This is a genomic window from Streptococcus hongkongensis, assembly GCF_053206145.1.
In genome coordinates this window covers 173,015-230,685 of sequence record NZ_JBRUGD010000001.1, presented here as the reverse complement: position 1 = coordinate 230,685, position 57,671 = coordinate 173,015, and the positions used below count along the sequence as shown (strand labels likewise).

Genomic DNA, 57,671 nt, shown 5'->3' with positions numbered 1-57,671 from the left:
ATTATTAATGTTCGAAGAGGGGATTTTTTTACAGATGAACACAAATACTTTTATGGATTTGATCAGATTGATTTTTTAAAAAAAGTACTTCAAAAATGTATGGCAAACACAACAAATTCTATTGGAATAGTTAGTGATGACATTGATTGGTGCAAAAATAATTTATCTCATCACCTTAATTTGAATCAATTTCAAAAAGTAATATTTTATAAAACAACACCTATGGAAGCATTAGTTATTTTATCTAGAGCTAAATCTCTTGTTATTATGAATTCAACTTTTTCCTATTGGGGCGCCTATCTAAACGAATTTTTCAACCCAAGATGTACAATTTATGCACCGGATTATAATACTTTAAATATAAGATTTGGGGAGATGATTACGAAATCGAAATCTTGGAACATAATCAGGGTCAAGCCATACAAAAGAAGGTTTTCAAAAATCATCATGAGAAAAAATAAAATATTAAGTAAAATAAGGAATTTGAAAAAGTAAATGAAAAAAATATATATCTGCCATACAGTTTATCATCTTTTGATCTCATTATTAAAATTGAATACAGAGGAGAGAAATATTCTTATTCTGGCTTATACGATACCGTATGTTCGTCATTTTGAAATGAAATTAAAGCTTTTAGAATGTGTAACAGATGTTATTGTGATAAATAAAGACGGACATATTTCGAATACTTTTTTTTCAGAAGGTGATGATATTTATATTTTTAATGATGGGACAATTATTGGAAATGACTTAAGAGTGCATAAAATCTTTTATCACTTGTTAGAGGATAGTCAAGATTATTATAGTTATAATATGCAATACTTTTCGGTTGGAAAAAGAGAACGGTTACTGTGGTTTTTTAATCATAATTTATCACCTTTTGGAAAAAGTAAATACGCTATAGATATTGAAGTAAACAATGTTTCAAAAGTGCTATATCGAGATGCAAGATTATCAAAAACTAGAGAAGTTTCACGGAGAGAATTATTTAATTCTATTAGTCAACGGAGAAAAGAGGAAATTTTTTCCCTTTTTCCTGAAATAACAAGTCTCACAATTCCAGAAAATTCTGTATTAATTTTAACTCAGCCATTATTTTTGGATCATTGGACAGAAGTAGCTCAAAGTGAAGATGAACAACTAAATTTTTATCAGTCTCTTATCGCTAATTATCCTCATTCTACAGTTTTTTTAAAACCTCACCCGAGAGATACTATTGATTATTCAGTCATTAAATCTATTGAAATTTTACCATCATATATTCCAATGGAGGTCATTGAGTTATTAATCATTGGTAAATTTAAAGTCGGTATAACGCATTCATCAACAGCTTTGAATTTTTTAGAATGTGTTGATTATAAAATAATGGTTCATAAATTTAAGGAAAAGTCATGGATGTGAAAAAATTATTTCAGTCGGGATTAATCTATACCGTTGGTAACCTTTTGATTCAAGGGCTAGCTTTTATTACCTTACCAATTTATACAAGATTGATTAGTGTAGAAGTGTTTGGTCAATATAGTTTATATGTGTCATGGGTTGGAATAATTAGTCTCTTTATTGGCCTACAGACCAGCGGTTCCCTTAGTTCAGGAAAAACAATCTACAAAGAAGAATTTGATAATTTTTCAAGTAGTGCATTAATGATTAGTAATATTAGCTTCTTAATCTTTTTTGTAATTAGTTATCTTTTTAGAAGTTTTTTTTCAAAATTATTGGGATTTTCGGAACTTGTATTTGTTTTATTGATCGTTCAAAGTTTTACTAATTATATTTTTAATTTCTTTGGACAATATTTTATCCAGTTGCAAAAAAGCTTTTTCAATTTTATTCTTTCCTTGTTAAATGCTTTATTTTCAGTTGGACTAACATTGAGCTTTTTGTTCTTTTCGGAAAATGATTTTTACTCCAGAATTTTTGGTGCACTTATCCCTAATATAATTGTTGCAGCCATTGCTATATTTTATATATATCAGCACAGTTCCGTACCTTTTAAAACAAAATATTTTTATTTTATTATCTCGATATCAATCCCTTTAATATTTCATTTGTTTGGACATCAAGTTTTAAATCAGCTTGATAGAATCATGTTAGCCTCCTACAAAGGAACTCGAGAAGTTGCATTATATAGTTTTGGTTACTCTCTTGGAATGCTTATACAGATAGTTCTTAATAGTATAAATACAGCTTGGGTACCGTGGTATTTTGAGGCAAAAAAAAATAAAGATACAAATCTTTCCACATACGTGAAAAACTATCAATATCTGGGTGTTTTGATTACACTTGGTTATCTTACTATTTTTCCAGAATTAGCAATAATCCTAGGTGGAAAAAATTATGCCGGAACTATTGATTTTATTTCAATTATTATTGTCAGCTATTTTTTGGTATTTCTATATACCTTCCCTGTGAACGTTCAGTTTTATCATGCCAACACAGTTTGGATTCCTATAGGGACTTTAATAGCAGCATTTTTTAATTGGGCAATAAATATCTATTTGATTCCGCATTATAGTAGCTTTGGAGCTGCTGTTGCGACATTACTATCTTATTCAATTCTACTTGTCTTTCATCATATCATTTCCAAAATAAAATACAATTATCATGAAGTGAATGCCAGAGACTATATTACATTAATTTCTATTGTTATTTGTTATGCACTAGTAATGAATGTATTGATTAAAATACCCGTATTGCGATTTTTTATAGGTTTCTTAATTTTATTGGGATACTATATTATTAACAAGAAAACAATTAGTTACTATATAAAGAAATTAAAAAGGAGTACATAAATGGTTTACATTATTGCTGAGATTGGTTGTAATCACAATGGAAATATTTCATTAGCAAAAAAAATGGTTGATGTGGCTGTTGAATGTGGTGTTGATGCTGTTAAGTTTCAAACGTTTAAGGCGGAGAAATTAATTTCAAAATTTGCTCCCAAAGCAGAGTATCAAAAAGTGACAACAGGTACATTGGATAGTCAATTAGAAATGACTAAGCGATTGGAACTAAGTTTTGATGAATACTTAGAAATGCGAAATTATGCACTTAATAAAGGAGTTGATACTTTTTCTACCCCTTTTGATGAGGAGTCGTTAAACTTTTTGATTTCAACAGATATGCCAGTCTATAAGATTCCGTCAGGGGAGATCACCAATCTACCTTATCTTGAAAAAATTGGGAAACAAAAGAAAAAAGTTATTCTTTCGACTGGTATGGCAATGATGGATGAGATTCATCGAGCAGTAGAAATTCTTCAACAAAATGGTACAAATGATATTTCGATTTTACATTGTACAACTGAGTACCCAACGCCATATTCATCATTAAATTTAAATGTTATCCATACACTCAAAGAAGAGTTTCCAGAGTTTACCATAGGATATTCTGATCATTCAATTGGTTCAGAAGTTCCTATTGCTGCGGTAGCAATGGGGGCAGAAGTAATTGAAAAACATTTCACCTTGGATACTGAAATGGAAGGTCCTGATCATAAAGCAAGTGCAACTCCTGAAATTCTAGAAGCTTTAGTGAAAGGAATTAGAATTATTGAACAGTCTTTAGGGCGCTTTGAAAAAATTCCAGACCCAGTAGAAGAAAAAAATAAAATAGTTGCTCGAAAATCTGTAGTAGCTTTAGGGGCGATTAAAAAGGGAGAAATATTTACAGAGAAAAATATTACAGTAAAACGCCCAGGAAACGGAATATCTCCAATGTTTTGGTATGATATCTTAGGAAAAGAAGCACAAGTTAGTTTCGAAGAGGATGAAATAATCTGTGATTCCCGATTTGAAAATCAATTGTAGTAATTATTATTTGAAATACATTGGAATATAATATGAAAAAAATTTGTTTGGTTACGGGTTCACGTGCTGAATATGGCATTATGAGACCATTAATTCAAAAACTTTCTGAAGATTGTGAAATAAGTCTTGATATTATTGCTACGGCAATGCACCTTGAAGAAAAATATGGAAATACTTTCCTTCAACTTGAAAGGGATGGTTTTCATATTGCTTATAAAATACCACTCAACCTAATTGATACTAAGAAAGAGACAGTATCAAAAAGTATGTCAACATTACATTTAAATTTGACTGATATTTTTCAAAAAAATGTATATGATTTAGTTATTGTTTTAGGTGATCGCTATGAAATATTGCCAGTTGTAAATGTTGCGTTAATTTATAATGTCCCAGTTTGTCATTTGCATGGTGGTGAGACATCACTAGGAAATTTTGATGAATATATTCGTCATGCTGTAACTAAGATGAGTCATTTACATCTTGTAGCTACTGAAAAGTTTCGCAAACGTGTTATTCAGATGGGAGAGAGCCCTAGATTTGTTATTAATACGGGATCATTAGGTGTTGAAAACGCATTATCAATTCCACCCTTATCAAAAAACGAATTAGAAGAACAATTAACTATTAGTTTGGAGGAAAAATACTTAGTTGTATTATATCATCCTGTAACTTTTGAAGAAGGACTTTCTGCTGGAGCTCAGATGTCAATCGTATTGGATACTTTAAGTAGATTTGGAAAACAATGTATCTTTATTGGTTCTAATTCAGATACTGGTTCTGATGAAATTTCTTTAGAAATTTCATCTTATCTTGAAAATCATCAAAATTGTTATAGTTTTGCTTCATTGTCAACACAACAGTATCACTCACTAATAAGACATTCAATTGGGTTAGTTGGTAATTCATCATCTGGTTTAATAGAAGTTCCTTCCTTAAGTAAGCCAACGTTGAATATTGGTGATAGACAGAAAGGACGTCTCTGTGGTAAAAGTGTTTTAAATACTCCTGTGACTTGTGATGAAATTCTAATGGGGTTAGAAGAGATGGAAAAAATAGTTGATTTTTCTAATCCTTATTACCAACCTAATGCCTCTTTAAATGCTTATAATGCTATCAAGAATTACCTTGATGAATGTCCATCAATTTCGCAGCCATTTTATGATTTAGACGAGGTATTTGATTTATGAAAAAAAAGTTAGCTTTTTTAGGAGCTGGAAGTCATGCAGATGCTATTGTACCAGTAATAGATAATCTATCTTACGAATTTATTGGTTTTTTTGATGATAAGGATATTTCAGAACATGATGGTTACCCTGTCTTAGGGAGAATGTATGATGTCTTGAAATTTTTAGATAATGGTATGATAGATGCTGTATTTATTACAATTGGAGATAATGCTAAAAGGCGTGAACTTTTTGATTATGTTGCAAAGAACTATTATCATTCTATTATTAATATTATTAGTCCAGATGCCTTAGTTTTAACACCAGAAAGTATATGTGGTAGAGGAATATTTATTGGTTTCGGGGCTTTTATTGGTTCAAAAGTTCAACTGTTTGATAATAACGTAGTTAATACTGGAGCATTGATTGAACACCATACTATCGTTAAGTCACATTGTAATATTGCCCCAAATGCAACGATAAATGGTCTATGTAAAATTGAAGAGGAAGTTTACTTTGGTAGTGCTAGTGTCATTACTCAAACATTAAGCATTACTTCACAGACAATAATTGGTGCGGGGGCAGTTATTATTAGTGATATTGTTGAGAGTGGTACATATGTTGGAATTCCAGCAAAAAAAATTAAGTAGAGGACTAAAAAAATGAAACCGATATGTATAATTCCTGCTCGTTCTGGTTCAAAAGGGTTACCTGATAAAAATATGCTTTATCTTTCTGGAAAACCTATGATTTTTCATACAATAGATGCTGCACTTAAAACAGGATTGTTCGAACAAGAAAATATTTTTGTAAGTACGGATTCAGAATTATATCGCGATATTTGTTTGGAGCGTGGTATCTCTGTTGTGATGAGAAATGCAAAGTATGCCTCTGATACAGCTACTTCATACGATATGATTCAAGATTTTTTAACTGAATTTGATGATGATCAAGTATTTGTTTTGTTGCAAGTGACATCACCATTAAGGAAAGCGTGGCATATCGAAGAAGCAATAAATTACTATCTTTCTCATGATGTTGATAATGTTGTTAGTTTTTCTGAAGTAGACAAGCATCCAAACCTTTTCACAACATTGTCGTCTGATGGTTATGCTCAGGATATGGTTGGTGCTGACAGAGGTTACCGTAGGCAAGAGTTACAAAAACTTTACTATCCAAATGGAGCTATCTATATTTCTGATAAGAAAACTTATTTATCAAATAAGAGCTTTTTTACAAAAAAAACTTATGCTTATGAAATGTCAAAGGAATATTCTTTAGATGTTGATACTCATGATGATTTTATCCATGTAATTGGACACTTATTTTTTGACTATAAGCGAAGAGAGAACGAAAATAAAGATTTTTATAGAGACAATTATCTTAAGTTAATTTGTTATGATTCTTCAAAACTTATTTTGGGCGATTCAAGAATGCTTACTATATCAATAGAAGGATATAGTAACTATTCACAAGGCGGAGTAACCTTATCCACATTATTGGAAAATATTGATACCATTTTAACAGAAAATATAAAAGAAGTTTTTGTATCAATTGGTGTTAACGATCTAATAGTTGGGTCAAATATAGATAAAATTTGTAGGGATTTTGAAAAGCTATTTAATACCTTTTCTTCAAGAAATATTAGTTATTACATGACTACTATTGCTTATACTTTATTTAGAGATTCTGTCAAAAATAGTGATATCAAGAAAGTCAATACTTGGTTATTAGATTATAGTCGAAAAAAAAATATACCAATATTTGATATAAATAAGTTAGTTGCCCAAAATGAAGTTCTAGACTATCAAAAAACGTCAGATGGTTTACATTTTAAAAAAAATGTAGAAAATAAGCTACAAGATAGCTATATGGAATTTTTATCAAATAATAAATGAGATTTATGTAAATTGCTACTTATTTTTTAAAAGTAAACAAAGAAGTAAGATCTAAGTATATTTTGGAATTATTATAAAATTCTCTTTTCTGAAATAAGTATTTTTTACCTAAGGAACTTAAAGAAGCATTCAAACAAGAGTCACAAGCTATTATTGCCAACAGATATGACGATGCCCTTGATGATGTCGAAAACAAGGTCTACACGAGAGATTTGTTTAGACGTGACTAATTTCTTCCTTTCAGTTACTTTTCAAGGAATTGAATTGCCCTTTTAGGTGTCTTGTGTTATATTAATAATATAGTTTTCCATGGAAGAGTTTTCAAAGAAGGGGTGTCATATGAGTCGTACTGGGCAAAATGGTCATAAAATATTAATACAAAAATTATTGGTCAGTATTCATTATTTGACACTGTTTAAGGATGAGTTACAGTTGGTTGAGCGGACACCTTCTATTTTAGGTGGTGAATTTTCTGCTCATTCTGTTCAGTCTGAACTCGGTGAAATTGTTTCAGTCATTAATCAATTGGATTACCAACAACGGTTGATTGAATCAACTTTCTGGTATGAAGAGAAAGCATTCAAATTAATGAATAAAACTCTTCAAATTGTGGATACATGGATTCATGGCTTGGAAAATTTGGTTGATCTTTGTCAGGACAAGGAGGTCTTTCAAGCTATTCTTGGAGACAAACGGATTCGTGTTTTTGGTGTCTTGATTGATGTCTTTTCATCATTGAAAATCATTGTCATGTCATTAAAAGAGGTTCCAGTTCCACCTGTATTATATGACCAAATCAAAATGGTCAATATTGAAGAAGAAGCCTTTATTAAACATTACCAAAGTCCCAAGCAGGCTGCACCAGAAGCCCTTGGTATTAGAGAATAAGACTGATGACCTATCTTTTGGATAGGTTTTTTCATCCTCTCAAATAGGCTAACTCCACTTTAGTATTTTCAAATCGTTTAAATACCTTTTTTATTATTGTCTTTTCATTTTAGCGATAATTATGTTACAATTTATTTTAATAGATTCACATGTATTCGGTTTTTGATGTATGTAGTATCTGTTAATATTGTTTATTCAAACTAAAATTTAGGGGGTAGTAGTGATGGAGAGAGTCACGAGGAAACTAAGTAATCTATTGATAACTGTTATCATTTTATTCGGAGGTCTTGCGAGTAGTTTAGTATTTACGACGGTAGTATTGGCTCAAGGTAGTGATATTAGTTCGACAGTAGTGACTGACTTAAGTGTTTCTAGCACAGAAATTCAAGATGGCGGTAAAGTAGCTGTTACAGTAAATTTTGCTGAGAATTCGAGTCATAATATTCAGAATGGGGATACAATAACTGTTGGTTGGACGAATAGTGGCCAACCTACCTTTAATGGATACGCCAAAACGCTTCCGTTGACGGTTAAAGGTGTTAATGTCGGAGAAGCTGTTATTAGACAAGACGGAGCAACCATTACATTTAATAGCAGTGTTGATAATTTAGAGGATGTTTCGGGATACGTTACCTTTGAAATTGAAGGTAGAAATACCACTAATACCACTTCGGAAGATAAGAAGTCAGGAACTATATTTTCAGGAGGCAAAAGCACGACTGTAACTGTAGTTAAACCGGAAGCAGGTGTAAATAGTGTCTTCTATTACAAGACAGGTAGCATGTACACTTCGGATACAGAACATGTTAACTGGTGGTTGAATGCAAACTTAAACAAATCATACGTAGATTCAGATATTCGTATTGAAGATAGCATTCAAGGAGGGCAAGAACTTGTTACAGATAGTTTTGAAATTACTGTATCAGGTAACTCTAATACGACACTATCAGGAGCAAATGCTCTAACAGATTTTGCAAAACAGTATCCTGGTTCAAGTATTACAGTTAATGGCAATAATATAACAGTAGTTATTGCCCAAGGCTATGCCTCCCTAAATCAATTTTCGATTTATTATAAGACAAAAATCACAGACCAAAGCCAAAAGCAATTTGTTAATAATTCTAAAGCTTGGTATACAGAAAATGGTAAAGATGCTGTCAATGGTGAAGACTTCAACTATGCTGTTGATAACGTTAATGCCAATGCAGGTGTTACAGGTACAGTGAAGGGTGAGTTGAAAATTGTCAAGAAAACTAAAGGAACAGCAATTGCTATTCCCGGTGTAACATTTGAATTGAAAAATACAGAAGGAACAGCAATTTTAAATGGTGAAGCAGTCTTAAAGCTAGTAACTGATGCTAATGGTGTTGCTAATGTAAAAGGATTGCCAGTTGGAAATTATGTTGTTAAAGAAGTCTCTGCCCCAGATTGGATTGATTTTGATTTATTAAAGAGTCAAGAATTGACATTCACTGTTAATGATTCTGATAGAGAAGGAACTCTCCTTAATGTCGAGAATGAAACCAAAAAGACAACTGTATCAGGAACTAAGACTTGGAATGATAATCGTAATCAAGATGGTAAGCGTCCTGCTTCAATTACTGTAAACTTACTAGCTAATGGTGAAAAAGTAGCCTCTAAAGAAGTTACAGCTTCTGAAAATTGGGCATACAGTTTTGATAATCTTGAAGCTTACAAAGATGGCAAACAAATTAACTACACTGTCACAGAGGAACCTGTTGCTGATTATACAACTACAGTGGATGGCTATAACTTGATCAATAGCTATACACCAGGTAAAACAGCAGTGACAGTTAATAAAGTGTGGTCAGATAATAACAACCAAGATGGTAAACGTCCTACTAGTGTTAGTGTTCAACTTTACGTTAATGGTGAAGCAGTAGATGGTAAGGTACTTGAGTTGACACCTGACAACAATTGGACAGCCCAATTCACTAACCTTGATGAGAAAGCTGACGGTAAAGTAATCAGCTACACTGTTAAAGAAGTGACTGTTCCATCAGGCTATATTTCTACAGTTGACGCTACAGATGCCAAAAACTTTATTATTACAAATGCTTACACAACTGAAACAACAGAGGTTTCAGGAACTAAGACTTGGAAAGATGGCGATGACAAGGATGGTATTCGTCCGAATGCCATTACAGTTAAACTTTTAGCAAATGGTCAAGATACTGGATTAACTACTGTAGCCACAGCCGATACTAAGTGGTCTTATACATTCAAAAATATTGCAAAATATGCTAACGGTAAAGCAATTAGCTACAGCGTTGAAGAAGTTAATGTCCCGTTAGGTTACACAGCTACTGTTGATGGTATGAATATTACTAATAGCTATACGCCTAAGCAAGATAAGCCAACTCCTCCATCAAAATCAAATGATAAGCCAACTAAAAAAGATGAGCCAACTTCTCTAGCAAACTCAAATACCAAGCCAACTAAAAAAGAAAAGCTTCCATTGACTAATAGTATAGATAATCCAATCTACGCTATCTTTGGACTTATCTTACTTGGACTCGGTATTGGGTACACCATTCGCAAGAAAAAACTAGAGAACGGTTAATTTAGCTTGAGACATACCTAATCTAATGTATCATACAGTAATTAATACCCATTTTTCTTTTCAATTGTTGGAGCCTAGTCATTAAGAAGGCGCTTGATCAATTGGAATGGGGTGATAATTGTGAATACTGAGAAAGGACGATTGTGTTCCTTTCTTTTTTTTATATTTAGAGCGATTAGTATCTTATTTTTTGCCTTATCAAATCTTTCATTCTTAAAGCACTCGCCAAGTTCCACATCAACTTCTTTTTGACAGGCTCCCTAAAAAACGGTATAATAAGGAAAATCAAATACCTTTAAAAAAGTCCAGAGAGGCTTAGAAGGTTTACATGTCTAAATGGAGTGCATCTGCACGCCAACTTTTCTGTAACCTTGCTTCTTTGGAAGTGAGGTTTTTTAGTAGTCGGCAGGTGCCCACAGAAAGGAAAGTAGATGTACGAAGAACGTCCCATTATTGCGCTAGATTTTCCCTCAGTTGAGGAATTAAAATCCTTCCTAAGCTTATTTCCCAAAGAGGAGAAGCTTTATGTCAAAATAGGCATGGAATTGTATTATGCCGCCGGCCCAGAAATTGTTCGTTATGTGAAATCTCTCGGTCACAGCGTCTTTCTTGATTTGAAGTTACACGATATTCCCAATACGGTTAAGTCGACAATGAAGGTTCTGTCAAGAATGGGTATCGACATGACAACAGTACAAGCAGCTGGTGGTCTTGAGATGCTTCAGGCTGCGCGTCAGGGGCTGGGTGATGGTCCAATCTTGATAGCTGTGACACAATTAACATCAACCAGTGAAACAATGATGCAAGAAGACCAAAATATTCAAACCAGTCTCTTAGAGTCCGTTTTACACTATGCCAAACGGACGGCACTTGCAGGATTAGATGGTGTTGTTTGTTCAGCCCATGAGGTTGCAGCTATTAAGGCAGTAACACCAGATAGCTTTGTCTGTTTAACACCAGGTATTCGACCAACTGGTTCAGACATTGGTGATCAAAAGCGGATTATGACCCCTAGTCAGGCTAAGGCGATCGGCAGTGATTATATTGTCGTTGGTCGCCCGATTACACTTGCTAAAGATCCTGTGGCTGCTTATCAGGCTATTAAAACTGAATGGAATGCTTAAGGCAATTAAACCTTACTTAACTTATTTTAAAGGAGCTTACTATGACATTATCATCTCAAATTGCAGCAGAACTACTTGATATTCAGGCTGTCTATTTAAAGCCAGAAGAGCCATTTACCTGGGCATCAGGTATTAAATCACCTATCTACACGGATAATCGAATTACTTTGTCATACCCAGAAACACGGACACTTATTGAAAATGGTTTTGTGGAAACTATTCGCGCACATTACCCAGATGTTGAGGTGATTGCTGGAACAGCTACCGCTGGTATTCCACACGGTGCTATCATTGCTGATAAGATGGCCTTACCATTTGCTTACATCCGTAGTAAAGCAAAAGATCACGGAGCTGGTAATCAAGTTGAAGGACGTGTCTTATCTGGTCAAAAAATGGTTATCATTGAGGATTTAATTTCAACAGGCGGGTCGGTACTTGATGCGGCTGCGGCAGCTATTCGTGAAGGAGCTGAAGTTCTAGGAGTTGTGGCTATTTTCACTTACCAATTGCCCAAAGCTACAGTTAGCTTTGAAGAGGCAGGGCTTGATCTGATGACGTTAACAAATTACTCTGAACTCATTAAAGTAGCAAAAGTCAAAGGTTATATTGATGCTGATGGTTTACAACTCTTGAAGAAATTTAAAGAAGATCAAGAAAATTGGCACAAGTAACCAAAATGCAGGGTAATCCTGTTTTTTTGATGGGGGATGTTACAATGAGTTGTGATAGCTTTGATTAAAAGGAGATTATAAAAGGATGGGATATAAAGAACTCTTAAATAGTAATAAGATGCCTTATTTGGAAACGGACCGCTTTATTCATATGAAAGATGACATCTTGTCTGAACGGTATTATTCTAATTATATTGATTACAAGGTTTCGCCACATCTTGAGCAACTAAAAGCGGATTTGAAGTACTTGCGTGATGAACAAGTCAATTACACTCACGCTTATGCCATGCTAAACTTTCCTGAGAATGTTGACTTGAGTGAGGAACTAACTGATTATTTAACAGCCAAAGGATTTCAGTTTTACCGTCATATCATTTTTACCAACCAGTTCAACAATCTCAAACTCAGTCAAAAAGAGATTAGTCCAATAATAATTGAAGAGTTACAGGCCGAAGATTTCTCTGATTATCTAGACTTGAAATATGCACAAAGTTTAACCTACGGGAAAGATTTTGCTGATCAAATGTTAGCATACAATACCTATCACTTGCCTGAAAAAGGCTCCAGAATATATGTAGCTAAAGACGGTGATACCTTAGTGGGTGATGTAACTGCTTGGGAGTATGGCGATTTTCTTGAGATTGATGATTTTAGTTTAGTTGACGGTTATCGTGGCAGGGGAATTGGCTCAGCCTTACAGCGAAAAGCTGCTCAGAATTTTGAAAAACTTATACTCATCTCAGAGGAGGAAAACCGACAAATGTATGAACATCAGGGGTATCAGGAAGTCGCATTTTACTGGAATGCTTTGTATACTGAACATCCTCTCAAAACGAGTAGCTAAGGGAAAAAAGCAGATAAAGTAATAGTGATTTTTCCTTAAATATGGTATAACCTTACATATTAGAGGAGAGAAAAATGTTAACAAAAGAAAATATTAGCAGCGTTCAGGACAAATTTGGTGGTCGTGATTTCCCAAAGTTAGTAGAGGCATTTATTGACATGGGCATGGTCACAAATACGATTAACATTCAAACAGGCTCTGCAGTTTATAGAGATGCTCAAGGTCATCAGCTAGCAATGCCAGCTTACCAAGTCGACTCTATTGCACAAGAAGTTAATAGAGACTACTTTTTGAAACAATTACAAGTACACCAAAAAGGGCAGACTGATTTTCCCACTTTTTGCCAAGATACTGCTGACTCAGGCATTTATAAATGGGATGTTGACTTATTAGCAAAGACCTGTACTTATTATGATTTACATAACCAAATGGTCTATAGTGAACCGATTCCAGTATAAACTGATGATTTAGTAAAAATTTGTCGTCATGAGGCAGTGTAAAAGCAAGCATTAAGTTAGTAGGAGAATACTAAGTGTTAGAATTTAAAGATGCCACAGCAATGGCTGAAGCTGTAAGGACTGGACAAGTTAGTCCAAGAGATTTAGTGTTAGAAACCATTAAGAAAGCAAATCTACTAAACCCAGAACTCAATGCAATAGTTGATACCAGATATGATAAAGCATTAATTGAAGCAGAAACACGAGATTTCAAGGATAAGCCATTTGCCGGTGTTCCCATTTACTTAAAAGACTTAGGGATGGATATGGTGGGTGAATTGGCCGGATCTGGTTCCAAATTATTTAAAAACTATAAGGCAAGTAGCTCGACACATTATGTCCAAGCTTTAGAAGAACTAGGCTTTATTATTTTAGGGCGCTCAAATACCCCGGAGTTTGGGTTTAAAAATATTTCTGATAGCAAAGCTTTTGGTGCAGTTAATCTACCAATGGATAAGTCGCGTAATGCAGGGGGCTCGTCGGGTGGTGCTGCAGCATTAGTTTCTTCAGGGATTAGTCTGTTAGCTCCGGCTAGTGATGGTGGTGGTTCCATTAGAATTCCTGCCTCTTTTAATGGCTTGATTGGCTTGAAAACTAGTCGTGGTCGTATTCCAACAGGACCTAAAACCTATCGCAGTTGGCAGGGAGCTGCCATTCAATTTGCACTGACAAAATCTGTGCGTGATACCAGAAACTTACTATTTCATTTGCAAGCTTGTCAGATAGAGAGCCCATTTTCTCTGCCAATGCTAACAGCTGAACAATTGTTTGATGTTTCCTTACCTGCTATCAAGGTGGCCTATTTGACGAAGCATCCTGATGGTTCAGAGTGTCCATCTGAGGCAAAAAATGCTGTTTTAAGTGCTGTGCAATTCCTTAAAGACCAAGGGCATCAGGTAGTTGAGCTGGACGAGGCACCGCTTGATATGGCGCAAGTGTTTGAGAATTACTATGTCATGAATTCAGTGGAGACGGCGGCCATGTTTGATGAGATTGAAGCCTCACTTGGTCGTCCAATGGAAAAAGAGGACATGGAAACAATGACCTGGGCCATTTACCAAAGTGGTCAGCGCGTGCTTGCTAAGGATTATTCAAGGCTGCTACACGAGTGGGATCATTTCAGTAAAGTGATGGCAGATTTTCATCAGACTTATGATCTGTTGCTGACACCAACGACGATGGATGTCGCGCCAAAACATGGTCAACTTGATCCTGATGCGGTTCTTTTGGAAAAATTGGCAAATGCCGAGAACTATCCAGGTACAGAACAGTTGCAACTTGTGACAGAGATGTTTAAACCAGGCCAGGCTTTAAATCCTTATACTTCTATAGCAAATCTAACTGGTCAACCAGCTATTTCATTACCTAGCCATCAGACAGCATCTGGCTTGCCTATAGGCATTCAATTGCTTGCTGCTAAAGGAAGGGAAGACTTATTGCTACAAGTAGCAGAAATCTTTGAACAAAATGGCAGATTGATACAGTAATCTTATTTTTATATAACATATGCTAAAAGGGAAGGTTATTATAGGATAGCTTCTCTTTTTCTGTAAGCATTGTCATCACTCATTTTAAAGTGACAATGGTATACTAGTTAGTGCATAGGAGAAATATCAGATCACTGAATTTTTTTCAAGTAACAGTAGGGATCGTTTTCTAAATTTATTAAAAATTAGAACCTGTCACCTAAAATATATTAAAGAAAAGGAATCTTATAATGAATAAAAAACTTATTCTAATTCTCTCAGTTTTTGCAAGCTTGCTTGTTTTAGTAGCTTGCTCTTCCAACAGTAAGTCTGGTGAAGGCAATTGGCAATCAATCCAGAAAAAAGGAGAGTTGAGGGTTGCAACATCGGGTACCTTATTCCCACAATCGTTTCATGATAAAAGCAATAATAGCTTAACAGGATATGATGTTGAAATCATGAAAGAAGTTGGAAAACGCCTTGGCTTAAAAGTTAAATTTACTGAAATGGGTGTTGACGGTATGTTAACAGCTTTGAATAGTAATCAAATTGATATTGCTGGATACTCGATTGAAAAAGACAGTAAAAATGCTAAGAAATTCCTTTATACTGATGCACATAAATATTCATTTGGATCGATGATTGTCCGTCAGTCAGATGATTCAGGTATTAAATCACTTGACGATTTAAAAGGTAAAAAAGCAGCTGGCGCTTCAACGACATCTTATATGAAAGTGGCTAAAAAATATGGGGCAGAGCTTGTTATTTATGATAATGTGACAAATGATGTCTATCTTCAAGACGTTGCTAACGGACGTACAGATGTCATCTTAAATGATTTTTATTTACAATCAATGGCTTCAAAAGCATTGCCAAATATTCCTGTAAAAGTTTTGAAAGATGTTTATTATAACCCTTCTGAGTCTAATTTTGCTATTAAATTAGGTAACACAGAATTGCAAAAACACGTTAATGCGACTATCAAAGAAATGAAAAAAGATGGTACCTTAACAAAACTTTCTGAAAAATTCTTTGCAGGAAAAGATGTGTCAAAAGAGAAAAAATATAACTTTAAAAAAGTTGACGTCTCAGATGTTGAGTAAGCAGTGATGGCAGTCACTTTATTCTTACAGGTATTGCTGTGACACAGGTCAACAAGCTATAGTTATAAGATGACAGGCAGTGTTTTAAATTTCTAACGATCTACTGATAAATTGACCTTTGGCTTACTTCCTTATCAAGCAAGAACTAGCTTAGTAGTATTAAGTATGGCATTTCTTATTGTTGATGATTGATAAGGGGGAATACAATTAGTGGTGGATAATTGGTCAATTGAAACGATAGTCTTATTTTTATATAATACATGCTAAAAGGGAAGTCTATTATAGGATAGCTTCTCTTTTTCTGTAAGCAATATCATAGTCCATGTTAAAGTGACCATGGTATACTAATTTTATTAACGAAAAGGAGTCTCTTTCATGAAAAGACACTATGCATTAGTTGGATTAGGACTTGTTGCCATTACTTTAACAGCTTGTTCTTCACAGACATCATCTCAAAGTAGTACTTGGGATAAGATTGAAAAAAAGGACCTTATTACTGTTGGTACTCCCAAAACCTATCAACCCACTTCATACCTTAATGATAAAAATGAATTGGTTGGTTATGAAGTTGATATGATGAAAGAAGTTGCAAAACGTCTTCATATTAAAGTTAAATTTGTTGAAACTGGATTTGACCAAGCCTTCACTTCTGTAGATAGTGGTCGTGTTGACTTAGCAATCAATAACTTTGACATCACAAAGAAACGTACAGCAAAGTATAATATGTCTGAACCTTATAAATATGGGGTTGGTGGCATGATTGTCCGTGCAGATGGTACTTCAGGAATTGCGAAGAAAGACTTAAGTGACTGGAAGGGCAAAAAAGCTGCCGGAGCTGATGGAACTGAGTACATGAAAGTAGCTAAAAAACAAGGTGCTAAACTAGTTACTTATGATAATGTCTCAAATGATGTTTATATCAATGATGTGACAAATGGTCGGACAGACTTTATTCCAAATGATTACCCAGCACAAAAATTATTTGTAGACTTCTTAAAATCAAAAGATCCAAAAATCAATATTAAAATGGCTGACGTACAATACAATCCGACAGATCAAGGTATTGTTATGAGTAAAAAAGATGACAGCCTCCTTAAAGTCATTAATAAGACAATTAAAGCCATGAAAAAAGATGGTAATTTGAAGAAAATTTCTGAAACTTACTATGGGGGTCAAGATTTAACCGTTCCATTTGGAAAAGATAAAAAGGTTCCTGTGATTGACACAAAAGACGTTGATTAGTAGGCAGGGTGAGGTAGTATGATCAATTTAGAATTAATTTGGAAAAGTTTTGGTTACGTTATAGGCGGCCTGCCCTATACCATTGGTATTGCAGCCCTAAGTTTCACAACTGGACTCTTTTTTGGGATATTACTAGCCGTTTTAGGACGCTCTCAAAATAAAGCATTGCAGATATTTGTAAAATCTTATGTCTCTCTGATGCGTGGGATTCCGATGATTGTTGTCCTGTTTATGTTATACTTTGGTCTGCCTTATTATGGTTTACAATTACCTGCTTTATTATGTGCCTATATTGGCTTTAGTTCAGTAAGCTCTGCTTATATTTCTGAAATCTTTCGGTCCTCGATTGAAGCCGTTGATAGCGGTCAATGGGAAGCGGCTCAAGCATTAGGACTATCCAAAAAATCAATTATTAAGAAAATAATTTTGCCACAAGCTATTCGGATAGCCATTCCACCACTTGGAAACGTCGTTGTTGATATGATTAAATCGACCTCACTTGCAGCTATGATTACTGTTCCTGATATCTTTCAGAACGCTAAAATTGTCGGTGGAAGAGAATGGGATTATATGTCAATGTACGTTTTAGTAGCTTTTATTTATTGGCTCTTGTGTTTTGGATTTGAACATTTTCAGAGACATATTGAAGCAAAATTCGTTTATTAAAGCAAAAACCGATTATTCCTCTTGGATTTTTGATTCCAAGAGGTTTTTTCATGAAAATATGGTAAAATATGACTAATACAATTGTAGAAATGAGGGATTTGCCTAATGCATAATTCTGTTTGGCATAACAAAATTAAAGCACAGTTGCCCGAACATTACTTTTCTAAGATTAATCATTTTTTAGATGATGTCTATGGGAAAGGGATTGTTTATCCACCACGAGAAAAGGTCTTTAATGCGTTAATTGCAACGCCATATGAACAAACTAAAGTATTGATTTTAGGTCAAGATCCTTATCATGGCCCCAACCAAGCCCAAGGTTTATCTTTCTCAGTCCCTGAAGAAATTGCTGCACCGCCATCTTTACAAAATATTTTAAAGGAATTAAGGACTGATATTGGTCCTCGTGACCATCATGACTTAAGTCCATGGGCAAAAGAAGGAGTGCTTCTTTTAAATGCCTGTTTAACCGTTCCTGAGCACCAGGCTAACGCACATGCTGGTCAAATATGGGAACCTTTTACAGATGCTGTTATCAGTGTTTTAAATGACAAAGAGAGTCCAGTTGTTTTTATCCTTTGGGGAGGTTATGCAAGGAAAAAGAAAAGATTAATTACTAATCCTATTCATAAAATTATTGAGAGCTCTCATCCAAGTCCCTTATCTTCTTATAGAGGATTTTTTGGCAGTAAACCATTTTCACAGTGTAATCAATTTTTAGTGGAACATGGACAAGACCCAATCAATTGGTTGGCTTAGTTATCAACTTGTATATAAGGAGTAGAGATGTTATTAATTAAAAACGGCAGACTAATTGACCCTAAATCAAATTTTGATAGGCAAGTTGATATTTTGATTGAAGATGATAAAATTGTTGAGATTTCAGCATCTATTGACAGAAAAGATGCTGAAATCATTGATGCGACTGGTTATGTTGTAGCCCCTGGCTTGGTTGATATTCATGTTCACTTCAGAGAACCTGGACAAACACATAAAGAAGATATCCATACGGGCGCACTGGCAGCAGCAGCAGGTGGTGTCACAACAGTTGTCATGATGGCTAATACCAATCCGATTATTTCAACAGTGGAAGTCTTGGAAGAGGTACTGGCTAGTGCAGCTAAGGAAAAGATCTCTATCTACACCAATGCCTCAGTGACGACCAATTTTGATGGCCAAAATCTGACTGACTTTAAAGGTTTGCTTGCTGCTGGAGCAGTATCCTTCTCAGATGATGGAATTCCTTTAGAAAGCTCAAAAGTTTTAAAAGAAGCCTTGGAATTAGCTCGTGATAACAATACCTTTATTGCCTTGCATGAGGAAGATCCAGCATTAAATGGGGTACTTGGTTTTAATGAAACCATTGCTAAAGAGCATTTCCATTTTTGTGGTGCAACTGGTGTTGCAGAGTATAGTATGATTGCCAGAGATGTGATGATTGCCTACGACAGTAAAGCACACGTTCATATCCAACATCTTTCAAAAGCGGAGTCAGTCAAAGTCGTTGAGTTTGCGCAAGCGATTGGTACACATGTCACAGCAGAAGTAGCCCCTCAACATTTCTCAAAAACAGAAGATCTCCTGTTAACAGCGGGAGCTGATGCGAAGATGAATCCGCCTTTACGATTAGAGTCAGATCGTCAAGCTGTCATTGAGGGCTTAAAATCAGGAGTTATTTCCATAATTGCCACTGATCACGCGCCTCATCACCGAGAGGAGAAGACAGTTGACAAAATTTGGGAAGCACCATCAGGCATGACCGGCTTAGAAACCTCGCTGTCACTTGGCTTAACGCACTTGGTTGCTCCAGGACACCTGTCCTTAATAGAATTTTTAGCAAAAATGACTAGTAATCCAGCGTCTTTATATCAATTTGATGCCGGCTATGTTGCTGAGAATGGCCCTGCAGACTTAGTTATCTTTTCTGATAAGGAAAAACGACGTATTACAGAACACTTTGCCTCAAAAGCCAGTAACTCACCATTTGTGGGTGAAGAGCTGTTTGGTAAGGTTAAATACACCATCGCCAAAGGACAAGTCGTCTATCAAGATGACGCATAATAAAAAAGCAGGGCTTAGGGCTCTGCTTCTTATTTATGTTTTTGTTTACTTAAGTTTAATCCCCAAGGAACTAGATTTTCTTCTTTTTGACGAATACGTTTAATATTATCTTTATGACGGTAGATAATGATAAAGGCTAAAAGACAACTCACAAGGATCAAAAAGCCATTATGTTCAGGTAAGAGGAAATGGAGTGACGGGAAAAGGAGGGCGCTGATAACAGCAATTAGCGCAACTGTAATACTTGATAGTGAAATCATGCTAAATAGGTATAAAATAACGACAAATACCAGCACTAAAAATAAGAAGTAGAGTGGCGCATAACCAAGTAAAACACCTGCACTGGTTGCAACTGCCTTACCCCCTTTAAATTTGGCAAATACTGGAAAAGTATGACCCAGGACTGCAAAAAATCCAATGACAAGAGGAGAGACTGCTGAGTAGCCAAATAAAACGGGTAATAAAGTAGCTACTGTTCCTTTTAGAACATCAACTGCCAAAGTGGCTACACCTGCTTTAATCCCTAAAATGCGAAAAGTATTTGTGGTACCAGTATTTCCTGAACCATGTTCCCGAAGATTAACCTTATAGAAACGCTGGCCAATCCATAAGCCTGTAGGAATTGAACCTAGGAAATAGGCAATAATAATTAAGATTAGTAAAGTCATAGCCATATTATACCATAAAGGATAATTGTGCGACTAGATTAAGAAAAAGAAAAAATAACTTTGCAAAATCTGCAAAAAACTTGTAAGATAAGAAAGATGAAAAAATCTGGAGGTCAGTCTTGGCTAAGAAAGAAATAAATATAAATAATTATAATGATGATGCCATTCAAGTTTTAGAAGGCTTGGACGCTGTTAGAAAGCGTCCTGGGATGTATATTGGTTCTACTGATGGTACAGGACTACATCATCTGATTTGGGAAATTGTCGACAATGCGGTCGATGAAGCACTCTCTGGTTTTGGTAATGCCATTAAGGTTACAATCAATAAAGATGGCTCTGTTAGTGTTGAAGATAGTGGTCGTGGGATGCCAACGGGTAAACACGCTATGGGGATACCAACTGTTCAAGTAATTTTTACAGTGCTTCATGCTGGTGGTAAGTTTGGACAAGGTGGTTATAAAACTTCTGGTGGGCTCCATGGAGTTGGCTCTTCTGTTGTTAATGCCTTGTCAGCATGGTTAGAAGTTGACATTACCCGTGATGGTGCTATCTACCGTCAACGCTTTGAGAATGGTGGTAAACCTGTTTCAACGCTGAAAAAAATAGGAACAGCACCAAAATCAAAAACAGGTACAACCGTTACCTTTATGCCTGATGATACCATCTTCTCAACAACAGACTTTAAATTTAATACCATTGCCGAACGTTTGAAAGAATCAGCATTCTTGTTAAAAGATGTGAAGATGACGCTGTCAGACTTACGTGGTGACGAACCAGTAGTGGAAGAGTTCCATTATGAAAATGGTGTCCAGGACTTTGTTGAATACCTAAATGAAGATAAAGAAACACTCACACCCGTAATCTATATTGAAGGACAAGATCAAGAATTCCAGGTTCAGGTTGCTCTTCAATATAACGATGGTTTCTCTGATAATATCTTATCTTTCGTTAATAACGTTCGTACTAAAGATGGTGGTAGTCATGAAACTGGTTTGAAATCAGCTATTACTAAAGTAATGAATGATTATGCTAGAAAAACTAATTTACTGAAAGAAAAAGATAAAAACTTGGAAGGCTCAGATTACCGCGAAGGACTGTCTGTTGTGCTTTCTATTCTTGTTCCGGAGCAACATTTACAATTCGAGGGACAAACCAAGGATAAACTTGGCTCGCCATTAGCTAGACCAGTTGTTGATGGGATTGTCTCAGACAAGCTAACTTACTTTCTGCTGGAAAATGGTGAGCTGGCTTCTAATCTTATCCGCAAAGCCATTAAAGCAAGGGATGCCCGTGAAGCTGCCCGTAAGGCACGTGATGAATCACGTAACGGCAAGAAAAACAAGAAGGACAAGGGCTTACTTTCTGGTAAGCTAACACCTGCTCAGTCTAAAAATCCTAAGAAAAATGAACTCTATTTAGTCGAAGGGAATTCTGCCGGCGGTTCAGCAAAACAAGGTCGTGATCGTAAGTTCCAGGCTATCCTACCTTTACGAGGTAAGGTTTTGAATACTGAAAAAGCGAAAATGGCTGATATTCTTAAAAATGAAGAAATCAACACCATGATTCATACCATTGGCGCTGGAGTTGGCGCAGATTTTTCAATTGAAGATATTAACTATGATAAAATCATCATCATGACCGATGCCGATACCGATGGAGCCCACATCCAGACGCTATTGTTAACCTTCTTTTACCGTTACATGCGTCCGCTTGTCGAGGAAGGCCATGTCTATATTGCCTTGCCACCATTCTATAAAATGTCTAAAGGCAAAGGGAAATCAGAAAAAATTGCCTATGCTTGGACCGATGGCGAATTAGATGATCTTCGTAAAGAATTTGGCAAAGGTGCCATGTTACAACGATACAAAGGACTTGGTGAAATGAATGCTGACCAGCTCTGGGAAACAACCATGGATCCAGAAACAAGAACCTTGATTCGGGTGACTATTGATGACCTAGCGCGTGCAGAGCGCAGAGTATCAGTCCTCATGGGTGATAAAGCAGCACCGCGCCGCCAATGGATTGAAGACAATGTCAAGTTCACCTTAGAAGAGAATACCGTCTTGGATGCTTAATTGTAAGTCGTTCCAATAATTCAAGTTGGACCAACAACCTCTTTTCAAATTTACAGAAAGGAATTGAACAAAGGCTAAATCCTCGGAAAAAAGATAACTCGCGACGGAAATCAGGATTTCCTGCAAGTTCCTATTTTTCAGTCGGATTCTTAACGCCTTTGTATCTTAATATTGAACAAAGGCTAAATCCTCTGTTCAGTATAATCCTTTCAAAATACAATACTCTTTTCAAAACAAAAGAAAGGAATTGAACCCGCCCTAGTTGCGGTGTAAAAAAGATAAATCTCCTAGCTCATCAGAATGAGCTGGCGATTTCCTATTTTTACTTGGCAACTGACGGGCTTGGTATCTTATTTTATGTCTAACATTCAAAATATGTCTTTAGAGGACATTATGGGGGAACGCTTTGGGCGTTATTCCAAATATATTATTCAGGAGCGGGCCCTTCCTGATATTCGGGATGGTCTAAAACCTGTACAACGTCGTATCCTTTATTCAATGAATAAGGATGGTAATACCTTCGAGAAAGGTTATCGTAAATCAGCTAAATCTGTCGGAAATATCATGGGTAACTTTCACCCTCATGGTGACAGTTCTATTTATGATGCCATGGTTCGCATGTCTCAGGATTGGAAAAACCGTGAAATCTTAGTTGAAATGCATGGTAACAATGGTTCCATGGATGGTGACCCACCAGCCGCGATGCGTTATACTGAGGCTCGCCTTTCCGAAATTTCTGGTTATCTTTTACAAGATATTGAGAAAAAAACAGTTCCATTTGCTTGGAACTTTGATGATACTGAAAAAGAACCGACGGTCTTGCCAGCTGCTTTTCCTAACCTTTTGGTTAATGGTGCAACTGGTATCTCTGCAGGTTATGCGACGGATATTCCACCACATAACCTAGCTGAGGTCATAGACGCAGTCGTTTATATGATTGACCATCCTAAAGCATCACTAGACAAGCTGATGGAATTTTTACCAGGACCTGATTTCCCAACAGGAGGAATCATCCAAGGTGCTGACGAAATCAAAAAGGCCTATGAAACTGGTAAAGGTCGCGTTATTGTTCGTTCAAAAACAGTATTTGAAACACTTAAAGGTGGTAAACAACAGATTGTTGTGACCGAAATCCCTTATGAAATTAACAAATCTGTTTTAGTTAAGAAAATTGATGACGTCCGGGTCAACAATAAAGTGCCTGGCATTGTTGAGGTCCGTGATGAATCAGACCGTACAGGACTTCGGATTGCTATTGAACTGAAAAAAGATGCAGATGCTCAAAATGTTTTAAATTACCTTTTGAAATACACTGACTTACAAGTCAACTATAATTTCAATATGGTTGCCATAGACAATTACACACCAAAACAAGTTGGCTTAATTAAAATTCTGTTCTCTTATATTGCCCATCGTAAATCAATTATAATTAAGCGTTCAAAATTTGATAAAGAAAAAGCTGAAAAGAGACTTCACATCGTAGAAGGTTTGATTCTTGTATTATCAATTTTGGATGAAGTGATTGCCCTTATCAGAGCATCTGATAATAAAGCAGATGCTAAAGAAAATCTAAAGATTTCTTATGCTTTTTCTGAAGAGCAAGCAGAAGCCATTGTTACCTTGCAACTCTATCGTTTAACAAATACAGATATTGTTACCCTTCAAAATGAAGAAAAAGAATTGCGTGATTTGATTACAACCTTATCAGCAATTATTGGTAACGAAGCGACAATGTATAACGTCATGAAGCGTGAGTTACGTGATGTTAAGAAAAAATTCGCTAATGCCCGTCGTTCAGAATTACAAATTGAAGCAGAAACAATTGAGATTAATACAGCTAGCTTGATTGTCGAAGAAGATACTTTCGTCAGTGTGACACGTGGCGGTTACCTCAAACGTACTAGTCCACGGTCATATAATGCTTCAAGCATTGATGAAATTGGCAAGCGTGATGATGACCAGTTGATATTTGTTGAGGCAGCTAAAACGACTCAACATCTCTTAATTTTCACCAATCAAGGAAATGTTATCTACAGACCAATTCATGAATTGACCGATATTCGTTGGAAAGAAACTGGTGAGCATTTATCCCAAGCGATAGCTAATTACGCAACTGATGAAGAAGTCCTATATGCTGAAATTGTCGATCAATTTGAACAGGGCACCTATTATTCAGTAACAAAATTAGGCCAAATCAAACGTTTTGAGCGAAAAGACTTGTCGCCATGGCGGACCTATCGTTCAAAATCAACGAAATACGCCAAGTTGAAGAACGATCAAGATTGTGTGGTTACTGTTGCCCCAATTCTGTTTGAAGATATCACATTAGTTTCGCACAATGGTTATGCTCTTCGTTTTTCTTATGAAGAGGTGCCCCTACAAGGGCTTAAATCAACTGGAGTGAAAGCCATGAACTTGAAAAATGACGACTACATAGCGTCTGCTTTCCTAGCACATACCGATTCATTCTTTGTCTTGACCCAACGCGGCAGTTTAAAACGGGTTGCCATGTCTGATATACCGCAAACAAGTCGTGCAAATCGGGGCTTACAAGTGTTGAGAGAATTAAAAAATAAACCGCACCGTGTCTTCTTAGCTGGTAGCGTTAGTGGATCAGCTAAAGCAAGTAGTATTGATTTATTCTCAACACCAGAAGAAAAATCAGAACATGAGACAATCTTGGAAGTGACCTCAAAAACGGGTCAAGTTCAAGATGTAATCTTGCAAAACTTAAACCTATCAGATCGCACAAGTAACGGATCATTTATTTCAGATTCAATTTCTGAACAAGAAGTATTTTCTGCCAGAGTAAAATAAAAAGAGTTTTCTCTTTTTATTTTTTATGATAATATTCAGAAAATAAAAAATCTTTTAAAAGCTAGATTTTTAGTGTACAATATAAAAAAATGAAATGAGGAAATCTATGACAGTGATGTTAGATTGGGAAAACTTAGGGTTTTCCTACCATAAATTACCATATCGCTATATCGCACATTTTAAAGATGGCCAATGGCAAAAAGGCAGTCTAAGTGAGGATTCAACGCTACATATTTCTGAAAGTTCACCAGCCTTGCATTATGGGCAGCAAGCTTTTGAAGGTATGAAAGCCTACCGCACAAAATCTGGCTCTATTCAGCTCTTTAGACCCGATCAAAATGCGAAACGTCTCCAAGATACTGCAGACCGCTTACTAATGCCGCAAGTCCCAACAGATATGTTTATTGATGCGGCAAAGCAAGTTGTTCTAGCAAACCAAGATTATGTTCCACCATATGGTAGCGGAGCTACTTTATATCTTAGACCTCTTTTAATTGGTGTTGGAGATATCATTGGTGTAAAACCGGCTGAAGAGTATATTTTCACTATTTTTGCTATGCCTGTAGGTGCTTATTTTAAAGGTGGCTTAGTTCCATCAAACTTTATTGTCTCTACGGAATTTGACCGTGCTGCACCTTACGGTACTGGTGCAGCTAAGGTAGGTGGCAATTACGCTGGATCACTCTTACCAGGTAAACGTGCAAAAGAGCAAGGCTTTTCAGATGTTATTTATTTAGATCCTGCGACACATACCAAAATTGAAGAAGTTGGCGCAGCTAATTTCTTTGGTATAACTAAAGATAATCAATTTATTACACCTATTAGTCCATCAATTCTACCATCAATTACAAAATATTCACTTTTAGAAATTGCAAAAGAACGTCTTGGTATGACTGCGATTGAGGGGGATATTCCGATTGATTGTTTGGATATGTTTGTTGAAGCAGGTGCTTGTGGAACAGCGGCAGTTATTTCACCAATCGGTGGTATCCAATACCAAGATAACTTCCATGTTTTTTACAGTGAAACAGAAGTTGGACCTGTGACGCGTCGTTTATATGATGAACTACTCGGAATTCAATTTGGTGACATTGAAGCACCTGAAGATTGGATCGTAAAAGTTGTCTAATTTAGTGAGCTTGTCCTTGCAAGCTCATTTATTTTTGTGTAAAATGTTAAAAGTGAGGTAAAGAATGAGTAAAAAAGATAAAAAAATTGAAATTCAATTAGTCGAAAGTAAAGTTACGCTTGAAGGAAAATCAGTTAATGGTTATCAATTACTAATTGGAAAAAGACTTGTCGGAGAAATTGCAGAGCTTGACGATCGGTTTGCTGTTTTGAAAAATTCTAACGTTGAAAGTTTTTTCAAGTCTCTGGAACAAGCAGTTGAAAACATCATTGAAAGCTACAATTTGAATCACTAAAAATGGTCAAAAACACTTGCGCAGTCACAAAATCTATGATAGAATAGTTTTTGTTGCTATGGAAAGATAGCGAAGAGGCTAAACGCGGCGGACTGTAAATCCGCTCCTTCGGGTTCGGGGGTTCGAATCCCTCTCTTTCCATTTTTTGGGGTATAGCCAAGCGGTAAGGCAAGGGACTTTGACTCCCTCATGCGTTGGTTCGAATCCAGCTACCCCAGTCAAAGGTATCAGTGAAAGCTGAGACCGTCAAAGATAAACATGTCGTTGCGGGCTACCTTGAGAAAATATATTGTTATCAAAAGCTAGCTGGAGCTAGCTTTTGTTGGAGGATTTTTTAGAATGAATGAATTTGAAGATTTGCTAAACAGTGTTAGCGAAGTAAACCCTGGTGATGTAGTCACTGCGGAAGTTTTAACAGTTGATAACGGTCAAGCAAACGTTGTTATTGATGGTACTGGCGTTGAAGGTGTATTAACTCTTCGTGAATTGACTAATGATCGTGATGCTGATATCAACGATTTTGTTAAAGCTGGCGACACAGTTGAAGTGCTTGTTCTTCGTCAAGTTGTAGGTAAAGATACTGATACAGTTACTTTCCTAGTATCTAAAAAACGTTTAGAAGCTCGTAAAGCATGGGACAAACTTGTTGGTCGTGAGGGTGAAGTTGTTACTGTTAAAGGAACACGCGCTGTTAAAGGCGGACTTTCAGTTGAATTTGAAGGTTTACGTGGATTTATCCCAGCTTCAATGATTGACACTCGTTTCGTACGTAACACTGAAAAATTTGTTGGTCAAGAATTTGATGCAAAAATCAAAGAAGTTGATGCAGCAGAAAATCGTTTCATCTTGTCACGTCGTGAAGTTATTGAAGAAACAGCTAAGGAAGCTCGCCAAGAAGTCTTCTCTAAACTTTCTGAAGGTTCAGTTGTAACTGGTACTGTTGCTCGTTTAACTAGCTTTGGAGCATTTATTGACCTTGGTGGTGTTGACGGACTTGTTCACGTGACTGAATTATCACATGAACGTAACGTTTCACCTAAATCAGTTGTTTCTGTTGGTGAAGAAGTAGAAGTTAAAGTACTTTCAATTGACGAAGAAGCTGGGCGTGTCTCACTTTCTCTTAAAGCTACAACGCCTGGACCATGGGACGGTGTTGAACAAAAACTTGCTCAAGGTGACGTAGTTGAAGGTAAAGTAAAACGTTTAACTGATTTCGGTGCTTTCGTAGAAGTTTTACCTGGAATTGATGGACTTGTTCACATTTCACAAATTTCTCACAAACGTGTTGAAAATCCAAAAGATGTACTTTCTGTAGGTCAAGAGGTTACTGTTAAAGTTCTTGAAGTAAATGCTGCTGATGAACGTGTCTCACTTTCAATCAAAGCTCTTGAAGAGCGTCCTGCTCAATCAGAGGAAAACAGCAACAACGCTAACAACAACAATAGCGAAAAACGTCAATCACGCCCACGTCGTCCAAAACGTGAAGCAAAACGTGATTATGAATTACCAGAAACTCAAACTGGTTTCTCTATGGCTGATTTATTTGGTGATATCGAATTATAATATAAAAAGTTAAGGTTATCCTTAACTTTCAGAGTGAAGACAAAGTATAGTCTTCACTTTTTTTGTTGCTTTTTATTTGGCAGGGACGTCAGCGACTTCCTTTAGGAATTCCATGACTCATTTTTTAGCCCAAGTCTAAAAAATGCCCTCTTATGCCATTTAAAAAGCATCAAAAAAAAGAGAGTCTATGTATTGTAATTTAAGTATTAGTAGGCTTTTGGGAGTATAATTAAAGTAGTAAGAGTTTACTGTGAGGAAAGCTTATGTTACATAAAGAAAATTTTGATTATAACCGTAATCAAGTAGGTTTTTATAGTATCGATGAATTGGTACCGTCAGATCATTTACTGCGTCAAATTGAAGAAACTGTTGATTTCACTTTCATCTATGATCTTGTTAAAGATACATACAGTGACGAAACAGGTCGACCTAGTTTAGACCCAGTTCTCTTGGTCAAGATTCCAATTATTCAATATTTTTGTGGCATCCGATCTATGCGTCAAACCATTAAAGATATTGAAGTTAATGTCGCTTATCGTTGGTTCTTAGGTCTAACTCTTGATGATAAAATCCCTCACTTTACCACCTATGGTAAGAATTATAGTCGTCGTTTTCAGGATGCCAATCTTATTGAAGGTATTTTTAAGCACGTATTAGGATTATGCTTTGATGCCAATCTCATTGCTCCTTCTGAAATTTTTGTAGATGGCACACATATCAAAGCTGCAGCTAATAGTCACAAGTACATCAATCAAGCGGTGACAACACAAGCTAAATTTATGAATGAGCAACTCGAAATAGAGATTAATCGAGACCGAGAGAAACACGAAAAAAAGCCATTAGGGCTAGCCAAAGAAAAGGAGCCTGTAAATAAGAAAGTCTCAACTACAGACCCTGAAAGTGGTTGGTTTCATAAGGGAGAACATAAAGATGTCTTCGCCTACACTAGTCAAGTAGCCTGTGATAAGAATGGTTGGGTTTTAGCTTATACTGTTGATGCAGGAAATTGTCACGATAGTCAAGCTTTCTCTGCCCTTTGGAATAAGATAGAGGGATTTCATCCAGACTTTATCATCGCTGACTCAGGCTACAAAACACCCAGTATTGCCAAATTGCTCTTGGATAAGAATGTTACACCAGTTTTCCCCTACACGCGACCACTTGGAAAGAAGGGAAAATTAAGACCAAAGGAATTTATTTATGATGAGTATTTTGATTGTTATATCTGTCCTGAAAACAATGTATTGTCCTATGCAACAACTAATCGATCTGGCTACCGTGAATACAAAAGTGATTCTCAAATTTGTATCAATTGTCCTTTACTAGGCATTTGTACAGAAAGTAAAAACCATCAAAAAGTGGTGACCCGACATATATGGAAAGCTTACCTAGAAAAGTGTGAAGAGATTAGACATCAAAGTGGAATGAAGGAACGCTATAAACTTCGTAAGCAAAGTGTTGAGCGACTTTTTGGAACAGCTAAAGAATACCACAACCTTCGATATACAAGAGAAATTGGACTGTCCAAAATGCGAGATAAAGTTGGACTCACTTTTGCGTGCTTAAATCTCAAAAAACTGGTTAAAATGATGGGCAGAAGGCCTTTTAATTTTTCCTTAAATTGCCTTTTTCTCCCTATTTTGGACGTAATATATGAATATAAGAAAAGACAAACCAGTAGGAAAACTAGTTTGTCTTCAATCTGAAAGTTAAGGTTATCCTTAACTTTTTTATTTTGTTTAGTTACGACAAACGCATGAAGAAAGATTTGTTTTCAGAAATGAAGATTCATAATGACAAAATCAATCAAAGTAGTAAACTAGAAGTGAGGTGACTATGACGATTGATTTTATTGTTTCTATTGCTGAACGAACAGCTGAATTGGATGGGCGTCAAGCTTGGAAAGTTCATTACCCGTTATCAACGATTCTCTTTTTAGTATTTTGTTGCCAACTAGCTGGTATTGAAACGTGGACGGAAATGGAAGATTTTATAGAAATGAATGAAGCTTCCTTTTCGAACTATGTGGATTTGAGCGCTGGTTGTCCATCTCATGATACTTTAGAAAGAGTGGTTAGTCTTGTTAATCCAGATTGTTTGAAAGAACTCAAAGTTCAATTTGAACAATCATTGATGAGCTTAGATGCTGTTCACAGACTTATTTCAGTGGATGGGAAAACGATTCGAGGTAACCGCAGTAAAGACCAGAGACCTATTCATATTGTGACGGCTTACGATGGTGGGCAATATCTTAGTTTAGGTCAGGTGGCGGTTGATGAGAAAAGTAATGAAATTATTGCTATACCTCAATTATTACGCACCATTGATATCCGCAAAGGAATTGTAACCATAGATGCCATGGGGACGCAAAGTGAAATCGTTGATACGATTATTAAAGGGAAAGCAGACTATTGCTTAGCTGTAAAAGGAAATCAAGAGACGCTTTATGATGATGTGAAGCTCTATTTTAGTGATGCTAAATTACTGGAGAAACTAGAACAAAAAGGACACTATTATCAGACAGTTGAGAAAGCTAGAGGACAGATTGAAGTTCGAGAATACTGGATAAGTCCTGACGTTAAGTGGTTGTGTCAAACCCATCCCAAATGGCATAAATTGCGTGGGATTGGAATGACTCGTACTACCATTGATAGGGATGGTCAACTGAGTCAAGAAGTACGTTATTTTATCTTTAGCTTTAAGCCTGATGTGATGACTTTTTCCCATAGTGTCCGAGGGCATTGGTCAGTAGAAAGTATGCATTGGTTATTGGATGTGGTTTATCGTGAAGACCATCATCAGACCCTGGATAAACGAGCTGCTTTTAACCTTAATCTAATCCGAAAAATGTGTTTATATTTCCTTAAAGTGATGGTGTTTCCCAAAAAGAACCTCAGTTATCGACGCAAACAACGGTATATCTCTGTTCATTTGGAAGATTACTTGGAACAATTATTTGGAAACAGAGGGTAAGAAAATGACCCGTTTAAAAAGCTATCTTTTCAAAAAAGATGTGAGGGCACAAAAAGGTGAGGAGAAAGTTTTCATGCGAAAGGCGTGTTTGTTTAGTAGGAACGTATTCCGAAAATGATTTAGTTATGGTATACTATTATTATTGTTCCACCTTTAGTGTAATGGATATCACCTAAGATTCCGGTTCTTAAGATGGGGGTTCGATTCCCTCAAGGTGGATAGAATATCGTTTAAAAGCCTTATAAAATAAGGGCTTTTATTTTGTATTCCGACATTTATCCGAAAAGTTTGGAAAAAGATAGAAAGAATATAATGATACAAATTTAAATTCTTTATAAATGTGGCTTTTACTTGAAATCCTTCTATTATCTATCCCTATATTAACTATAGGGATAGTTTCTAAAAACAACTTTTTGTAATCTATTTATTTATGAAGTTAATAAAAATGAGACAGGTTCTATACCTGCTCATTTTACTCTATAAGGCCCTTTTGAGACATATCAACTAATTTATCATTTTCAAATAAAAGTGAAATATTAGCACCTCTTACTTTAGATTTTAAGCCACTGATCCAGATTGCTTGTGTTTGGTCTTTTGCTGAGGATGTTGCCATTGTATAGTCATCAGGTTCAGTTAGTAGCTTAGTGACTTGGTTATAGGTCATTCCCTTTTTTAATTTATTGTAGTCTTTTTGAGAAATGTTCAAGTCTCTATTAAAAGCAAAATTGGAGATTGACTTGACGATTGTTGAGTTTTGGAACATATTTATTGTGATTGTAACGTGGTCAAAAGTCCATGTGTAGCTATCTAATTCAACATTACCAGCTGGTTTCTTATCATGTTTATTGGGTTCTCCGTAGAGTGATTTAAGGTCTTCTAAAGTTGATCCGCCTTTAAATTCGTTACTTGCTGAGGCTATCTTAATTTTTTCAAAAGCCAAACGTTTATCTTGGTGTGGTGAAGCTTGGGCACTTTTTTGTTTCAGAGTCGTTTTATCTTCTGATGATGATGATTTATCTGATTTATTTGAACAAGCTACTACAGAAATACAGAGTGTTGGTATAACTAGAATTTTTATTAGTTTTTTTAATGACATAATTACTTCCCAATCTAAAATATTACCTTCATTATATCATATTTCATGTTTCTTGTATTTACTCATTTCTTTTGTATATTCTGAACTGATAGTTGGGAGCTAATCATTTTTTTTTAATATAAAAATTTGATTACTCTTTAATTTGTCAGTTATGCTAGATTTAAGATTTTATGGTCATAATAATCTTATCATATAGCCATGTGTTTTGTGTTTTAATAGGTGCATACTGTCTGTAGATCTATTAATTGGAGCTAGTTTGGGTCTCTCTTTTTCACAAACATATGGTAAGTAATGTTTATGAAAAATAAAAAACCCTGATTTAACAAGGTTTTGGTAAGTTACGGCAACTTATAATAAGTTATTATGGAGCTGGTGGGAGTCGAACCCACGTCCAAACACCTGCCAACATATTTGTCTACAACCATAGGTTATGTCTTAATTTGACAAGTTAAGGACACATAACTCAAGCCATTAACTTGCGAGTCTATAAATCTCTTCTAAAGTGGCTAGACAGATACTTTAGCGTAGCTTGCTATTTTGAGACTTCAAACAGGACACAAGCAATCTTGTCGAAGTCACGCTAACTGGTTTTTAGGCAGCTAAAGCGTAAGTGTTTGTATTTTTTGCAGTTATATTTAACTGGCATTTTACATCTGCCGATGGGTCGCAAAACATGTCTCATAATGCCTGTCGAATCCGTAACAACCCCTTAAATAAGGGTAAGTTTTACTTACTTGTAGTATTATAACAAAATTTAAATTAGATAGCAAAATATCTTTGCTTATGGTATGATAAGAATATGAAAAATCACGATTCAAAAACCTATCAATTTATGCAAAAATTGTTTAAAGTATTAGGTATATTAGCCTTAATTGGCAGCTTTATATTAGCTTTTTGGCTATATAAGCTAGGGATACTTAATGATAAAAATGCCTTAAAGGATTTGGTCACTGCTTATCCATTTTGGGGACCTTCTATTTTTATTGTTGTCCAAATATTCCAAATTGTCTTCCCTGTCATTCCTGGAGGTTTGACAACTATAGCTGGATTTTTGATTTTTGGACCAATAGAAGGATTCTTGTATAATTATATCGGAATTATCATAGGGAGTTACCTTTTATTTGCTATTGTCAAAATTTATGGACGTAAATTTATCTTATTATTTGTTGATGAGAAAACTTTTTACCGCTATGAAAGACGACTTGAGACGCCAGGGTATGAAAAACTATTTATTTTCTGCATGGCTTCACCAATTTCACCTGCAGATGTAATGGTCATGGTTACAGGCTTAACTAATATGTCAGTGAAACGATTTATGACCATAATATTGATTACAAAACCGATTTCAGTTATTGGTTATGGCTATCTCTTTATCTTTGGCGGAGATATAGTGAAATGGTTTATGCATTAATGATTAGTAACTAAAATACAAAAAGACTTTAGTCCCAATTTCGGCTAAAGTCTTTTAGGTTACTGTAAATTCAATTTGTACTTAAGAATACCATAAGTAGCAAAGTAGAATGTAATGATTTCAAAAATGCTTTCAACTATTATAACGAAGTAATAGTTTGGTAGAAAAAGTTGTGACGTATCATTGCTACTAAAGTTAAAAATCTTAATATTGATAAAGAAGAACAGTAGGCTAGTAGCTATAGCGATTAGGAAATAGAATATAAAAGCTTTTAAACCCCGTCTGTTTGAAAAAAGTTGCCCAATTGAAATCGCTAAATAAATTAATAAAACGCCACCAATTGCAGACAAGAAATAGCTTGTAAGAAATAGAGCACTATTTGTTGGATGTTTCGAGAGAAATTCACCAATTTTTTCCATACCCATTTTTAGAATGCTTGAAGATATCTGTGGGATAAGCATGATTAGAGTTGCAAAAACTAAAATAATGCCATTGAAGAAACTCCAAATTAATGAAGATAAGAGTTTTGACAGAATGATTTGATGCTCTGAAACCGGTAATGTCATCGTTAAATAGCCTTCGCGACCGAAAACATTTTTGTTGAATCGGTTAATGATAATTAATAAGGTAGCAAGTAGTGATCCCGCTATTAGTGCGCCAAAAATTAAACTTAGGGCAAGTGGAAGTAGTTGGTTCAAAAGCTTCATAGTAGTATTTTGAGTGTTGCTTTCAAATTTTAACCATTTTAGGGTTGCTGAAAGTAAGCCTGCTATAGCTAGTATAGCTAAGTTGATTGCAAAATACCATTTACCAATAGACTTTAATTCGTATTTTAAAAGTTTACCAAACATTATTGTCTCCTATACTTTATAAGTTTCTCTAAATAGTGAGTCAATTGATTGCTTATGACTTTCCCTTAAATCATCGGCATTACCATTTAAATAGACACCTCCATCTTTAAGAAATATTATTTCATCCAAAATTGGTTCGATATCAGAAATTAAATGCGTCGAAATGAGAACTGAAGCATTATCACAATAATTATTAATGATTGTTTTTAGAATATAATCACGAGCTGCTGGATCAACACCACCAATTGGCTCATCTAAAATATAAAGCTTTGCTTTACGACTCATGACTAAAATTAATTGAACTTTTTCCTTGTTTCCTTTTGAAAGATTTTTAAGTTGTTCGTCTAAGTCTAAATTAAGATCTCTGAAGAGGCTATGAGCTTTTGCACGATCAAAATCGTCATAAAAATCAATGAAGTATTCGATAATATCTGAAATTTTCATATCTTCTCTTAAATATGAAGCATCTGGTAAATAGGAAATGACTTTTTTTGTCTCAATGGAAGGTCTAAAGCCATCAACGACAATGTCACCCATATCTGGTTGAATTAGTCCGTTAATTAATTTAATCAACGTTGTTTTTCCACTACCATTTGGTCCAAGTAATCCAACTATTTTTCCTGGTTTGATGGTAAGGCTCAAATCGTTAATAACTTTTTTTCTTTTATATGATTTAGAAACATGGTGTAACTGTAGTAAGTTGGTCATACTATACTTCCTCCGTGATAAAAGTCTCTAGGACTGGTAAGATTTCATTTCTAGCGAACCCCATTTTTGTCATGTTAGAAACAAAAGATTCTAATTCTTTTATTGCTAGTTCCCGCCTTTTTTGTGAAATCAGTTCTTGGTCATCAGTAACATATCGACCAGCAGTACGTTGTGAATATACCATGCCTTCACGTTCTAGTTCAGTAAATGCTCTTTGCATAGTATTTGGATTGACCCCAGCTTTTTCAGCATACTCTCTGACAGTTGGCAATTGATCTCCGATCCTTATTTCTTGACTGACAATTTGCATTTTTATATGTTGTGCAATTTGTGCATAAATGGGAGATTTTTCATCAAAATTCCAAGACATGTGTTCCCCTCTCTAATATAATTCAATTGGCAATTGAGTTATAATATATATCGAATTGTACCAAACCAATGATACAAAAAACAATTATGATTGTCAAGCATTCAGTTATTGAAGGGTTGTTATGGATTTTTGACAAAAATAAAAAATGGGCAACAAATGGATTTTCATAGTATAATAGAGGAAGCTACATCGGAAAGGAGAAGTCAGTGTTTGCACAACTAGAAACGAAAACAGTCTATTCTTTTATGGACAGTTTAATTGATTTGGATCGTTATTTTGTAGAAGCTAAAAAACTTGGCTATAAAACAATTGGTATCATGGATAAGGATAATCTATATGCTGCCTATCACTTTATTACTGGTTGTCAAAAGCATGGCCTCCAACCAGTATTGGGATTAGAAGTTGATTATCCCAGTCAGGATAAATTGACACGTTTATTTTTAATTGCCACAAACAATAAAGGCTACAAAAATCTTCTGAAACTGTCAACCATAAAAATGTCTGGAGACTTGATTCTAGCCGAGTTAGAAAACTTTTCAGAAGGACTTGTTGCAATTATTCCAGATCAAGAAAATAGTCAAGAACTTGATTTACCTCTTAAAACCTATTTTGGAATTTATCAGGAGACTAGATCAAACCCAACTAATTATCCTCTAATTGCTTTAAGAAGAGTTAGGTATTTTTCGGATAGTGATAGGGAAAGTTTGCAAGTTTTACATGCTATAAGAGACAATGTCAATTTAAATGAGACTGCTGTCATCATTGAGGGACAGTTTTTAGAGTCTGCAGCTAGCTTAACAGAGTTTTTTCAGGCTGAATTTCCAGAAGCTTTATCGAATCTTGAAGAACTAGTGTCAACTATTTCTTATCAATTTGATTCGGAACTAAAACTACCACGATTTAACCGTGAAATACCCGCAAAAGACCAACTACGTCAATTAACCGAAGAAGGCTTAACGAAAAAGAATCTTTGGACCACAAAATACCAGGAACGATTAGATAAGGAACTTCAGATTATTTCTGAAATGGGCTTTGATGATTACTTTTTAATTGTTTGGGACTTACTTCGATTTGGAAGAAGTAAGGGATATTATATGGGGATGGGGCGTGGTTCAGCTGCAGGATCTTTAGTGGCATATAGTTTAGAAATTACTGGTATTGATCCAATTAAGAATGACTTGCTCTTTGAGCGATTCTTAAATAAAGAGCGATATAGCATGCCTGATATTGATATTGATTTACCAGATATTTACCGTAGTGAATTTTTGCATTACGTTAGAAACCGATATGGTAGCGATCATTCAGCGCAAATTGTGACCTTTTCTACCTTTGGCCCCAAGCAGGCCATTCGTGATGTTTTTAAACGATTTGGCTTACCGGAATATGAACTTAGTCACTTAACTAAAAAAATAGGATTTAAAGACACACTTGATTCTGTTTATCAGAATAATATTAGCTTTAGGCAATTCGTCAACAGTCGTTTGGAATACCAAAGAGCTTTTGAGATTGCTAAGCGCATAGAAGGTAATCCACGACAGACATCTATTCATGCGGCAGGAATTGTGATGAGTGATAATACTTTGACTGACCACATCCCACTTAAGCTTGGTGATGATATGATGATTACCCAGTATGATGCAGCAGCTGTTGAAGCCAATGGCTTATTGAAAATGGACTTTCTTGGCTTACGCAATCTGACATTCGTCCAAAAAATGCAAGAAAAATTGCTTAAAGAACAGGGAATTACGATTTCTATTGCAGATATTGATTTAGAGGATAAAGAGACATTAGCTTTATTTGCGCGTGGTGATACAAAAGGAATTTTCCAGTTTGAACAAAATGGTGCTATTAGTTTATTAAAGCGGATTAAACCTGTTCGGTTTGAGGAGATTGTTGCGACCACGTCACTTAATCGTCCTGGTGCTAGTGATTATAGTAATAATTTTATAAAACGGCGCAACGGTCAGGAGGCGGTTGATTTAATCGATCCGGTGATTGCTCCGATTTTGGAATCGACTTATGGCATCATGCTCTATCAAGAGCAAGTTATGCAGATCGCACAAGTCTTCGCAGGATTTAGCTTAGGCAAAGCCGATTTGCTGCGCCGAGCCATGTCCAAGAAAAATAGTGCTGAAATGAAGAAGCTAGAGTCAGAATTTTTAATGGGGGCAAGCCAATTAGGGCGTTCTCCTGAGACTGCTAAGTTATTGTTCAAGCGAATGGAGAAGTTCGCTGGCTATGGTTTTAATAGGAGTCATGCCTTTGCTTATTCTGCATTAGCCTTTCAGTTGGCTTATTTTAAAGCTCACTACCCATCCATTTTCTTTGATATTATTATGAATTACTCTAATAGTGATTATATTAATGATGCGATAGATTCTGATTTTAAAGTTGTTCCTTTAAGCATAAATACGATTCCTTATACTGATAAGGTAGAGAATAATACCATTTTAATGGGGATGAAAAATATCAAAGCTCTTCCAAGAGATTTTGCTTATTGGATTATCGAAAATAGGCCTTTCTCAGGAATTGAAAATTTCATGACAAGAATTCCTGAGAAATATAAGAAAAAAGAGGTTTTATTACCTCTCATCAAAATAGGACTGTTTGATCAGTACGAGCCTAATAGAAGAAAAGTTATCGAAAATTGTGAAGCTTTGCTGATTTTTGTTAATGAGTTAGGCTCACTCTTTGCTGATTCATCTTTTAGTTGGGTTGCATATGATGACTATTCAACCGCTGAGAAATATCAATTAGAGCAAGAGACGATTGGAGTTGGGTTGAGTAAGCACCCCCTCATTGCGCTTTCTGAAAGGTCGAAAAAACCATTTGTACCAGTTTCGAAGTTGGTCAAAGATACAGAAACTCTAATTTTGGTCCAAATTGATACTATTAGAATTATCAGAACTAAAAGCAATGGCCAGCAAATGGCTTTCTTGTCAGTAACTGATACGAAGACCAAATGTGAGGTGATAATTTTTCCAGAACAATATGCAAAAGTGAAAGATATGTTACATGAAGGGCAACTTTATTACATCTCTGGAAAGGTAAAAGAGCGTGACAACCGGTTGCAGATGATTTTAACCTCTCTTCAATTTGCTCAAGAAAAATCATTTTGGATTCTCGTTGAAAACCATGAGCAAGATAGCCAAATTGCAGAGGTTTTAAATCGTTACCCAGGTAATGTTCCTGTTATCATTCACTATAAATCAATTAAGGAAACGCTTGCAATAGATGATAAATTTGTTGCTTTGACAGAAGAATTTAAAAATGAAATCGCTACAATAGCATTGAAAACGGTTTATCAGTAAAAAATGCTCTCTTAGTGAAGTAATTTGCAAACTAATATGCTATAATAATAACGTTAAATTAATAAAAGGAGTACCAAAATAATGAAACGTATTGCTGTTTTATCTAGTGGTGGTGATGCCCCTGGAATGAATGCTGCAATTAGAGCAGTTGTTCGTAAAGCAATCTATGAAGGAATGGAAGTTTTTGGTGTTAATCATGGTTATGCTGGTTTAGTAGCTGGTGACATCTTCCCAATTTCATCTAAAGATGTTGGAGATAAAATTTCACGTGGTGGAACATTCTTATATTCTGCACGTTATCCTGAATTTGCCCAGCTTGAAGGTCAATTAGCTGGTATTGAACAATTAAAAAAACATGGTATTGAAGGTGTTGTCGTTATCGGTGGTGACGGTTCTTACCATGGTGCTATGCGTCTTACAGAACATGGCTTCCCAGCTATTGGTGTGCCTGGTACAATTGATAATGATATTGCCGGAACTGATTATACAATTGGCTTTGATACTGCAGTAAATACCGCAGTCGAAGCTATTGATAAGTTACGTGACACATCATCAAGTCATGGTCGTACATTCGTTGTTGAAGTTATGGGACGTAACGCAGGTGATATTGCCCTTTGGGCAGGAATTGCAAGTGGAGCAGATCAAATTATTGTTCCTGAAGAAGGCTATGACATTAAAAAAGTAGTAGCTAATATTGATGAAGACTTTAATAAGATGGGGAAAAATCACCACATTATTGTTTTAGCTGAAGGCGTTATGAGTGGTGAAGAATTTGCCAAAGAACTTAAAGAAGCTGGAAATGTTAATGACCTCCGTGTAACTAACCTTGGACATGTTCTTCGTGGAGGTTCTCCAACAGCTCGTGACCGTGTTATTGCATCATGGATGGGTGCCCATGCTGTTAAACTTCTAAAAGAAGGAAGAGGCGGTTTAGCAGTTGGTATTCATAATGAAGAGATAGTGGAAAGTCCAATTCTTGGTTCAGCTGAGGAAGGTGCTTTATTTACATTATCAGCTGAAGGCAAAATCATTGTGAATAATCCACACAAAGCTCGTTTAGATTTTGCAGCTTTAAATCGTACTTTGAATAGATAATTAGACAGTTAAGTCATACTAATTATAGTAACATCGTCGCTAATCGACAAAAAAAGAGGGAGTTTCATATCATTATGAATAAACGCGTAAAAATCGTTGCAACACTTGGTCCTGCGGTAGAAATCCGTGGTGGTAAGAAATATGGAGAAGACGGCTACTGGGCTGGTAAACTCGATGTTGAAGCTTCAGCGAAAAAAATCGCTGAATTAATTGAAGCTGGTGCAAATGTTTTCCGTTTCAATTTTTCTCACGGTGACCACCAAGAACAAGGTGACCGTATGGCAACAGTTCGTCGTGCTGAAGAAATGGCTCGTCAAAAAGTAGGTTTCTTATTGGATACTAAAGGTCCAGAAATGAGAACTGAATTATTTGAAGCCGATGCTAAAGAATATAGCTATACAACCGGTGAAACTATTCGGGTTGCTACAGAACAAGGAATTCAATCAAGTCGTGAAGTAATTGCTTTAAGTGTTGCTGGTGGACTTGATATTTATGATGAAGTTGAAGTTGGAAATACAATCCTTATCGATGATGGAAAATTAGGATTAAAAGTTGTTGAAAAAGATATTGCAACACGTCAATTTATTTGTGAAGTTGAAAATGATGGTATTATCGCTAAACAAAAAGGTGTTAATATCCCTAACACTAAAATTCCATTTCCAGCACTTGCTGAACGTGATAATGACGACATCCGTTTTGGTCTTAAACAAGGTCTTAACTTCATTGCGATTTCATTTGTACGTACTGCAAAAGATGTAGAAGAAGTTCGTGAAATCTGTCGTGAAACTGGTAATGAACATGTTCAATTGTTTGCAAAAATTGAAAACCAACAAGGTATTGATAATTTAGATGAAATTATTGAAGCTGCAGATGGTATCATGATTGCTCGTGGTGACATGGGGATTGAAGTGCCATTTGAAATGGTTCCAGTATTCCAAAAAATGATCATTACTAAAGTAAATGCAGCAGGTAAAGCAGTTATCACAGCAACAAATATGCTTGAAACAATGACTGAAAAACCTCGTGCAACTCGTTCAGAAGTTTCTGACGTATTTAATGCTGTTATTGATGGTACAGATGCAACAATGCTTTCTGGTGAATCAGCTAATGGTAAATACCCAGTCGAATCTGTTCGTACTATGGCAACTATTGATAAGAATGCTCAAACACTACTTAATGAATACGGTCGTTTAGATTCATCTAAATTTGCTCGTACAAATAAAACAGATGTTATTGCATCAGCTGTTAAAGATGCAACGCATTCAATGGATATTAAACTTGTGGTTACTATTACAGAATCTGGTTATACTGCACGCTCAATCTCTAAATTCCGTCCAGATGCTGATATTTTAGCTATCACATTTGATGAAAAAGTTCAAAAAGCTTTGATGATTTATTGGGGTGTTATTCCAGTTCTTGCTGAAAAACCATCTTCAACTGATGATATGTTTGAAGTTGCAGAGAAAGTTGCACTTAATTCAGGTCTTGTTAAATCAGGTGATAACATTGTTATCGTTGCTGGTGTTCCAGTTGGTTCTGGCGGAACAAATACAATGCGTGTTCGCACAGTTAAATAATGTTTATGAAAGATACAAGTTTGACTTGTGTCTTTTTCTTATTTAAGGAATTTTCAAACAACTTGAAATTACTAGACTTTAGTTATTCTTAAAATCATGTTATAATAGACTAAAGACTAGGAGTTAATATGGTAAAAAGAGATTTTATTAGAAATATATTACTTGGATTAATTATTATAGTTGTAGCTATTTTACTAAGAGTATTTGTTTTTTCCACTTATAAAGTTACAACTGATTCGGCTAATTCATATTTGCAATCAGGTGATTTAATTACAATTAAAAAGAACATTACCCCCAAATATAAGGATTTTGTCGTTTATAAAGTGAATGGTAAAAAATATATGAGTAGGGTTATAGCAATTGGTGGGGAAAAGGTTACTTACATGGATGATATTTTTTATCTGAATGATAAAGTCGAACCTCAACACTATATTGAGAAGGAAAAAACAGATTTTCTATCATCATCTGCAATGGGAGCTCTATATACGGATGATTTTACAATATCAACATTGACCAATGGAAAAACTAATATTATTCCTGAGAATAAGTATTTGTTGTTAAATGACAATAGATTAAATAAGGATGATAGTCGTTCATTTGGTTTGATTGATAAATCAAAAATTAAAGGAGTTGTATCGTTTAGGGTACTGCCATTAAAAAATTTTGGATTTGTTGAAATAGAGTAGTGTACACTACTCTATTTTTTCTTTGTAATTTTTTATCAAACTATACCAATTAAATCGTTGACAAGATAAAATCAAAGGTATATACTGTAAATGTAGCTTTCTTGATGAAGAATCAGACTATACCAATTTTAAAAATTAAAGAATAACTAGAAAGCAGTAAGGTAACTTACTGATGGATTAAAATTATGTGTGGAATTGTTGGAGTTGTTGGAAACCGTAATGCAACAGATATCTTAATGCAGGGACTTGAGAAACTAGAATACCGTGGTTACGATTCAGCTGGAATCTTTGTAGCAAATGGCGATCGTTCAAGCTTGGTAAAATCTGTTGGCCGTATTGCAGATTTACGTGCCAAAATTGGAATTGATGTTGCAGGTAATACTGGAATTGGACATACACGTTGGGCGACTCATGGTCAAGCAACTGAGGAGAATGCTCATCCCCATACTTCAGCAACTGGTCGTTTTGTCTTAGTACATAATGGTGTTATTGAAAATTACCTTCAAATGAAGGATGAGTATTTATCTGGACATGACTTTAAAGGTCAAACTGATACTGAAATTGCTGTTCATTTAATTGGAAAATTTGTTGAAGAAGATGGCTTATCTGTTTTAGAAGCTTTTAAAAAAGCTTTGTCGATCATTGAGGGGTCATATGCGTTTGCACTTATTGACAAGGAAGATGCAGATACAATTTATGTCGCAAAAAACAAATCACCATTGTTAATTGGTCTTGGCCAAGGGTATAACATGGTTTGTTCAGATGCAATGGCTATGATTCGTGAAACAAGTGAATTTATGGAAATTCACGATAAAGAACTTGTTATTTTGACAAAAGATTCTGCAACTGTTACTGACTATGATGGTAATCAAATTGAACGTGGTTCATACACTGCAGAGTTAGACTTATCAGATATTGGTAAAGGAACTTATCCTTTCTACATGTTAAAAGAAATTGATGAGCAACCTACTGTAATGCGTAAGCTAATTTCGACTTATGCAGATGAAGAAGGACATATGGTTATTGATCCTGAAATTGTGAAATCTGTTCAAGAAGCTGACCGTATTTACATTCTTGCTGCTGGTACATCTTACAATGCCGGATTTGCTTCAAAATCTATGATTGAACAGTTGACTGACACACCAGTTGAAATGGGCGTTGCTTCTGAATGGGGCTATAATATGCCATTATTGAGTAAGAAACCAATGTTTATCTTACTTAGTCAATCTGGTGAAACAGCTGATAGCCGTCAAGTACTTGTTAAAGCAAACCAAATGGGTATTCCAAGTTTAACAGTAACTAACGTACCTGGTTCTACCTTATCTCGTGAAGCAACTTATACAATGTTGTTACATGCTGGGCCCGAAATCGCTGTTGCTTCAACTAAAGCTTATACTGCTCAAGTAGCTGCTCTTGCTTTCTTATCTAAAGCAGTCGGCGAAGCAAATGGTAAAAAAGAAGCTCTAGAATTTGATCTAGTTCATGAATTGTCACTTGTTGCGCAATCAATTGAGGCAACACTTTCTGAAAAAGATGTCATCGCTTCAAAAGTTGAAAAATTACTTGCAACAACACGTAATGCTTTCTACATTGGTCGTGGCAATGATTACTATGTTGCTATGGAAGCATCACTAAAATTAAAAGAAATTTCATATATTCAATGTGAAGGTTTTGCTGCTGGTGAATTAAAACACGGTACAATTTCTCTGATTGAAGATGGTACCCCTGTTATTGGTCTGATTTCATCTAGCGAAATTGTAGCTGCGCATACTAGAGGTAATATCCAAGAAGTTTCAGCTCGTGGCGCTAGCGTATTAACAGTAGTTGAAGAAGGGTTGGAACGTGCGGATGATGATATTATTGTCAACAAAGTTCACCCATACTTAGCTACAATTGGAATGGTAATCCCAACTCAATTAATTGCCTACTATGCATCGTTACAACGTGGTCTTGATGTTGATAAACCACGTAACCTTGCAAAAGCAGTTACCGTTGAGTAATAATTTTATTCCCAAAAGATATCTGTTTTCGCAGATATCTTTTTTGTGTCACAAAAAATGTGCCAAAGTTTGAGTTTTACTAACAATAGAGGCGTGATAAGATAAAAGTGTAAATAAATTAGGAGGCGTTCTGATGGAACAAAAAACTTCACTTAAGGTTAGAGTTCAAAAGCTAGGTACTGCTTTATCTAACATGGTTATGCCCAACATTGGTGCATTTATTGCATGGGGTGTCTTAACAGCCCTATTCATTCCAACAGGTTGGTTACCAAATAAAGAATTTGGATCTGCTGTTGGTCCGATGATTACTTATTTACTACCAATCTTAATTGGTTATACCGGTGGTTATGTTGTTCACGGACAACGTGGTGGTGTAGTTGGTGCAATTGCTACTTTTGGTGCTGTTGCAGGTTCTACAGTTCCAATGTTTATCGGTGCAATGGCTATGGGTCCTTTAGGTGGTTGGGCAATCAAAAAATTTGACCAAGCTTTCCAAGAAAAAATCCGTCCTGGATTTGAAATGCTAGTAAATAATTTCTCAGCTGGCTTAATTGGTTTTGCTTTGTTATTAGTGGCCTTTAAATTAGTTGGTCCATTTGTTGCAGTATTTACAACAGCAGTAGGTAACGGTGTTCAATCAATTATTGACATGAAGTTATTACCATTAGCAAATATCTTAATTGAGCCGGCTAAGATTTTATTCCTTAACAATGCACTTAACCACGGTATCTTTACACCGCTCGGTGCAGAACAAGTTGCTAAAACTGGCAAATCAATTCTTTTCTTACTTGAAGCAAACCCTGGTCCAGGTCTTGGTATCTTATTAGCTTACTTACTATTTGGTCGTGGCGCAGCTAAATCTTCTTCATGGGGTGCATTAATTATCCATTTCTTTGGTGGTATCCATGAAATCTACTTCCCATATGTCATGATGAAACCAGCTTTATTCTTAGCTGTAATCGGTGGTGGTGTTACAGGTACATTTACTAACCAATTGTTAGGTTCTGGTTTAGGTGCTCCTGCCTCACCTGGTTCTATCTTTGCTATTATCAGTATGGTTCCAAAAGCTGGTAACTATGCAGGAAACTTATTAGCAGTTTTGGCTGGTGTCTTCTCAGCAGCGGCTGTATCATTCTTAATTGCTTCTGTTATTCTTAAAGCTGATAAATCTGAGGATGATGAAAGTGCCTTAGCAGAAGCACAAGCGGCGACAAAAGCTGCTAAAGCTGAATCAAAAGGCCAAGCAATTGACGGTGGCGCTTCAGAAGAATTTGCAAGTGATGATATCCAACAAATTATCTTCGCATGTGACGCTGGTATGGGTAGCTCAGCAATGGGTGCTTCAATCCTCCGTGACAAAGTTAAAAAAGCTGGTCTTACTATTCCAGTTACGAATAAAGCAATCTCAAACTTAACTGATGTAACTAATACATTAATTGTGACGCAACAAGAATTAGCACCACGTGCAGCTCAAAAAACACCACGTGCAGCTCATGTGTCGGTTGATAACTTTTTAGCAACTCCAAAATATGATGAAATTGTAGCAAAACTTGCAAAAAAGCCTGAAGCTGGTCTTGTAACTCCAAATCAAGATTCAGCATCTGAAGAATCTATTGATTTGAACTATATTGATGAAGTAGTATTTGCTTATGGAGAAGCAAAAGGGTCTGCAACAATGGGACAAGCTACATTAGCTGAAATTTTCAAAATGAGAAAAGTTGATATTCCAGTATCAAAAGTAGAAAATGCTCAACTTGATCGTTTCAATGCAAAAAACATTTTAGTCGTATCAAACATTGCTAATCAATCAGAAGCACAAAAATATGCGCCAAATGCTCAAATTCTTGTAGTAGACAGTTTGGTTACTACACCAGAATATGACAAAATGGTTGATAGAATGCATAAATAAGATTAAATATGGTGTATAATTAAAATATGCTATTAACAAAACGTGAAGAACAATTATTGAAAGCTTTCCTGAATTATGGGAAGCTTTCAATTGATAATATAGGCGATATTTTAAAGGTTTCAAAACGTACTGTTTACCGTGTACTGAATGATTTGACAATCTCTTTAAATACACTGAATATCGGAATTGTCAAAGAGGATCAAAAATATTTTTTAACAGGTCAACTTGATCGATTGTCTGAATTTTCTAGTCAAGAAAATTTTACAAAGACTGAGCGATTAAATGTGATTACGTATTTATTATTGATTCAATCAAATGAGGTAACAAATGAGTACTTACAAGAGAAACTTGGTGTCAGCAATGTTACGATCATTCAAGATATTAGCGATATTGAAAAAAGATTATCTGATTTTGGTTTGTCCTTGAAAAGACAAAAGGGCTATGCCTTAGATGATCCAGCCCATAAAAAACGCCAATTATTAGCTATACTTTTAGCTAATAATCTAAATTTGTCAGATTATTGGCATTTAGAGACTCAATATTTGGATTTTATTAGTAAAAAAAGGCTCAGTTTAGCGAAAAAAATTTTTCAATCCTATCAGTCTGAGTTACCAGAAATGGATGCCAAGCTAATCCAATTCTTTATTATCTTGCTAGCATTAAGTAATTGGACAAGGGTAACAGTTGATAAGCAACAAATAAGTAAGGTAGCCTTGGATGTTTCCAAAAAGGTTTTTGCAAAACTGTCTTTAGAAACCCAAGAATTATATGCTATTCAAGAAATTTTATATTTTGCAAATATGCTAGATAATCTTATTTTGAAAAGGCAAGAAACACCTCTTTTTCAAGAAAATTTTGATAGTGTATTCTACTATAATGTTTCCAATTTTATTGATAAAGTTGCTTTGTATACTAAGATTAATTTTACTAAAGATCAGATACTGTTTAAGTTTTTATTTAATCATATTCGCTTAAATTTGGCAGTGCCGACACTCTTTACAGATAAAAATATTGCAGATTTAGCACAAAAGGCTCTTGTACATAATGAGTATTTACATCGGGTAATTAGTTTGTTAGTGATGGATATTTTTCCTGCTTATCTGCAAACAGAGACTGAGTTGGAATTACTAACATTGCATTTTGCTTCAAGTTTGAGAAGAAGTCCTCAAATTTATCCTGTGAGAATTTTATTATTGACAGATGAGCGTCCACTAGCAACAGAATTATTAGTGTCACGATTGAAAAATATTGCCCCGTTTATTGAATTGATTCATACCAAGGAAACAAAAGAATTAGAAGAAAGAGACTTTGATGTTTATGACGCTATTTTGTCGACCAAGTTACTAACTGATGATCGCATCCGACTTGTTTCTACTTTCCCAAATCCAACTGAAATTCTTGAAATTGAGCAATTTTTACAGGATATTCAACTCAATCGGGATGTTAAGTTGGGAGATAGCAAAGCGATAAGTCATCAGAATCATTTTGAAAAGTATTACAAGGCTAGTCAGCAAATTCTTAGAGATTTCTCTTTGCAACACATGTCAAATACTAACCAGTTTAACCAAACCATTAATCAGATCATTAATGAATTAGACTGTGTCACAAATAAAACATATCTATCCAACAAACTGATTAGACGTTTTCACGAAAGTCCAATGGCTATACCAGAAACAAATTTAGCCTTGATTCATACACAATCAAGTAAGATGACAAAATCCCTCTTTAAAATTGTTGAATTAGAGCACCCCGTGATTGCGACGTCTATGAATGGACAAGATGAGCTTGTAACACGTGTTCTTGTCATGTTAACCTGTTTGGATGAGGTGGATGAAGTAAGAGAGCTAATGACTGCTATCAGTCAATCAATAATTGAAAATCATCTCTACACTGAGATTTATAAAAAAGCAAATGAAGATATCATCTATCAATTGCTCAATCAGATTTTTACTGAGAAAATGAAAAAATTGGAGAATTAAGATGGAATTTCAACCAGAACTTATTAAATTAAACATGTCATTTAAAGACAAGGAAGAAGCAATCCGTTATTGTGGTCAATTGCTATTTGAAAATGGCTACGTTGAAAAAGATTATATCCAGGCGATGATTGATCGTAACAATGAATTATCAGTCTTTATGGGTAATTTTATTGCTATTCCACATGGAACAGATGCGGCAAAGGAAAAAGTCATTAAATCTGGTCTGACAGTAGTTCAAGTGCCAGACGGCGTGAATTTTGGAACACAAGAAGCTCCTAGAACAGCAACGGTCCTATTTGGAATTGCAGGTATTGGTGATGAGCATTTGCAATTAATTCAAAAAATTTCTATTTTCTGTGCAGATATTGACAATGTCGTTCGCTTAGCAGATGCAAAATCAGAAAGCCAAATTATTGCCTTACTTAACTCAGTTGACTAATTTTTAATTTACTCTTACAAGCTTTCTAAAGGAGAAAAAGAATGAAAAAAGCAGTACACTTCGGAGCAGGAAATATTGGACGTGGTTTTATCGGAGAAATTTTAGCGGCCAATGATTTTGCGATTCAATTCGTTGATGTCAATGAAGCAATAATCAATGCTCTAAATGACCACCATACTTATGAAATTGAAATAGCAGAAGATGGCAAACGCCATATTAAAGTAGATAATGTATCAGGGATTAACAATCGACTTAACCCTGAAGAGGTTGTAGAAGCAGTCGCACAAGCTGATATTATTACAACAGCAATTGGTCCCAATATTTTACCTTTTATTGCTGAATTGATTGCCAAAGGCATCCAAAAACGTCAAGAAAATGCTAGTAATACTCCAATTGATGTCTTGGCTTGTGAAAATATGATTGGTGGGTCACAATTTTTACTAGAAGAAGTGAAAAAATATTTGTCAGAAGAAAATGAAACTTATTTAGAAGAATTTGTTGGTTTTCCCAATGCTGCTGTTGATAGAATTGTTCCGGCTCAAACGCATGATGACCCTTTGTTTGTAGTTGTTGAACCATTTAATGAGTGGGTGGTGGAAACTAGTCGAATGAAGAACAAAGATCTTCGTTTAGAGGGTGTTCACTACGAAGATGATTTGGAACCATTTATTGAACGCAAATTATTCTCAGTAAATTCAGGACATGCTACCTCAGCCTATACTGGTGCACGTGCCGGTGCAAAAACCATTTTAGATGCCTTACAAGTTCCCGAAGTAAAAGAACAATTAGAAGCAGTATTAGCAGAAATTCGTTCATTACTTGTTGCCAAGTGGGATTTTGACCTCGCTGAACTTGAAGCCTATCACAATGTCATTATTAGTCGTTTTGAAAATCCATACATAGTTGACGATATTGTTCGTGTAGCAAGAACTCCGATTAGAAAACTTGGTTATGATGAACGTTTCATTCGTCCAATTCGTGAATTAAAAGAGCGCGGCTTGTCTTATTCTAATCTCCTTAAGACAGTTGCATATGTATTTAAATACAATGATCAAAATGATGAACAGAGTGTTCAACTTCAAATCATGCTTTCTGAAAATGACCTTCCAAAAGTTGTTGCTGATGTAACATCTCTTGAAGATCAAGATTTAATTAAGAAAATTGTTGCAAGTATTGAAGCAATCTAAACGTAAAACCTAGCCCTGTCTAGGTTTTTTCATTTTGTGAACGCATTCATCTTGTAAAATTTCAAAATCTACTGTAAACTATTAGAAATCTACTAAAAAAGGGGAAAAATATGTCACTACCAAATTGTTTACAATGTCAATCAGAATATGTCTACGAAGATGGATTATTATTAATCTGTCCAATGTGTGGTTTTGAATGGACTCCAGGACAAGAAGAAGTTGAAGAAGGATTAAAAGTTCTTGATAGTAATGGCAGTCTCTTGCAAGATGGAGATACTGTAACTATTGTTAAAGATTTAAAAGTAAAAGGTGCACCAAAAGACTTAAAACAAGGGACTCGTGTTAAAAATATTCGTCTAGTTGAGGGTGATCATAATATTGACTGCAAAATTGATGGTTTTGGACCAATGAAACTTAAATCAGAATTTGTGAAAAAATTATAAATAAAAATAATTATTTTCATACCAATGATGAATTATTATTCAAATTTCAACCTAAAATTCTGAAAATTTGATATAATGAGAACATCTATTCATTTAGGAGCATCTATGTCATATATTTTACAAGTTTTACCCAGTTTACTAGATGGGGCAATGGTTACTCTGCAAGTATTCTTTATAGTCATTATCCTTTCAATACCCTTAGGAGCTGTTTTAGCTTTTTTAATGAAGGTTAATTTTAAACCTTTACAGTGGCTTTTGACACTTTATGTTTGGGTTATGCGTGGAACACCTCTGCTTCTACAATTGATTTTCTTTTATTATGTCTTACCAAATGTTGGGATTACTTTTGATCGAATGCCAGCAGCTATCTTGGCTTTTACCATGAACTATGCTGCTTACTTCGCTGAAATCTTTAGAGGAGGTATAGAAGCGATACCTAATGGACAATATGAAGCTGCAAAAGTGTTAAAGTTAACACAATTACAAACGATTCGCTATATTATTTTGCCACAGGTATTTAAAATTGTACTCCCAAGTGTTTTTAATGAAGTTATTAATTTGGTGAAAGATTCATCATTGGTTTATGTATTGGGTGTTGGTGATTTGCTGTTAGCTAGTAAAACGGCAGCAAATAGAGATGCCACATTAGCTCCCATGTTTATCGCAGGTTTGATTTATCTTCTTCTAATTGGAATTGTCACTGTCATTTCACGTCGTATTGAAAAACGTTTTAACTACTATAAGTAAGGAGACCATATGTTAGAATTAAAAAATATTTCAAAGCAATTTGGTCATAAAAAGATTTTTGACCAATTTAACTTGACTGTATCAGATGGGGAAGTATTATCCCTAGTTGGTCCTTCTGGTGGTGGTAAAACGACATTATTACGAATGCTAGCAGGGCTAGAATCAATTGATTCAGGTGAAATTATTTATAATAATGAATTGGTTCCAATAAATCACTTGGAAAATCGTAATTTATTGGGCTTTGTCTTTCAAGATTTTCAGCTCTTCCCACATTTGACAGTCTTAGATAATTTGATTTTGTCTCCGACTATTACAATGGGACTAAAGAAGGCTGATGCTAAGAAAAAAGCTGAGGAATTGTTAATTCGTTTGGGACTTAAAGACCATATTTTGGTGTATCCCCATTCTCTCTCTGGTGGACAGAAACAAAGGGTCGCCCTTGCCAGAGCAATGATGATTGATCCTCAAATAATTGGCTACGATGAGCCAACAAGTGCACTTGATCCGGAATTGCGTCAAGAAGTAGAAAAATTAATTCTTCAAAATCGTGAAATGGGCATTACACAAATTGTGGTGACGCATGACATGCAGTTTGCTGAAACCATTTCAGATCGGATCATAAAAGTTAATGCGAAATAAGGAGTAGACCTATGACAATTAAAAAGGTAGTATTAACTATTATGACAAGCCTTATGGCTATTCTTCTCGTTGCTTGTGGAAGTAAATCAAATGCGACAAAAAGTGATGCCTGGGAAGCTTATAAAAAGAATAAGACGATTACAGTTGGTTTTGATAATACCTTTGTTCCAATGGGGTATAAAGATAAATCTGGTAAAAATACTGGTTTTGATATTGAATTGGCTAAAGCCGTATTTGATCAATATGGTATTAAAGTTAAATTCCAACCAATCAATTGGGATTTGAAAGAAACTGAACTTAAAAATGGTAAGATTGATATGATCTGGAATGGTTATTCCATTACAAAAGAACGTCAAGCCAAAGTGGCCTTTTCGAATCCGTATATGAAGAATGAACAAATTTTAGTAACCAAAAAATCAGCTAATATCACTTCTTTTTCAGGAATGAAAGGAAAAGTTCTAGGTGCTCAGTCTGGTTCTTCAGGTTATGACGCCTTTACAGCCAATCCTAAGGTCCTAAAAGACATTGTTAAGGATAAAGATGCAACTCAATATGAGACCTTTACACAGGCCTTTATAGACCTTAAAAACGATCGCATTGATGGTTTGCTAATTGATAAAGTTTATGCTAATTACTACTTAAAACAAGAAGATGAGTTAGCAAACTATAATATTGTTGCAAGTGAGTATAGCGGCGAGAACTTTGCCGTTGGTGTTCGCAAAGACGATAAAATGTTAGTGAAGAAAATCAACCAAGCATTCACAAAGCTTCATAAAGAAGGAAAGTTCCAGGACATTTCAAATAAATGGTTTGGTGAAGATGTCGCCACTAAAGATATAAAATAAGATTATTAACATATCATCATTCAAAGTCTAACATAGGCTTTGAATTTTTTTGTTATAATTTAATATTTCAAGTCCATGGTCCTCTCAAGATGAAATAACTTTTTGAAAAAAGTCAAAAAAATTCATTTGATTAAAAAATATGACTAAAAAATAGCCTGATTAGGCTTATAATTATTCTGAAAATAACAAAAATCAATTTTTTATAGAAATGCAATAAAATTTAATGAAATTAAATCAAAAAGTAAAACACCTATTTGTAACATTATGATAACATTATGATTGTTGACTGAGACTAAAATAAGGTGTATGATGACCTTGTAAGCGCATATTAAAAAATATAAGATTTGGTAAGAGGAGAATAGATGACTACAAAAAAAATATTTTATCTAACCACAATTATTGCAGGTTTTAGTGTATTGTCAATGCAAGGAGCTGTTACTTATGCCGATGAAATCGGCCAACCACCTGTCAGTTCGGTTGCTTCAACTGGTGATAGTGTTCCGGAATTACATGCGCAGTTGAATCAAGATGCAAATCAACTTAACCAATTAAAGGAAGCTGTCTCTGGAACTGAAATGGAAGCATCTGTTAATAAGGCTATTAATTCAGTTGACCAGTTGCAAACTGCACTTCGCGCAAATCCTGAAACAATTTATGATTTAAATAGTATTGGTGCTCGTGTTGAAGGATTAAGTGATGTTATTCAAGCTATTGTTTTTTCAACGACGCAATTAACTAATAAAGTTAGCAAAGCACATGTAGATATGGGATTTGCCATTACTAAGCTTGTCATTAGAATTGCTGATCCATTTGCATCAGTAGAAGCAATAAAAGCTCAAACTCAAGCTATTGCCCAGTTAGAACAAGCTGTTTTAGCTTATCCTGATTTACAAGCTACGGATAGAGCAACCATCTATACAAAATCAAAATTAGATAAAGCAATTTGGAATACACGTTTCACAAGAGATAAGCAGGTTTTACCAGTCAAAAGTTTTGGAGTATATAATACCTTGAATAAAGCGATAACACACGCCGTTGGGGTTCAATTAAATCCATCGACAACTGTTGAACAAGTTGATCAAGAAGTAAAAGCTTTAGAGTTAGCTTTATCTATTGCTTTGCAATCATAAGCAACATACAATTGACATACTAAAAGGTCCCCTTTCAGACATAGTGATTGACTCACTTGAAAGGGAACCTTTTTTATTGTCGAACTGACACATTACTAAGCTTAGTCTATTAATAGAGACGTTTAATGTGATATTTTTTGGCATGAAGTGGACTGACGTGATCTGATGATATTTGATGGAAAATCAAAAACCAAACTTCATGTCGTCGCCAGATACTTGTATGGTGGCAACCATCAAGGGTATAGGTAACCAATTTTGTTTTTTGACTGATCGACATCATTTTGAAATTGTCAAAGTTACTTGGAAGGTAGTCTTCTTTTTCTAAAAATTCAAGTCGATTGTAGGTTTGACCATCTTTATCGATGAGAGTAAAATCTTCGCTAATATAGTTTTGGTAATCAGGTACTTTTGATAAGATGATTTTTTCATTCCGATAGATTTTCTTTTGGATATTTTCAAACACTTCATCGTCTGGAATTACTGAAGGTTCTACATGAATATCAATATCATAGATATGGTATTTCTCACTTAATAGTCTTTCAACTTTCTCAGTAATAGCGTGGCTCTCAAAAACGGATAAATCAGGGTTCATTTCAAGTACGATATCTAAATAGACATTACTTCCATATGTTCGTCCTCTGAGTGCTTTAACATCGCTAATTTTTGGAATGGTTAATATGGCATTCTTATATAGTTTAAGATGTTTATTATCAAAACCATCAGATAAACTAAATGCACTTTGTAAGAAAATATCATAGGCTGTTTTTAGGATAAAAAATGTAATAATGATAGCAGCGATTCTATCAATAATTGTTAAATTTAGTGATGCAGCGATAATGGCTATTGATGTTCCAAAGGATGTGACAGCATCTGATAAATTATCTTTTGAGGCAGCTACCAAAGCACTAGATTTTACTTTTTTTGATAATTGTCTATTATACATGTAAACCAAAAACATTAAGGCTGCCGAAACAATGCCAACGATAGCTCCTAAAGGATCAATTGGTGTGCTATTGCCATTAATGATGTTTTGCGCAGTTTGGATTAAAACTTGAAAACCAACAATGAACATGATAAAAGAAGTCACTAGACTTGACAGATCTTCAATTTTCCAATGGCCGAAGCGGTGGTTAGAATCTGCAGGTTGGCTAGCCAGATGTAGGCCAATTAATAAGGCTATGTTACTAATGATGTCAGAAACGTTATTAAAACCATCAGCAATTAGGGAATTCGAGTTGATTTTATATCCAAAAATGAGTTTTGCTAAACTGAGAATTAGATAAACAATGATACTTAAGATTGGACCTCTTTTTGCCAGTTTAAGGTCTGCAATGGGATTTCTTGTCATTTAAGCTCCTTTTTCTAATTAACCAATTATATCATATTTCCTTTCATTTCTATGAGCAGAAGCCGTTCGAGCTTTGAGGGATATGTCGGGGAAATGAGACTTATTTTTTTGACGACGGAAGTAGTCTTTTGTTTCAAAAATAATGACTGGTGATAATGCTAGTAAAGCAATCAAATTTGGAAGTACCATTAAGCCATTGACAATATCAGCAATAATCCAAATTAACTCTATTTTTAGAAATCCACCCAAGGCAACCATTGAGGCGAACAAAAGTCGAAACGTACTTAAATAGCTAGCGCCAAAGAGGAACTCAAAACAACGTTCTCCATAATAACTCCAACCAAGGATGGTAGTAAAAGAAAACAAGACAAGAGAAAGTGTTAAGGTGATGTTTCCAACCTCACCATAAACAGATGAGAAGGCAGATTGGGTTAAAGGCGCACCTTCAAGGTTACTTGTCCACTGACCAGTTACAAGTATTGATAGACCTGTTAAGGAACAAATAATGATGGTATCAATAAAGGTTCCTGTCATAGAAATGAGACCTTGTTCAACAGGTTCATTAGTTTTGGCAGCAGCTGCTGCAATTGGTGCTGAACCTAGTCCAGATTCATTTGAAAAGACTCCTCGAGCAATCCCTTTTTGAATAGCATCTTTGACTAAGCTACCTGCAAAGCCTCCGATGGCGGCTGTAGGTGTTAGTGCAGACTTTAGAACGAGTAAGATGACAGGGAAAATCTGCTGATAATTCATAATAATAACAGCTAGACTGGCTAGGATATATACACTTGCCATAATAGGAACAACTTTTTCGGCTACTCTAGAAATGGTTTGAATACCCCCGAAAATAATAATAGCAACAATAACCGACATCACAAGACTTACAAGTTTGTTTGATAGTCCAAAACTATGATTTAAGGCTGATGTAATAGAATTTACTTGAGTAAATGTACCGATACCAAATAAGGCGACTAAAATTCCTGAACCTGCAAATAAACTGGCGAGGGGTTTCCAATTGCTACCCATCCCATTTACAATATAGTACATTGGTCCACCTGAAATATCACCATTTGAGTCCTTTGTCCGGTATTTTATCGCCAAAACACCCTCGGCATATTTAGTTGCCATACCAAAAAAGGCTGCAATCCACATCCAAAATAAAGCACCTGGCCCTCCAGACTTTATTGCAGTGGCAACACCAACAATATTTCCCGTTCCAACTGTTGCTGCTAATGCAGTTGCTAATGCAGCAAAAGATGAGATATCACCTTGCCCTTTATTTTCGGAAAAAATTAATTTAAATGCCATAGGTAGTTTAGTAATCTGTAGTAACCCTAATCGTAGGGTTAAATAGATACCTGTTCCTACTAGTAAAACGAGCAGTGGTGGTCCCCAGACCAAATCATCAATAAATTTAACAAATGCTAACAAACTATCTCCTTTTTTACCAATCAATTCAATGTATGAAAAAAATTCAATGTATGAAAAAAGTCATCCTAAGGATGACTTCTGAAATGTAAAGTAGATAAAAATATGCCAAAAAAGTCTCGACTCTTTTGGTCTCTATTATTATCTTCTGTCCTTTTGCCTGAGAGATTGAGCGAATTGCCTTGCCCCTTCGGCGCCTATTTAGGTCTCTCCAGAAGTCCGTCCATCACACAGTCCCGTTCAAAAAATGAACACCTGAGAGTATAACTCCTTCGGCGAAATAAATTTCTTCTCCTGCACAATATCAATCGGTTGTTTAATTTTAATACATCTTACAGGAAAAAAGATCTATTGTCAATAGTGGTAATAAAATCAGTCGTAATCTAAAAATAAAGTGAAGGTAATCTAGTCTTAGTTAGAATTTATTTCAAACAGATTGCCGTTAGTGATTAGAATTGCTTTTTTGTTTTTTGATATAATCATGGTATAATTTTAAAGTTAATAAAAAGTATGTATCTACTGACAAGGAGTAATAATGAATCCTTTATTAAATGGAATGAATGATAAACAAGCAGAAGCAGTTCAAACAACTCAAGGACCCTTGCTTATTATGGCAGGGGCTGGTTCTGGTAAAACAAGAGTTTTAACCCATCGAATTGCTTATTTAATTGATGAAAAGTGTGTGAATCCCTGGAATATTCTAGCTATTACTTTTACAAATAAGGCTGCGCGTGAAATGAGAGAGAGAGCTTTGGCGCTAAATCCAGCAACTGCGGATACGTTAATTGCTACCTTCCACTCAATGTGTGTCAGAATTTTACGTCGTGAAGCGGATCATATTGGTTACAATCGTAATTTTACCATTGTTGATCCTGGTGAACAGAGAACTCTGATGAAACGTATCCTTAAGTCACTTAATTTGGATCCTAAAAAATG

The 57,671-nt window shown here is 35.3% G+C and carries 47 protein-coding genes, 3 tRNA genes, 1 other RNA gene, 3 pseudogenes and 1 riboswitch (2 of these 55 running past the window's edge); of the genes and pseudogenes, 46 read left to right on the top strand and 8 right to left on the bottom strand.

The window, feature by feature from the left end; all coding sequences use genetic code 11:
• From ACVRZD_RS01145 to ACVRZD_RS01050, 20 genes and pseudogenes are all read left to right on the top strand, one after another.
• Window positions 1-495: the 3' portion of an alpha-1,2-fucosyltransferase gene (locus tag ACVRZD_RS01145; protein ID WP_037627045.1), read on the top strand. The gene continues 306 nt to the left of window position 1, outside the view; only the last 495 of its 801 coding nucleotides appear in the window; its start codon lies off the left edge, out of view; its stop codon occupies window positions 493-495.
• A complete protein-coding gene (locus ACVRZD_RS01140; RefSeq protein WP_037627043.1) occupies window positions 496-1,401 on the top strand; it encodes a glycosyltransferase family 52 in 906 nt (301 codons plus the stop codon).
• Window positions 1,392-2,792, top strand: a complete 1,401-nt coding sequence (locus ACVRZD_RS01135; RefSeq protein ID WP_037627041.1) for an oligosaccharide flippase family protein — start codon at window positions 1,392-1,394, stop codon at window positions 2,790-2,792. Before ACVRZD_RS01140 ends, ACVRZD_RS01135 begins: the two co-directional genes overlap by 10 nt.
• The gene (gene neuB / locus ACVRZD_RS01130; RefSeq protein ID WP_037627038.1) at window positions 2,793-3,809 is read left to right on the top strand and encodes an N-acetylneuraminate synthase; all 1,017 of its coding nucleotides are present in this window, start codon (window positions 2,793-2,795) and stop codon (window positions 3,807-3,809) included.
• A 32-nt stretch (window positions 3,810-3,841) separates the two neighbouring features.
• Complete coding sequence (gene neuC, locus ACVRZD_RS01125) at window positions 3,842-4,996, top strand: UDP-N-acetylglucosamine 2-epimerase (RefSeq protein ID WP_447450182.1); 1,155 nt, start codon at window positions 3,842-3,844, stop codon at window positions 4,994-4,996.
• Window positions 4,993-5,622, top strand: a complete 630-nt coding sequence (locus tag ACVRZD_RS01120; protein WP_037627036.1) for an acetyltransferase — start codon at window positions 4,993-4,995, stop codon at window positions 5,620-5,622. The genes neuC and ACVRZD_RS01120 overlap by 4 nt, the downstream gene beginning before the upstream one ends.
• Window positions 5,623-5,634: 12 nt before the next feature.
• Entirely contained in the window at window positions 5,635-6,870 is a 1,236-nt protein-coding gene (locus ACVRZD_RS01115; RefSeq protein ID WP_037627034.1) for a cytidylyltransferase domain-containing protein, read from the top strand.
• A gap of 122 nt (window positions 6,871-6,992) precedes the next feature.
• Window positions 6,993-7,100, top strand: a pseudogene (locus tag ACVRZD_RS01110) (UDP binding domain-containing protein); the annotation flags it as partial.
• A gap of 109 nt (window positions 7,101-7,209) precedes the next feature.
• Window positions 7,210-7,758: a hypothetical protein gene (locus ACVRZD_RS01105; protein WP_037627032.1), complete on the top strand. Its 549-nt coding sequence runs from the start codon at window positions 7,210-7,212 to the stop codon at window positions 7,756-7,758.
• Window positions 7,759-7,981: 223 nt separating this feature from the next.
• Entirely contained in the window at window positions 7,982-10,342 is a 2,361-nt protein-coding gene (locus ACVRZD_RS01100) for a Cna B-type domain-containing protein (RefSeq protein WP_447450181.1), read from the top strand.
• Window positions 10,343-10,773: 431 nt separating this feature from the next.
• Window positions 10,774-11,466: an orotidine-5'-phosphate decarboxylase gene (pyrF, locus tag ACVRZD_RS01095; protein ID WP_037627030.1), complete on the top strand. Its 693-nt coding sequence runs from the start codon at window positions 10,774-10,776 to the stop codon at window positions 11,464-11,466.
• Between the two features lie 41 nt (window positions 11,467-11,507).
• Complete coding sequence (gene pyrE, locus ACVRZD_RS01090) at window positions 11,508-12,137, top strand: orotate phosphoribosyltransferase (RefSeq protein ID WP_037627028.1); 630 nt, start codon at window positions 11,508-11,510, stop codon at window positions 12,135-12,137.
• Window positions 12,138-12,222: 85 nt separating this feature from the next.
• Window positions 12,223-12,981 carry a GNAT family N-acetyltransferase gene (locus tag ACVRZD_RS01085; protein WP_037627025.1) on the top strand — a complete coding sequence of 253 codons (759 nt, stop codon included), beginning with the start codon at window positions 12,223-12,225 and terminating at the stop codon, window positions 12,979-12,981.
• A 74-nt stretch (window positions 12,982-13,055) separates the two neighbouring features.
• On the top strand, window positions 13,056-13,439 hold the full coding sequence (locus tag ACVRZD_RS01080; protein ID WP_037627023.1) for a DUF1398 family protein: 384 nt from the start codon (window positions 13,056-13,058) through the stop codon (window positions 13,437-13,439).
• A 101-nt stretch (window positions 13,440-13,540) separates the two neighbouring features.
• Window positions 13,541-14,965, top strand: a complete 1,425-nt coding sequence (locus ACVRZD_RS01075; RefSeq protein ID WP_447450184.1) for an amidase — start codon at window positions 13,541-13,543, stop codon at window positions 14,963-14,965.
• 230 nt (window positions 14,966-15,195) lie between these two features.
• Entirely contained in the window at window positions 15,196-16,047 is an 852-nt protein-coding gene (locus tag ACVRZD_RS01070; RefSeq protein ID WP_037627022.1) for a transporter substrate-binding domain-containing protein, read from the top strand.
• 375 nt (window positions 16,048-16,422) lie between these two features.
• The gene (locus ACVRZD_RS01065; protein WP_037627020.1) at window positions 16,423-17,289 is read left to right on the top strand and encodes a transporter substrate-binding domain-containing protein; all 867 of its coding nucleotides are present in this window, start codon (window positions 16,423-16,425) and stop codon (window positions 17,287-17,289) included.
• An 18-nt stretch (window positions 17,290-17,307) separates the two neighbouring features.
• Window positions 17,308-17,955 (top strand): amino acid ABC transporter permease, encoded by a 648-nt coding sequence (locus ACVRZD_RS01060; protein WP_037627018.1) that lies wholly within the window; start codon window positions 17,308-17,310, stop codon window positions 17,953-17,955.
• Between the two features lie 105 nt (window positions 17,956-18,060).
• Window positions 18,061-18,714 (top strand): uracil-DNA glycosylase, encoded by a 654-nt coding sequence (locus ACVRZD_RS01055; protein WP_447450180.1) that lies wholly within the window; start codon window positions 18,061-18,063, stop codon window positions 18,712-18,714.
• A 27-nt stretch (window positions 18,715-18,741) separates the two neighbouring features.
• Window positions 18,742-20,016 carry a dihydroorotase gene (locus tag ACVRZD_RS01050; protein WP_447450179.1) on the top strand — a complete coding sequence of 425 codons (1,275 nt, stop codon included), beginning with the start codon at window positions 18,742-18,744 and terminating at the stop codon, window positions 20,014-20,016.
• Between the two features lie 29 nt (window positions 20,017-20,045).
• On the opposite strand, the gene plsY is transcribed toward ACVRZD_RS01050, so the two are convergent.
• The gene (gene plsY, locus ACVRZD_RS01045) at window positions 20,046-20,684 is read right to left on the bottom strand and encodes a glycerol-3-phosphate 1-O-acyltransferase PlsY (RefSeq protein ID WP_037627068.1); all 639 of its coding nucleotides are present in this window, start codon (window positions 20,682-20,684) and stop codon (window positions 20,046-20,048) included.
• A 119-nt stretch (window positions 20,685-20,803) separates the two neighbouring features.
• Between plsY and parE the strand changes: the two genes are divergently transcribed.
• The 10 genes and pseudogenes from parE (at window position 20,804) to ACVRZD_RS00995 (ending at window position 31,755) form a co-directional block, all read left to right on the top strand.
• Complete coding sequence (parE, locus tag ACVRZD_RS01040; protein ID WP_037627014.1) at window positions 20,804-22,759, top strand: DNA topoisomerase IV subunit B; 1,956 nt, start codon at window positions 20,804-20,806, stop codon at window positions 22,757-22,759.
• Window positions 22,760-23,116: 357 nt separating this feature from the next.
• Window positions 23,117-25,576, top strand: coding sequence for a DNA topoisomerase IV subunit A (gene parC / locus ACVRZD_RS01035; protein WP_447450183.1), 2,460 nt, complete (start codon window positions 23,117-23,119; stop codon window positions 25,574-25,576).
• Between the two features lie 94 nt (window positions 25,577-25,670).
• The gene (locus ACVRZD_RS01030) at window positions 25,671-26,705 is read left to right on the top strand and encodes a branched-chain amino acid aminotransferase (RefSeq protein WP_447450178.1); all 1,035 of its coding nucleotides are present in this window, start codon (window positions 25,671-25,673) and stop codon (window positions 26,703-26,705) included.
• A 64-nt stretch (window positions 26,706-26,769) separates the two neighbouring features.
• The gene (locus tag ACVRZD_RS01025; protein ID WP_037627010.1) at window positions 26,770-27,000 is read left to right on the top strand and encodes a DUF2969 domain-containing protein; all 231 of its coding nucleotides are present in this window, start codon (window positions 26,770-26,772) and stop codon (window positions 26,998-27,000) included.
• Window positions 27,001-27,060: 60 nt separating this feature from the next.
• Window positions 27,061-27,141, top strand: a tRNA-Tyr gene (locus ACVRZD_RS01020).
• A 5-nt stretch (window positions 27,142-27,146) separates the two neighbouring features.
• Window positions 27,147-27,218: transfer RNA gene (locus ACVRZD_RS01015), tRNA-Gln, on the top strand.
• A gap of 121 nt (window positions 27,219-27,339) precedes the next feature.
• A complete protein-coding gene (gene rpsA, locus ACVRZD_RS01010; RefSeq protein ID WP_037627009.1) occupies window positions 27,340-28,563 on the top strand; it encodes a 30S ribosomal protein S1 in 1,224 nt (407 codons plus the stop codon).
• 263 nt (window positions 28,564-28,826) lie between these two features.
• Window positions 28,827-30,276 (top strand): annotated as a pseudogene (locus ACVRZD_RS01005) (IS1182 family transposase).
• A 123-nt stretch (window positions 30,277-30,399) separates the two neighbouring features.
• Window positions 30,400-31,536 (top strand): ISAs1 family transposase, encoded by a 1,137-nt coding sequence (locus ACVRZD_RS01000; RefSeq protein WP_447450177.1) that lies wholly within the window; start codon window positions 30,400-30,402, stop codon window positions 31,534-31,536.
• A 147-nt stretch (window positions 31,537-31,683) separates the two neighbouring features.
• Window positions 31,684-31,755, top strand: a tRNA-Arg gene (locus tag ACVRZD_RS00995).
• A 253-nt stretch (window positions 31,756-32,008) separates the two neighbouring features.
• On the opposite strand, the gene ACVRZD_RS00990 is transcribed toward ACVRZD_RS00995, so the two are convergent.
• Together ACVRZD_RS00990 and ssrA are read right to left on the bottom strand one after the other, a co-directional pair.
• Window positions 32,009-32,632, bottom strand: a complete 624-nt coding sequence (locus tag ACVRZD_RS00990) for a DUF3862 domain-containing protein (RefSeq protein ID WP_037624697.1) — start codon at window positions 32,630-32,632, stop codon at window positions 32,009-32,011.
• A 361-nt stretch (window positions 32,633-32,993) separates the two neighbouring features.
• Window positions 32,994-33,341, bottom strand: a transfer-messenger RNA (tmRNA) gene (gene ssrA / locus ACVRZD_RS00985).
• Between the two features lie 90 nt (window positions 33,342-33,431).
• Here ssrA and ACVRZD_RS00980 point away from each other — a divergent pair.
• On the top strand, window positions 33,432-34,043 hold the full coding sequence (locus tag ACVRZD_RS00980) for a TVP38/TMEM64 family protein (RefSeq protein ID WP_037624695.1): 612 nt from the start codon (window positions 33,432-33,434) through the stop codon (window positions 34,041-34,043).
• 59 nt (window positions 34,044-34,102) lie between these two features.
• On the opposite strand, the gene ACVRZD_RS00975 is transcribed toward ACVRZD_RS00980, so the two are convergent.
• The 3 genes from ACVRZD_RS00975 to ACVRZD_RS00965 are packed head-to-tail and all read right to left on the bottom strand — an operon-like array spanning window position 34,103 to window position 35,972.
• Window positions 34,103-34,894, bottom strand: a complete 792-nt coding sequence (locus tag ACVRZD_RS00975) for a hypothetical protein (RefSeq protein WP_037624693.1) — start codon at window positions 34,892-34,894, stop codon at window positions 34,103-34,105.
• A 9-nt stretch (window positions 34,895-34,903) separates the two neighbouring features.
• A complete protein-coding gene (locus ACVRZD_RS00970) occupies window positions 34,904-35,602 on the bottom strand; it encodes an ABC transporter ATP-binding protein (RefSeq protein ID WP_037624691.1) in 699 nt (232 codons plus the stop codon).
• 1 nt (window position 35,603) lies between these two features.
• A complete protein-coding gene (locus tag ACVRZD_RS00965) occupies window positions 35,604-35,972 on the bottom strand; it encodes a GntR family transcriptional regulator (RefSeq protein WP_037624689.1) in 369 nt (122 codons plus the stop codon).
• 206 nt (window positions 35,973-36,178) lie between these two features.
• Between ACVRZD_RS00965 and ACVRZD_RS00960 the strand changes: the two genes are divergently transcribed.
• The 14 genes from ACVRZD_RS00960 to ACVRZD_RS00895 all read left to right on the top strand — a co-directional run bounded on the left by ACVRZD_RS00960 (window position 36,179) and on the right by ACVRZD_RS00895 (window position 53,959).
• Window positions 36,179-39,283 (top strand): DNA polymerase III subunit alpha, encoded by a 3,105-nt coding sequence (locus tag ACVRZD_RS00960; RefSeq protein WP_037624687.1) that lies wholly within the window; start codon window positions 36,179-36,181, stop codon window positions 39,281-39,283.
• A gap of 81 nt (window positions 39,284-39,364) precedes the next feature.
• Window positions 39,365-40,378 carry a 6-phosphofructokinase gene (gene pfkA / locus ACVRZD_RS00955; protein ID WP_037624685.1) on the top strand — a complete coding sequence of 338 codons (1,014 nt, stop codon included), beginning with the start codon at window positions 39,365-39,367 and terminating at the stop codon, window positions 40,376-40,378.
• 74 nt (window positions 40,379-40,452) lie between these two features.
• Window positions 40,453-41,955 carry a pyruvate kinase gene (gene pyk / locus ACVRZD_RS00950; protein ID WP_037624682.1) on the top strand — a complete coding sequence of 501 codons (1,503 nt, stop codon included), beginning with the start codon at window positions 40,453-40,455 and terminating at the stop codon, window positions 41,953-41,955.
• 128 nt (window positions 41,956-42,083) lie between these two features.
• Window positions 42,084-42,641: a signal peptidase I gene (gene lepB / locus ACVRZD_RS00945; protein WP_037624679.1), complete on the top strand. Its 558-nt coding sequence runs from the start codon at window positions 42,084-42,086 to the stop codon at window positions 42,639-42,641.
• A gap of 185 nt (window positions 42,642-42,826) precedes the next feature.
• Window positions 42,827-44,641, top strand: coding sequence for a glutamine--fructose-6-phosphate transaminase (isomerizing) (glmS, locus tag ACVRZD_RS00940; protein WP_037624678.1), 1,815 nt, complete (start codon window positions 42,827-42,829; stop codon window positions 44,639-44,641).
• 133 nt (window positions 44,642-44,774) lie between these two features.
• Window positions 44,775-46,550: a PTS mannitol transporter subunit IIBC gene (locus tag ACVRZD_RS00935; RefSeq protein ID WP_037624677.1), complete on the top strand. Its 1,776-nt coding sequence runs from the start codon at window positions 44,775-44,777 to the stop codon at window positions 46,548-46,550.
• 26 nt (window positions 46,551-46,576) lie between these two features.
• Entirely contained in the window at window positions 46,577-48,529 is a 1,953-nt protein-coding gene (locus ACVRZD_RS00930; RefSeq protein WP_447450176.1) for a BglG family transcription antiterminator, read from the top strand.
• Between the two features lies 1 nt (window position 48,530).
• Window positions 48,531-48,968: a PTS mannitol transporter subunit IIA gene (locus ACVRZD_RS00925; RefSeq protein WP_037624676.1), complete on the top strand. Its 438-nt coding sequence runs from the start codon at window positions 48,531-48,533 to the stop codon at window positions 48,966-48,968.
• A gap of 41 nt (window positions 48,969-49,009) precedes the next feature.
• On the top strand, window positions 49,010-50,155 hold the full coding sequence (locus ACVRZD_RS00920; protein WP_037624675.1) for a mannitol-1-phosphate 5-dehydrogenase: 1,146 nt from the start codon (window positions 49,010-49,012) through the stop codon (window positions 50,153-50,155).
• A 110-nt stretch (window positions 50,156-50,265) separates the two neighbouring features.
• Entirely contained in the window at window positions 50,266-50,598 is a 333-nt protein-coding gene (locus ACVRZD_RS00915) for a zinc ribbon domain-containing protein YjdM (protein ID WP_037624673.1), read from the top strand.
• Between the two features lie 105 nt (window positions 50,599-50,703).
• On the top strand, window positions 50,704-51,345 hold the full coding sequence (locus tag ACVRZD_RS00910) for an amino acid ABC transporter permease (protein WP_037624670.1): 642 nt from the start codon (window positions 50,704-50,706) through the stop codon (window positions 51,343-51,345).
• A gap of 9 nt (window positions 51,346-51,354) precedes the next feature.
• Window positions 51,355-51,984 (top strand): amino acid ABC transporter ATP-binding protein, encoded by a 630-nt coding sequence (locus tag ACVRZD_RS00905; RefSeq protein WP_037624668.1) that lies wholly within the window; start codon window positions 51,355-51,357, stop codon window positions 51,982-51,984.
• Window positions 51,985-51,995: 11 nt separating this feature from the next.
• On the top strand, window positions 51,996-52,829 hold the full coding sequence (locus ACVRZD_RS00900) for an amino acid ABC transporter substrate-binding protein (RefSeq protein ID WP_037624667.1): 834 nt from the start codon (window positions 51,996-51,998) through the stop codon (window positions 52,827-52,829).
• A gap of 362 nt (window positions 52,830-53,191) precedes the next feature.
• Window positions 53,192-53,959 (top strand): CAMP factor family pore-forming toxin, encoded by a 768-nt coding sequence (locus ACVRZD_RS00895; protein ID WP_037624665.1) that lies wholly within the window; start codon window positions 53,192-53,194, stop codon window positions 53,957-53,959.
• 109 nt (window positions 53,960-54,068) lie between these two features.
• Here the strand turns inward: ACVRZD_RS00895 and ACVRZD_RS00890 are convergent, their stop codons facing one another.
• Both ACVRZD_RS00890 and ACVRZD_RS00885 read right to left on the bottom strand, forming a co-directional pair.
• A complete protein-coding gene (locus ACVRZD_RS00890) occupies window positions 54,069-55,307 on the bottom strand; it encodes a cation diffusion facilitator family transporter (RefSeq protein WP_037624663.1) in 1,239 nt (412 codons plus the stop codon).
• A gap of 108 nt (window positions 55,308-55,415) precedes the next feature.
• Window positions 55,416-56,738, bottom strand: a pseudogene (locus ACVRZD_RS00885) (alanine/glycine:cation symporter family protein); the annotation flags it as partial.
• 135 nt (window positions 56,739-56,873) lie between these two features.
• Window positions 56,874-56,960, bottom strand: a riboswitch (glycine riboswitch).
• A gap of 310 nt (window positions 56,961-57,270) precedes the next feature.
• Here ACVRZD_RS00885 and pcrA point away from each other — a divergent pair.
• Window positions 57,271-57,671 carry the beginning of a DNA helicase PcrA gene (gene pcrA / locus ACVRZD_RS00880; RefSeq protein WP_037624661.1) on the top strand. Its footprint extends 1,894 nt past the window's final position, so the window shows 401 of its 2,295 coding nt (coding positions 1-401); the start codon lies at window positions 57,271-57,273; the stop codon falls past the right edge of the window.

Bases quoted from the DNA above. Each gene is read 5' to 3' on its own strand.
- ACVRZD_RS01140 (WP_037627043.1), top strand. From the start codon at position 496: ATGAAAAAAATATATATCTGCCATACAGTTTATCATCTTTTGATCTCA.
- ACVRZD_RS01135 (WP_037627041.1), top strand. From the start codon at position 1,392: ATGGATGTGAAAAAATTATTTCAGTCGGGATTAATCTATACCGTTGGT.
- neuB (WP_037627038.1), top strand. From the start codon at position 2,793: ATGGTTTACATTATTGCTGAGATTGGTTGTAATCACAATGGAAATATT.
- neuC (WP_447450182.1), top strand. From the start codon at position 3,842: ATGAAAAAAATTTGTTTGGTTACGGGTTCACGTGCTGAATATGGCATT.
- ACVRZD_RS01120 (WP_037627036.1), top strand. From the start codon at position 4,993: ATGAAAAAAAAGTTAGCTTTTTTAGGAGCTGGAAGTCATGCAGATGCT.
- ACVRZD_RS01115 (WP_037627034.1), top strand. From the start codon at position 5,635: ATGAAACCGATATGTATAATTCCTGCTCGTTCTGGTTCAAAAGGGTTA.
- ACVRZD_RS01105 (WP_037627032.1), top strand. From the start codon at position 7,210: ATGAGTCGTACTGGGCAAAATGGTCATAAAATATTAATACAAAAATTA.
- ACVRZD_RS01100 (WP_447450181.1), top strand. From the start codon at position 7,982: ATGGAGAGAGTCACGAGGAAACTAAGTAATCTATTGATAACTGTTATC.
- pyrF (WP_037627030.1), top strand. From the start codon at position 10,774: ATGTACGAAGAACGTCCCATTATTGCGCTAGATTTTCCCTCAGTTGAG.
- pyrE (WP_037627028.1), top strand. From the start codon at position 11,508: ATGACATTATCATCTCAAATTGCAGCAGAACTACTTGATATTCAGGCT.
- ACVRZD_RS01085 (WP_037627025.1), top strand. From the start codon at position 12,223: ATGGGATATAAAGAACTCTTAAATAGTAATAAGATGCCTTATTTGGAA.
- ACVRZD_RS01080 (WP_037627023.1), top strand. From the start codon at position 13,056: ATGTTAACAAAAGAAAATATTAGCAGCGTTCAGGACAAATTTGGTGGT.
- ACVRZD_RS01075 (WP_447450184.1), top strand. From the start codon at position 13,541: ATGGCTGAAGCTGTAAGGACTGGACAAGTTAGTCCAAGAGATTTAGTG.
- ACVRZD_RS01070 (WP_037627022.1), top strand. From the start codon at position 15,196: ATGAATAAAAAACTTATTCTAATTCTCTCAGTTTTTGCAAGCTTGCTT.
- ACVRZD_RS01065 (WP_037627020.1), top strand. From the start codon at position 16,423: ATGAAAAGACACTATGCATTAGTTGGATTAGGACTTGTTGCCATTACT.
- ACVRZD_RS01060 (WP_037627018.1), top strand. From the start codon at position 17,308: ATGATCAATTTAGAATTAATTTGGAAAAGTTTTGGTTACGTTATAGGC.
- ACVRZD_RS01055 (WP_447450180.1), top strand. From the start codon at position 18,061: ATGCATAATTCTGTTTGGCATAACAAAATTAAAGCACAGTTGCCCGAA.
- ACVRZD_RS01050 (WP_447450179.1), top strand. From the start codon at position 18,742: ATGTTATTAATTAAAAACGGCAGACTAATTGACCCTAAATCAAATTTT.
- plsY (WP_037627068.1), bottom strand. From the start codon at position 20,684: ATGACTTTACTAATCTTAATTATTATTGCCTATTTCCTAGGTTCAATT.
- parC (WP_447450183.1), top strand. From the start codon at position 23,117: ATGTCTAACATTCAAAATATGTCTTTAGAGGACATTATGGGGGAACGC.
- ACVRZD_RS01030 (WP_447450178.1), top strand. From the start codon at position 25,671: ATGAGGAAATCTATGACAGTGATGTTAGATTGGGAAAACTTAGGGTTT.
- ACVRZD_RS01025 (WP_037627010.1), top strand. From the start codon at position 26,770: ATGAGTAAAAAAGATAAAAAAATTGAAATTCAATTAGTCGAAAGTAAA.
- rpsA (WP_037627009.1), top strand. From the start codon at position 27,340: ATGAATGAATTTGAAGATTTGCTAAACAGTGTTAGCGAAGTAAACCCT.
- ACVRZD_RS01000 (WP_447450177.1), top strand. From the start codon at position 30,400: ATGACGATTGATTTTATTGTTTCTATTGCTGAACGAACAGCTGAATTG.
- ACVRZD_RS00990 (WP_037624697.1), bottom strand. From the start codon at position 32,632: ATGTCATTAAAAAAACTAATAAAAATTCTAGTTATACCAACACTCTGT.
- ACVRZD_RS00980 (WP_037624695.1), top strand. From the start codon at position 33,432: ATGAAAAATCACGATTCAAAAACCTATCAATTTATGCAAAAATTGTTT.
- ACVRZD_RS00975 (WP_037624693.1), bottom strand. From the start codon at position 34,894: ATGTTTGGTAAACTTTTAAAATACGAATTAAAGTCTATTGGTAAATGG.
- ACVRZD_RS00970 (WP_037624691.1), bottom strand. From the start codon at position 35,602: ATGACCAACTTACTACAGTTACACCATGTTTCTAAATCATATAAAAGA.
- ACVRZD_RS00965 (WP_037624689.1), bottom strand. From the start codon at position 35,972: ATGTCTTGGAATTTTGATGAAAAATCTCCCATTTATGCACAAATTGCA.
- pfkA (WP_037624685.1), top strand. From the start codon at position 39,365: ATGAAACGTATTGCTGTTTTATCTAGTGGTGGTGATGCCCCTGGAATG.
- pyk (WP_037624682.1), top strand. From the start codon at position 40,453: ATGAATAAACGCGTAAAAATCGTTGCAACACTTGGTCCTGCGGTAGAA.
- lepB (WP_037624679.1), top strand. From the start codon at position 42,084: ATGGTAAAAAGAGATTTTATTAGAAATATATTACTTGGATTAATTATT.
- glmS (WP_037624678.1), top strand. From the start codon at position 42,827: ATGTGTGGAATTGTTGGAGTTGTTGGAAACCGTAATGCAACAGATATC.
- ACVRZD_RS00935 (WP_037624677.1), top strand. From the start codon at position 44,775: ATGGAACAAAAAACTTCACTTAAGGTTAGAGTTCAAAAGCTAGGTACT.
- ACVRZD_RS00930 (WP_447450176.1), top strand. From the start codon at position 46,577: ATGCTATTAACAAAACGTGAAGAACAATTATTGAAAGCTTTCCTGAAT.
- ACVRZD_RS00925 (WP_037624676.1), top strand. From the start codon at position 48,531: ATGGAATTTCAACCAGAACTTATTAAATTAAACATGTCATTTAAAGAC.
- ACVRZD_RS00920 (WP_037624675.1), top strand. From the start codon at position 49,010: ATGAAAAAAGCAGTACACTTCGGAGCAGGAAATATTGGACGTGGTTTT.
- ACVRZD_RS00915 (WP_037624673.1), top strand. From the start codon at position 50,266: ATGTCACTACCAAATTGTTTACAATGTCAATCAGAATATGTCTACGAA.
- ACVRZD_RS00910 (WP_037624670.1), top strand. From the start codon at position 50,704: ATGTCATATATTTTACAAGTTTTACCCAGTTTACTAGATGGGGCAATG.
- ACVRZD_RS00905 (WP_037624668.1), top strand. From the start codon at position 51,355: ATGTTAGAATTAAAAAATATTTCAAAGCAATTTGGTCATAAAAAGATT.
- ACVRZD_RS00900 (WP_037624667.1), top strand. From the start codon at position 51,996: ATGACAATTAAAAAGGTAGTATTAACTATTATGACAAGCCTTATGGCT.
- ACVRZD_RS00895 (WP_037624665.1), top strand. From the start codon at position 53,192: ATGACTACAAAAAAAATATTTTATCTAACCACAATTATTGCAGGTTTT.
- ACVRZD_RS00890 (WP_037624663.1), bottom strand. From the start codon at position 55,307: ATGACAAGAAATCCCATTGCAGACCTTAAACTGGCAAAAAGAGGTCCA.